Here is a 57,671-nt window from a genome sequence, read left to right on the forward strand (position 1 = left end):
GAATTTGCCTGGCGGCCGTAGCGCGGTGGTCCCACCTGACCCCATGCCGAACTCAGAAGTGAAACGCCGTAGCGCCGATGGTAGTGTGGGGTCTCCCCATGCGAGAGTAGGGAACTGCCAGGCATCAGATAAAGCAGAAGGCCATCCGGAAGGATGGCCTTTTTGCGTTGCTGGTGCGGAATAAATGCCGGATGCGACGCTGGCGCGTCTTATCCGTCCTACGCAGAGTTACGGTAGGGGGCAACAGCGCATTATTCCTCTACATACGCCAGATTCAGCAACGGATACGGCTTTCCCAATTTGCCCACTTCCATACGTGTCCTCCTTACCAGAAATTTATCCTTAAGCTCCTCAATAACCGTTCCCCTGCTAACTAAATTCACTGTTAAGGTTGCATAATCACATGTAACAAATGTATAACACTTGAATTACTAAAAAATAAACAACAGCAACCAACAAAGCATCGGATTATGGCAGGAGAAATAGTGGCATGGCAGAAAGCACTGTAACAGCAGACGGCAAACTGACAAGTAGTGATACTCGTCGCCGCATCTGGGCAATTGTAGGGGCCTCTTCAGGCAACCTGGTCGAATGGTTTGATTTTTACGTCTACTCGTTTTGTTCCCTCTACTTCGCCCACATCTTCTTCCCTTCTGGTAACACTACCACTCAACTACTGCAAACAGCCGGTGTTTTTGCTGCGGGATTCCTGATGCGCCCAATAGGCGGTTGGCTATTTGGCCGCATAGCCGATAAACATGGCCGCAAGAAATCGATGCTGTTATCAGTATGTATGATGTGTTTCGGCTCTCTGGTTATCGCATGTCTGCCAGGCTATGAAACTATTGGCACCTGGGCTCCGGCATTGTTACTTCTCGCGCGTTTATTCCAGGGATTATCTGTAGGTGGAGAATATGGCACCAGCGCCACCTATATGAGTGAAGTCGCAGTAGAAGGTCGTAAAGGTTTTTATGCCTCATTTCAGTATGTCACGTTAATCGGCGGACAACTGTTGGCACTACTGGTTGTCGTGGTTTTACAACACACCATGGAAGACGCTGCACTCAGAGAGTGGGGATGGCGCATTCCCTTTGCGTTAGGAGCGGTGTTAGCCGTTGTGGCTTTGTGGTTACGCCGTCAATTGGATGAAACTTCACAACAAGAAACACGCGCTTTAAAAGAAGCTGGATCTCTGAAAGGATTATGGCGCAATCGCCGTGCATTCATCATGGTTCTCGGTTTTACTGCTGCGGGCTCCCTTTGTTTCTATACCTTCACCACTTACATGCAGAAGTATCTGGTAAATACTGCGGGAATGCACGCCAATGTAGCAAGCGGCATTATGACAGCCGCACTGTTTGTATTTATGCTCATCCAGCCACTCATTGGTGCGCTGTCGGATAAGATTGGTCGCCGTACCTCAATGTTATGTTTCGGTTCTCTGGCAGCCATTTTTACAGTTCCTATTCTCTCAGCATTGCAAAACGTTTCCTCGCCTTATGCCGCTTTTGGTCTGGTGATGTGTGCCCTGCTGATAGTGAGTTTTTATACATCAATCAGTGGAATACTGAAGGCTGAGATGTTCCCGGCACAGGTTCGCGCATTAGGCGTTGGTCTGTCATATGCGGTCGCTAATGCTATATTTGGTGGTTCGGCGGAGTACGTAGCGTTGTCGCTGAAATCAATAGGAATGGAAACAGCCTTCTTCTGGTATGTGACCTTGATGGCCGTGGTGGCGTTTCTGGTTTCTTTGATGCTACATCGCAAAGGGAAGGGGATGCGTCTTTAGTGACGGGTCAGTTGCCAGACGGTATAGCCGGTGCTTGCACCGGCAACATCCCAGGCCAAATCCTTCCAGCTCCAGCCGCTCCCTTCGGGGCGGCTATCCCAAAGCTCTTTTGACGCCCCCAGACTGACAGAGAACATCAATCCAAACATGGCACTGCGATCCCGGCTCATCCCCTGATGCTGTGAATATTCATTTCCGGCGGCGGAAAGCATCGCCGAGGCGATAAAGTGTTGAGCTTTATCCTGCCCGCTCCAGCTATCGTTAGCCATATGGCTGCATCCAGAAAGTAACAATAGCGAGCAGACAAAAAGAATACGCAAAACGTGGCCTCCAAAAAACAAACCCCGTACAGGACGGGGTTGTGATTACAGGATGCGGCTAATTAATCGGTCGATGCGGATACGGCGCAAACGACGGATGAGTTTACGAACCTTCACCGGATAATCGGCAATACTTTGCAGATCGCGATAGTGCTTAACGATGGTGGTATGCTCGCGGATCAGCTCCAGTTCTTTCTCTCGCTGTGGTGCAAGCTCCAGTTGCGGATCGTGGATCAAAATGGCGTTTTCCAGATCCAGACGCCAGGCGCGCGGGTTCAGGTTATTACCGGTGATCAACATCCACTTATCATCAACCCACATCCCTTTCAGGTGATAGGTGTTGTCGTCATCTTTCCATAACCGAACCACTAACTGGTCAGTGTTGACGTAATACTGTAAACGGCTCAGGAAACGACGCAGATTGATCTCATAGAGATAAGGCAATGCGCCAATTATCTTGAAAGGTTCATCTTCCGGAATGTAGAAGTCATTCGCGGTTTTATCACCAACAATAATTTCGATCTTTTTCCCTTCGCGCAGCAACTGGATGATATTGCGCACCAGGATTGCTGGCAGGTTGAAGTATGGCGTACAGATGGTTAGTTTCTGCTCGGCACAAGGCATAAGATGGAAAATGGTCTTGTTCAACAGACTCGATTTCCCCAGACCTACCAACGGCGTTACGGAAAGCTGATCGTTGTCGGCATCGCCCTGGAAATGATAAGCGGCATCACGCAGCTCCTGGCGGAACAGACGAATATCGTTCTTGATTTCCGGGCTTTTTGGCCGATTAACATCATCCAGACGATTAACGCCGCGGCCATTCATAATATTCTGTGTAACCCATTCAAACATAATGTCTGACATCTTACGGTTACGGATAAGATGATAACGGTCGTAGCGATATTTATCGTGCTGATGCAGGTAAACATCGTTCAGGCTGGCACCGCTATAAAGTACGCTATCGTCGATGATAAAGCCTTTAAAGTGCAGAACACCAAGGGCTTCACGGGTATTGATTGGAACGCCATAAACCGGAACATCTACGCCCGGATTTTCCTGCGCCATGCGGCAGTACCAGTCAGCGTTAGTGTTAGATGCCGCAGCGCCAATGCGTCCACGTTGTGCACGATGCCAGTCGACCAGCACCCGCACATCCAGTTCCGGACGCTGCCTTTTAGCCTCATACAACGCGTTCAGAATGCCTTTGCCACCGTCATCCTGTTCGAGATACAGGGCGACAATGCAAATGCGCTGCTTCGCGCTGGCTATTTTTTCCAGCAGCGTCTCCCGGAAGTCGGCGGGAGCGTAAAAGAAATCGACATCATCAACTGATTGAGAAATCTTGGGTAGTTGGGCAAGGTGTTGTTGATGTTTATTACGCTTAAATTTTGACAACATCACAGTGCATTTCTTCTCTGTTCATTGAAGGGTCCTCTGTGCAATGCAGACGACATAAGCGGGCAATAATAACACCAGTCCCGATTAAGTGGTCAACATTTCCAGTACCTTACTCATGATTCCTCGCGCTGGGCAAGATTTAGCGTAAGCCCAACGATCCCCTCTTCGAGCTGGATATCAACGTTAAACCCGAGCTTGCGGGCCAGCGCCACCATGCCACGATTGTTTGGCATCGTAATACCATTCAGACGTTGCAGTCCGTGATCTCGCGTATAGGTAATCAACTTTTCCATTAAGCGTCGACCTAAGCCTAACCCTTTGAGATCCGAGCGAACCAGCACGGCAAATTCGGCATCGATGTTATCAGGGTCGGAGATCGCACGCGTGACGCCAAGGATCTCTTCCGTTTGATCAATACGTCGTACCGCCACAAAAGCCATTTCCCGATCGTAGTCGATCTGCGTCATGTTGGCTAAATCTTCATGGGTAAATTCGTTGATCTCGCTAAAGTAGCGGTAATAAAGATCTTCTTTGGTGACTCGCGAAATGAATTGCTGAAGCTGTGGCTCATCTTCTGGCAAAATCGGGCGGAACAAGCAGCGTTCACCGTTTTTCAATTCTACCCATTCTTCCAGCTGATGCGGATAAGGGCGCACAGCCAGCCGGCTCTCGTTATCACCTTCAAACGGCGCGATATCCAGCGTGACATCCAGCGCGGTAAATTCACTGCCAGAAGCCAGCAAAGGATGAATATCCAGACGCTGAATTTCCGGGCAATCGACAATCAAGTTGGAAACCTGCACCAGAAGCTGGCTCAAGCCTGCAACATCCAATGGGCGTAGCGCACTGCGCGCACGAATCTTTTTACTTTTGATCCCCTGAATAACCAGATAGCGGGCCAGGTTCATGTTCAGCGGCGGCAGTGCGACGACGGCTTGATCTTCAGGACGCCACTCCACACCTCCCTCACCCAGCATGATCAACGGCCCGAAAACCGGATCGTGTTCAACCACAACCCGCAACTCCTGAGCGCCAGCACGGTTAGCCATACTTTGCACCAACAGGCCGTGGATCCGCGCCTGCGGCCAGGCCATTTTTACGCGATCGAAAATAGCGTTTGCCGCTTGCTGGACTTCATTAGCTGTACGCAGGTAGAGCATGACGCCCTGAACTTCCGATTTATGTGGAATATCCGGCGAACGCAATTTCAGCGCCACCGGATAACCAATCTGTTCGGCAATATGCACCGCTTCGGTGCTATCGCTGGCAATCCAGGTGGGGAGCGTGTTCATGCCATACGCTTGCAGGATGGGCTGAACTTCATGGGTATCGAGCGACGTAGCCCCTTCGGCAATCGCCTGTTGCAACAGAAGATGCGCTTCTGCGGTATTGGAGGTCAGATTGCTGGGCAACGCCGGCGTTTCGCGTAGTTGCTTCTGATTACGTCGGTACTCCACCATATGCATAAAAGCAGTGATGGTTCCTTCCGGCGTGCGATAGGTCGGCAGCCCGGCTTCACTGAATAATCGTCGTGCCTCTTGAGAGGAGTGCTCGCCGCACCAGTTCGTCAGCAGAGAAACATACTTGCTGCGGGGATGATGCTTTACCGCTTCAATTAATGCTTGCGCACTTTCTGTTGCGGGAGCAGCGGCGCTGGGCGAATGAATAACCATCAGCGCGTCAAAATCCTGGCTGTGGAGCAGAATATCCAGCGTTTTAGTATAGTGCTCACTGCTGGCGTCATCGCGTAGATCGAGCGGGTTAGAGATTGCCACATGTTCTGGCAGTGCATCGCGCAGTTTCTGGCAGGTTTCTTCGCTTAGCGTTGCCAGCTTGCCATTGCGTGACCATAAGGCATCCAGCGCCAGCGCGGCAGGCGCAGCACCGTTGCTGATAATCATCAGCCGGTCGCCACGCAGCGGGCGCATATGGCTGAGGGTTTCCACCGCCGAAAACAGCTCGTGAGTATCCTGTACCCGCAACAAACCGGCACGCTGAATAGCCGCATCCCACGCCGGATCCATTCCTGCCGTGGTATTCAACAGATGTTGAGCCGCCGGGCTACGTCCGCTTTTAATCACCAGAATCGGTTTATTGCGAGAGGCACTACGGGCCGCCGAAACAAAGCGTCGCGCGTCGCTTAACTGTTCGAGATAGAGCAGGATGGCGCTGGTTTTACTGTCGCGGGCCAGATAGTCAAGCAATTCATCAACGTCGATATCCAGGCTGTCGCCGAGCGCAATAAAGTAGGAAAAGCCCATCTCACGCTGTTGCGCCCAGTCGAGGATGGTGTTGGAGACGGCAGCCGATTGCGAAATAAACGCCAGCTTGCCGCGTTTAATCGGCACGGGCGAAAAGCTGGCATTCAGACCTTGCCAGGGAGCCAGTAATCCCAGACTGTTTGGCCCGAGCAGACGCATGTTATGGCGCAGGGCGCAGGCGCGGAGATCTTCGTGTTGAGATGCTGGTGCAGAAAGAATAATGCAGGTTTTACAGCCCTTCTCGCCGAGCTCTTCCAGAAGAGCAAGATTGCGGCTGGCATTGGTACACAAAACCGCAAGGTCGGGTGTAAAGGGCAAGCTGGCAATATCCGGCCAGGCCAGCACACCCAACACCGCTTTCCAGGCTGGCGTCACCGGGAGTACCGGCCCGTTAAAGCCTCCCGCCAGCAGGTTACGCATCATCAGGTAACCTGCGCGATTGGGTTTCATCGATGCGCCAATTACCGCTATCGATTTTGGTCGCAGTAGTGCTTCCAGTCCTCGCTGACTCATACCGGTCTCCCGCAGAAGTGACCGAATGATTTTAAACGCTTTCTAACTGTTCTGCTGTGATGCTACCCAGATGTTGCGTTTTTCCTGCCAGATAGCGCGTTTTAAAACGAGTGAAATGCTCGCCTAAGCCCGTTGCTGCTTCGGTATCGCCCGCCATATCTAAAAGTGCGATGGCTACTTCGGCGGTGCAATATTGGCCTTCAGCCTGGGCTTCACGCAGGCGATAGGCAGAAAGCCGGGAAAGATCGACGGAAATGACGGGAAGATTATCCAGATACGGACTTTTACGAAACATTTTCCGAGCTTCCGGCCAGGTGCCATCGAGCATGATAAACAGCGGCGGCTTACCGGAAGGCGGCGAGAAGATGACTTCCCGTTGCTCGCCGGCATACGAGGCAGGAAAAACCACCATTGGCTGATAATCCGGGTTTTGTACCAGCTCCAGCAAATCTTGCGATGGTTCAGTGCGCGACCATTGAAACGCGACTGTATCCGGCAAGATATCAGCAATTAAACGTCCGGTATTGCTGGGCTTCATTGGCTCGGTATCGAACATCAGCAAACAAAAACGGCTTTTTGCTTCAGTTGGGGTGATTGTCGAACAGAGGCAAAGTTTCTCTGGCAAAAGGCAGCGTTGGCAACGACGAACGCGATTACCACGGGCAAGAAAAGGACGCGTTGCGCGTGCAATACGTTCGGCGCGTAACTGGAGAACAGCGTTTTCGGTCATGAGAGAGGGCGTCGAAAAACCGCCATTGTCGCAGAGGAGAAAACGGGGCACAAGATGCGCCCCGGTAAGATTAAAGAGATTCGTTCAACCAGCTATCGAACGGTGCTTTCGGCACTGCGCCGTTGAGCATGTCAACAACCTGACCATTTTTGAAAATCATAATCGTCGGAATGCTACGAATACCAAAGCGGCTGCTTAATTCACGTTCAGCTTCGGTATTCACTTTTACAAAACGCACTTTACCGCTACGCTCTTGCGCAACATCTTCAAAAATCGGCGCGAAGTTACGGCAGGGGCCGCACCACGGTGCCCAGAAGTCGATCACTACAGGCAGATCGTCTTTCAGCAATTTGTCGAGTGTTTCACCGGTCGCATTAATCACCTCTCCGTCAAACAGGTCGTGACCGCAGCGTCCGCATTTTGCCGCATCTTCGATCCGATCGTCGGGAATGCGATTGATGGCCTGACAATGGGTACAAACGGTATTCATAACTAACCTCGGGATGAGTAAGGAGACTTATCGGCAATGACGCCGGTATGTTTCTAATATGTTACATATTATCAAAGGCAATGTTCCAGACAACAATCTGTTTTATTCAATAGGTATGATAGTCGCAGGCTTTGGTACGAAATCATGGCGAACCGCGCGCACTTCGGGTAATCTGCGCGCTTCGCGCAGCGCTGGTGGAGAAAAGCATGAACGATGAAATGAAAGGTAAAAGCGGCAAGGTCAAAGTGATGTATGTCCGCAGTGATGATGATTCTGATAAACGTACCCATAACCCGCGAACCGGGAAAGGGGGCGGGCGTCCAGGAAAATCTCGTGCCGACGGTGGCCGTCGCCCCGCCCGCGATGACAAACAGAGTCAGCCCCGTGACCGCAAGTGGGAAGATTCGCCGTGGCGCACGGTTTCCCGCGCGCCGGGTGATGAGACGCCGGAAAAGGCCGATCACGGTGGCATCAGTGGTAAAAGTTTTATTGATCCAGAAGTGTTGCGTCGTCAGCGTGCGGAAGAAACCCGCGTTTACGGCGAAAATGCATGTCAGGCACTGTTCCAGAGCCGTCCGGAAGCGATTGTTCGCGCCTGGTTTATCCAGAGCGTAACGCCGCGTTTTAAAGAAGCCTTGCGCTGGATGGCAGCAAACCGCAAAGCGTACCATGTAGTGGATGAAGCGGAACTGACAAAAGCGTCAGGCACGGAACATCACGGCGGCGTTTGCTTCCTGATTAAAAAGCGTAACGGCACAACCGTACAGCAGTGGGTAAGCCAGGCCGGCGCGCAGGATTGTGTACTGGCGCTGGAAAACGAATCTAACCCGCATAACCTGGGTGGCATGATGCGTAGCTGCGCGCACTTTGGCGTGAAAGGCGTTGTGGTGCAGGATGCGGCGTTGCTGGAATCGGGTGCGGCAATCCGTACCGCAGAAGGCGGCGCAGAGCACGTTCAGCCGATTACCGGCGACAACATTGTTAATGTGCTGGATGATTTCCGTCAGGCGGGTTACACCGTAGTGACCACTTCCAGCGAGCAGGGTAAACCGCTGTTCAAAACCAGTCTGCCAGAGAAAATGGTGCTGGTGCTGGGCCAGGAATATGAAGGGCTACCGGATGCCGCACGCGATCCGAACGATTTGCGCGTGAAGATTGATGGTACTGGCAACGTTGCTGGTCTGAATATCTCTGTCGCAACTGGCGTGCTGCTTGGCGAATGGTGGCGTCAGAACAAAGCCTGATAAATCAGCCGGATGGCAACGATGTCATCCGGCATTTTCCCGCAAATTTACTCACTCTCTGCCGGTAACACTGGCATCCAGTCAATCGGTTTTTCGCCACGTTGTTCCAGCCACTGATTTGCCAGCACAAAATGGTTGCAGCCAAAGAATCCACGATGCGCCGAAAGCGGCGACGGATGCGGCGCTTTCAGCACGTGATGGCGTTGCTTATCTATAATCGCCCCTTTCTTTTGCGCATGTGATCCCCATAACAAAAACACCACGCCTTCACGATGCTGATTAATCAGGCTGATGACTTTATCAGTAAACGTTTCCCAGCCGAGGCTGGCGTGGGAATGTGCCTGGCCTGCGCGTACCGTCAATACGGTGTTGAGCAGGAGAACCCCCTGACGTGCCCAGCTTTCAAGATAGCCATGTGTCGGGCGAGTAAAGCCTGGAAGGGTATTTTCCAGTTCTTTATACATATTCAGTAGAGAAGGCGGTATAGCAATGCCTGGGCGAACGGAAAATGCCAGACCGTGCGCTTGTCCGGGGCCGTGGTAAGGATCCTGACCGAGGATCACCACTTTGACATCGCCCAGTTCAGTAAAGCGAAAGGCGTTAAAAACATCTTTTTGTGGTGGGTAGATGGTTATCCCGGACTGCCGCTCGCTGGCAACGGTCTGGAGGGTGTTAAGAAAATAGGGTTGCTGCTTTTCTTCAGCCAGCACGTCATGCCAGGTTAATTGGTTAGTCATCTCGCTCTCCTGCGGATCTTCAATCCGCCTAGCTTAACTGCTTCTTTCTACAGAACAAAATCAAGCTCATTTTTTAGCCATAAACGAGTGCAAAAAAGTGTAAATTGGTAAAATCTCACGCTCGCATAAGTTGATGTAAAACAATAAAATCCATTTCAGACCACATTTGATGTTTGGTTTTTGTTGATTTAAATCAAAGAATCAAGGGTGTTTGAGGAGTATATATACACTCAAGCAACAATGGTTTTACCAATTGGCCGCGACAGGCTAATCAAATCAAATAATTTGCCGGGGAGGCATCACATGATTACAGGTATCCAGATTACTAAAGCCGCTAATGACGATCTGCTGAACTCTTTCTGGCTGCTGGACAGCGAAAAAGGCGAAGCGCGTTGCATCGTTGCGAAAGCAGGTTTTGCAGAAGACGAAGTGGTTGCAGTAAGCAAACTGGGTGACATTGAATACCGTGAAGTTCCAGTAGAAGTTAAACCAGAAGTTCGCGTTGAAGGTGGTCAGCACCTGAACGTAAACGTTCTGCGTCGTGAAACTCTGGAAGATGCAGTTAAGCATCCGGAAAAATATCCGCAGCTGACTATCCGTGTATCTGGTTATGCAGTTCGCTTCAACTCTCTGACTCCGGAACAGCAGCGCGACGTTATCGCTCGTACCTTTACTGAAAGCCTGTAAGGCTTAAGTAGCAAGTTATTAAGCGGAAGAGGGTGACCTCTTCCGCTTTTCTTTTGTCTTTCAATAGAAAATGCGTACCGCACAATAGACCAGCAACAGCGCCAGCACGATATTCAACTGACGGCCATAGCGGTTAAACAATCGCTGAAACAGATGTCCCGCCAGCGCCCAACACACATTGCCAAACGTCCCAATCATCGCCAGCAAAACGCTGACGCCAACTACCCAGCTTAACGCCTGTGTTTGCGGCAGAACAAACGTCGACAGTGCCGTAATGCCGTACAAAATAATTTTGACGTTCACAAACTGCAAAGCAAAGCTGGCCCAAAAACTGATCGGTTTTGCCTGAAGTCCGTCTTCTTTTGTTGGACTGGTAGCGATTTTCCACGCCAGCCAGACAATATATGCCGCCCCCGCCCAACTCAACAAATGCACTGCTGCCGGATCGATAACAGCCAGTGAAAACGAAATGCCCGCACACAGCAACATGACGATTAAAAATCCCAGACTCATCCCTGCCAGCACGCGGGTACTCTGACGAAATCCGTGCGTTGTGGCTGAACTCAGAGCAAGAATATTGTTCGGTCCAGGCGTGAGGGCAGTAATCAGGGTGTAGGTCCAGAAAGCACTTAATAGGGTCGGTGTCACTTGTTATCTCCTTTGTTTTGATAGACAGTACCCGACATGAAATATTTAAAAAAATGAATGTTTTTACATTCTAAATTCGACAATATCGATAGGTTTGGGTTTATGGATCTGCGCCGTTTTATTACGCTTAAAACCGTGGTGGAAGAGGGTTCCTTTTTGCGAGCTTCGCAAAAATTGTGCTGCACACAATCGACGGTGACTTTTCATATTCAGCAGCTTGAGCAGGAGTTCTCGGTACAGTTATTTGAGAAAATTGGCCGACGGATGTGCCTCACTCGCGAAGGTAAAAAGCTGCTGCCGCACATCTATGAACTTACCAGAGTGATGGATACCCTTCGTGAGGCTGCCAAAAAAGAGTCGGATCCGGACGGGGAACTACGCGTTGTTTCGGGCGAAACGTTGCTCTCTTACCGAATGCCGCAGGTGTTGCAGCGTTTTCGGCAACGCGCACCAAAAGTGCGTTTATCGTTGCAGTCGCTGAACTGTTACGTGATCCGTGATGCGCTACTGAATGATGAGGCAGATGTCGGGGTTTTTTATCGCGTAGGGAATGATGATGCTCTGAACCGACGAGAGTTAGGTGAACAATCGCTGGTGCTGGTGGCTTCGCCGCATATTGAAGATGTCGATTTTACTGAGCCGGGAAGACATAACGCCTGTAGCTTTATTATTAACGAACCGCAATGCGTCTTCCGCCAGATATTTGAAAGCACGCTGCGTCAGCGACGGATTACGGTGGAACACACCATTGAGCTTATAAGCATTGAAAGTATCAAGCGATGTGTCGCGGCAAACATTGGAGTCAGCTACTTACCGCGATTTGCGGTAGCAAAAGAGCTGGAGTGCGGAGAATTAATTGAATTGCCCTTCGGCGAACCGTCGCAGACCATTACGGCAATGTGCGCTCACCATGCCGGAAAAGCGGTTAGCCCGGCGATGCACACTTTTATTCAGTGTGTTGAAGAGTGTTTTTTGCCGGAATAAAAAAAAGCCGGGCTTAACCCGGCATTATGATTACTCTTCTGTCGTTTGCGGCGGCACGCCCGTTCCGCTTGGTTTGCGGCGCTTACCAATATTTTTGGTATCGCGATGGCGTTTTTTCACCCGTGGCTTCTCTTTCTCTTTAGCCTTTTTCTTCTCGGCGCGTTTTGCCAACACTTTTTTCGATGGCTTGCCGGTCTGTTTCTCGCTTGGTGCACGGGTCTTCGGTCGTAACTCATCAATTACGCGTGCTTTAATCGGCTCTTCAATATAACGACCGACCTTACCCAGCAGCAGATGGTCATGAGCTTCAACCAGCGAGATAGCGATACCTTTACGACCAGCGCGAGCGGTACGCCCGATACGGTGCAAATAAGTATCGCCACTGCGCGGCATATCGAAGTTAAAGACGTGGCTGACATCCGGAATGTCGATACCGCGCGCGGCAACATCGGTTGCAACCAGCACGTTAACACGACCTTCGGTCAGGCGTTTGATCGCTTCGTTACGCTTGCCTTGTACCATCTCACCTTCGAGATAGCAGTTGTTGATGCCCGCTTCGCGCAGCCAGTTTGCCAGCTCATGCACACGCTCACGCTTACGCACAAACACAATTGAGCGGGTCGCTTCTGGTTGTTTTAACAGATGCACCAGCAACGCGGTTTTATGCTCAAGGTCATCGGCACGGTAATACCACTGATGAATTTTTTTGCGCTCACGAGTGGACGGATTCGCAGAAACCTCCACTGGATCTTCCAGTAGACGCTCAGCAAAATCCTGAATGGCATCGCCTTCCAGCGTTGCTGAGAAGAGCAGGGTTTGTTTACGCCAGCGAGTTTCGCCAGCAATATGTTCGATATCCTGGGCGAAGCCCATATCCAGCATACGGTCTGCTTCGTCGAGGATCAGTGTTTCAACCGCGCGGCAATCAAAGTTCTCTTCTTTTATATACTGCAGCAGACGACCGGTTGTGGCGACCACGATGTCCTGGTTTTCGCTGAACACTTCTGCGTGGTTCATATAAGCCACGCCACCAGTGATGGTGGCGATATCCAGATGCGTATGTTTCGCCAGTTCGCGGGCATGATCGGCCACCTGCATCGCCAGTTCGCGAGTTGGGGTGAGGATCAAAATACGCGGCGGACCGGATTTCTTACGCGGGAAATCGAGCAGGTGCTGCAACGCTGGCAGCAGATACGCCGCCGTTTTACCGGTGCCTGTCGGCGCAGAACCGAGTACATCACGGCCATCGAGCGCAGGCGGAATGGCGGCAGCCTGAATGGCGGTCGGGCGAGTGAAACCTTTATCCTGGAGTGCTTCCAGCAGGCTTTCGTCGAGTTCAAGTTCGGAAAAAGTCGTTACAGTCATGTTCTACCTCTGTGTGGGGCGCTGATTATAGACGTTACGGCTGCAATCTTCATCTGTTTGTATGGATATCGCTTCTCAGGTATTGTTCTTACCCGGTGCTATCGCCGTTTTTCCAGCAAGGTTTTATTTTCATGTCACAGTCTACATCCGTGCTTCGTCGTAATGGATTTACTTTTAAACAGTTTTTTGTCGCACACGATCGCTGTGCAATGAAAGTGGGAACGGATGGAATTTTGCTGGGCGCATGGGCTCCTGTGGCTGGGGTAAAACGCTGCCTTGATATCGGTAGCGGTAGCGGGTTATTGGCTTTGATGCTGGCGCAGCGCACCGATGATGGCGTGATAATCGATGCGGTTGAAATTGAAAACGAAGCGGCTGCCCAGGCGCAGAAAAATATCGCGCAGTCCCCGTGGGCAGAGCGGATTAACGTCCATACGGGGGATATTCAGCAGTGGCTTACCCAGCAGACAACGCGCTTTGATTTAATCATCAGTAACCCGCCGTATTATCAGCAGGGAGTAGAGTGCGCAACACCACAGCGGGAGCAGGCGCGCTATACCACTACGCTTGATCACCAGACGTTGCTCACTTGCGCGGCAGAATGCATTACCGAAGAGGGATTTTTCTGCGTGGTGCTGCCAGAACAGATCGGTAATGGTTTTACTGAACTGGCGTTAAATATGGGCTGGCATTTACGTTTACGGACGGATGTGGCGGAAAACGAAGCGCGACTGCCGCATCGGGTGCTGCTGGCATTCTCCCCACAGGCGGGGGAGTGTTTTAGCGATCGCTTAGTGATTCGTGGGCCAGACCAGAACTATTCCGAAGCGTATACGGCGCTGACCCAGGCTTTTTATCTGTTTATGTAATGATTGCCGGGGGTGAGAATCGATGGACCGGAATGCGTGAGTAGCTCCGGGTAATCCAGCGTGTAATGCAAGCCCCGACTCTCTTTGCGCATTATAGCGCAGCGAACAATCAACTCGGCAACCTGCACCAGATTACGCAGCTCCAGCAAATTATTCGACACACGGAAGTGAGCATAATATTCATCTATCTCCTGCTGCAGCATATTGATCCGCCGCAGGGCGCGCTCCAGGCGCTTTGTTGTGCGTACAATGCCCACGTAATCCCACATAAACAGGCGTAACTCATGCCAGTTATGTTGAATCACCACCAGTTCATCAGGATTCTCAACGCGGCTTTCATCCCACGGCGGTAACGTACTGACGCCGCGCACATAAGGCATACGCTTTGCAATATCTTCCGCTGCCGACCAGCCGTAGACCAGACACTCCAGCAATGAGTTAGAGGCCATTCGGTTAGCGCCATGTAATCCTGTATAGCTGACTTCACCAATGGCATACAGGCCATCAACGTCGGTACGCCCATAATCATCTACCATCACGCCACCGCAGGTGTAGTGCGCAGCGGGCACTATTGGCACAGGCTCTTTCGTGAGATCAATGCCCAGCCCCAATAACTTTTCATAAATCATTGGGAAATGCTGACGAATAAAATCGGCGGGCTTATGGCTGATGTCGAGGAACATACAATCCGCGCCGAGGCGTTTCATTTCATGGTCAATGGCGCGGGCGACAATATCGCGCGGGGCCAGTTCGCCGCGCTCATCAAAATCGGGCATAAATCGTGTACCGTCCGGGCGTTTCAAATAAGCGCCTTCGCCACGTAAGGCTTCCGTTAACAGGAAATTTCGAGCCTGTGGATGATACAGTGCGGTAGGGTGGAACTGATTAAATTCAAGATTAGCAACCCGGCAACCCGCGCGCCAGGCCATGGCAATACCATCGCCGGAGGATATATCAGGATTAGTGGTATACTGATAAACTTTCGATGCGCCTCCGGTTGCCAGCACTACCGCTTTTGCGTGGCAGGTTTCTACCGCTTCTTTATTGCGATTCCACACCCATGCGCCAACAACCCGTCGCGTACCCGGCAGACCAATTTTGTCAGAAATAATCAGATCGACGGCGTTGCTGCGTTCCAGCACGCGAATATTCGGATGGTTCTGCGCCTTGCTCACTAGTGTGGTTTCTACTTCTTTACCAGTAGCGTCGGCGGCATGAAGAATACGACGGTGACTATGTCCACCTTCACGAGTCAGATGGTAGCTCTCTTCGCCATTTGGCTGAACGTGGGTATCAAACAACACCCCCTGGTCGATCAACCATTGCACGCAGGAACGCGCATTGCTGGCAACAAATTCAACAGCATGGCGATCGCAAATTCCGGCACCAGCAATTAAGGTATCTTCCACATGTGAATCGATGCTGTCAGTTTCATCAAACACGGCGGCAATTCCGCCCTGGGCGTAAAACGTCGAGCCTTCTGTAACTGGACCTTTACTTAGAACGATGACTTGATGCTTATCCGCCAGACGTAGCGCCAGTGAAAGCCCGGCGGCACCGCTACCAATAATCAACACATCACAAGAATGTTCAGGGAAAATATTCATTTTGATTGTTTAATTTACTAAACACCGTTCGGCCAGCATAGCATCATGTTGTACAATTAAACACCTGTTATTTTGATGTTTGTTGCATGGGCTAAACATGTTGATTCAGGGAGACGGGAAAAAGAGAAGTTGATCGTTGGCGGAGGATTAGGTGGTGAAATAAAAAGGCCGTTGGGTTACTCTTCAGGCAGTTAAATGGGCATTTCTACACAGATAATGCGTTATTCAGATTCTGTAGACTTATAATGATAGATAATGATCCGTCTACAGCATGACAAACAAAAACAGATGCGTTACGGAACTTTACAAAAACGAGACACTCTAACCCTTTGCTTGCTCAAATTGCAGCTAATGGAGTGGCGTTTCGATAGCGCGTGGAAATTTGGTTTGGGGAGATTTTACCTCGGATGAGCGAGCAGTTAACGGACCAGGTCCTGGTTGAGCGGGTCCAGAAGGGAGATCAGAAAGCCTTTAACTTACTGGTAGTGCGCTATCAGCATAAGGTGGCGAGTCTGGTTTCCCGCTATGTGCCGTCGGGTGATGTTCCCGATGTGGTACAAGAAGCTTTTATTAAAGCCTATCGTGCGCTGGATTCGTTCCGGGGAGATAGTGCTTTTTATACATGGCTGTATCGGATTGCTGTTAATACGGCAAAAAATTACCTGGTTGCTCAGGGGCGTCGTCCACCTTCCAGTGATGTGGATGCCATTGAAGCTGAAAACTTCGAAAGTGGCGGCGCGCTAAAAGAAATTTCGAACCCTGAGAACTTAATGTTGTCAGAAGAACTGAGACAGATAGTTTTCCGAACTATTGAGTCCCTCCCGGAAGATTTACGCATGGCAATAACCTTGCGGGAGCTGGATGGCCTGAGCTATGAAGAGATAGCCGCTATCATGGATTGTCCGGTAGGTACGGTGCGTTCACGTATCTTCCGAGCGAGGGAAGCTATTGATAATAAAGTTCAACCGCTTATCAGGCGTTGACGATAGCGGGATACTGGATAAGGGTATTAGGCATGCAGAAAGAACAACTTTCCGCTTTAATGGATGGCGAAACGCTGGATAGTGAGCTGCTTAACGAACTGGCTCACAACCCGGAAATGCAGAAAACCTGGGAAAACTATCACTTAATCCGTGACTCTATGCGGGGTGATACTCCCGAGGTGCTTCATTTCGATATCTCTTCCCGCGTGATGGCTGCCATTGAAGAAGAGCCAGTACGTCAACCGACGATATTGATCCCAGAGGCTCAGCCTGCACCGCATCAATGGCAGAAAATGCCATTTTGGCAGAAAGTACGTCCATGGGCGGCACAGCTTACCCAAATGGGCGTAGCGGCGTGCGTATCGCTTGCAGTTATCGTTGGCGTCCAGCACTATAATGGACAATCTGAAACGTCCCAGCAGCCCGAAACTCCGGTATTTAACACTCTGCCGATGATGGGTAAAGCCAGTCCGGTAAGTCTGGGAGTGCCTTCTGAAGCGACCGCGAATAATGGTCAACAGCAGCAGGTACAGGAGCAGCGTCGTCGCATTAATGCCATGTTGCAGGATTACGAACTGCAACGTCGACTCCACTCCGAACAGCTTCAGTTTGAGCAGGCACAAACACAGCAAGCCGCTGTACAGGTGCCAGGAATTCAAACTTTAGGAACGCAATCGCAGTAATGAAGCAACTTTGGTTTGCCATGTCATTAGTGACAGGTAGCCTGTTATTCTCTGCTAACGCCTCGGCCACCCCTGCGTCCGGGGCGTTATTACAGCAGATGAACCTGGCTAGTCAGTCACTGAATTACGAGCTGTCATTCATCAGCATCAATAAACAAGGTGTTGAGTCTCTGCGTTATCGACATGCACGCCTCGATAACCGTCCTCTTGCACAGTTGTTGCAAATGGATGGCCCGCGCCGGGAAGTGGTACAGCGCGGCAATGAAATCAGCTATTTTGAACCGGGTCTTGAACCGTTCACACTTAATGGCGATTACATTGTTGATTCTCTGCCATCGCTCATCTATACCGATTTCAAACGCCTTTCTCCTTACTACGACTTTATCTCCGTGGGGCGCACGCGTATTGCCGACCGCTTATGTGAGGTAATCCGCGTAGTCGCCCGTGATGGCACACGCTACAGCTACATCGTATGGATGGATACCGAATCGAAATTACCGATGCGGGTAGATCTCCTTGATCGCGATGGTGAAACGCTGGAACAATTCCGTGTGATTGCTTTCAACGTCAATCAGGATATCAGCAGCAGTATGCAGACGCTGGCGAAGGCGAACTTGCCACCGCTGCTTTCTGTACCAGTGGGGGAAAAAGCCAAATTTAACTGGGCTCCAACCTGGTTGCCACAGGGGTTTAGCGAAGTTTCCAGCAGTCGGCGTCCGCTACCGACGATGGACAACATGCCTATCGAATCACGTCTCTATTCCGACGGATTATTCAGCTTTTCGGTAAACGTTAACCGTGCTACGCCATCGAGCACCGACCAGATGTTGCGCACCGGACGCAGAACCGTTAGTACCAGCGTACGTGATAACGCCGAAATCACCATTGTTGGTGAACTGCCACCGCAAACGGCGAAGCGCATTGCCGAGAATATTAAGTTTGGGGCAGGGCAATGATTAAAGAGTGGGCCACTGTCGTCTCCTGGAAAAACGGGCAGGCGCTGGTCAGTTGTGATGTCAAAGCCTCATGCAGCAGCTGCGCTTCCCGTGCTGGTTGCGGTAGCCGCGTGTTGAATAAACTTGGCCCGCAAACCACACATACCATCGTCGTACCCTGTGATGAACCGTTAGTGCCGGGGCAAAAAGTGGAATTGGGAATCGCCGAAGGCAGCCTGCTCAGCTCCGCATTACTGGTTTATATGTCGCCGCTAGTGGGATTATTCCTCATCGCTTCGTTATTTCAGCTACTCTTTGCTTCAGATATTGCAGCATTATGCGGTGCGATTCTCGGCGGCGTTGGCGGATTCCTCATTGCGCGTGGATACTCACGTAAGTTTGCTGCCCGGGCAGAATGGCAACCTGTCATCTTAAGCGTGGCATTGCCACCTGGCCTTGTGCGATTTGAAACATCTTCGGAAGACGCGAGCCAGTGATTTCACTGGCTTTGTTGTATTTTGCATAACAAATGCGAGGACGTTTCCAGATACCACAATCCATACGGTATGAACATTTCCTCGCCTCAATGTTGTAGTGTAGAATGCGGCGTTTCTATTAATACAGACGTTAAGCTCAGAACAGCGACTTCTAAAAGCCTGGTTAACCGGGCATTAAGGCACAATAATCATACTTTATGAAGAATATACGTAACTTTTCGATCATAGCTCACATTGACCACGGTAAATCGACGCTGTCTGACCGTATTATCCAGATCTGCGGTGGCCTGTCTGACCGTGAAATGGAGGCACAGGTTCTCGATTCCATGGATCTTGAGCGTGAGCGTGGCATAACTATCAAAGCGCAGAGCGTGACGCTGGACTATAAAGCGTCCGATGGCGAAACCTATCAACTTAACTTTATCGACACCCCAGGTCATGTGGACTTCTCTTATGAAGTATCGCGTTCGCTGGCCGCTTGTGAAGGCGCATTGCTGGTGGTTGACGCCGGGCAGGGCGTAGAAGCACAAACCCTGGCAAACTGCTACACCGCAATGGAAATGGATCTTGAGGTAGTGCCGGTACTGAACAAGATTGACCTGCCGGCAGCCGATCCTGAACGCGTGGCGGAAGAAATTGAAGATATCGTTGGAATCGACGCCACCGACGCAGTGCGTTGCTCGGCGAAAACCGGCGTTGGTGTGCAGGACGTTCTTGAACGTCTGGTGCGCGACATCCCACCGCCGGAAGGCGATCCGGAAGGCCCGTTGCAGGCTCTGATTATCGACTCCTGGTTCGACAACTACCTGGGCGTTGTTTCACTTATCCGTATTAAAAACGGCACCCTGCGTAAGGGCGACAAAGTGAAAGTCATGAGTACCGGGCAGACTTATAACGCCGACCGTCTGGGTATTTTCACGCCGAAGCAAGTTGACCGTACAGAGCTGAAATGTGGCGAAGTAGGCTGGTTGGTATGTGCGATTAAAGATATTCACGGCGCACCAGTCGGTGACACCTTAACGCTGGCTCGTAATCCGGCAGAAAAGGCGCTGCCAGGATTTAAGAAAGTTAAACCGCAGGTTTACGCCGGTCTGTTCCCGGTAAGTTCCGACGACTATGAAGCCTTCCGCGATGCGCTGGGTAAATTGAGTCTCAACGATGCCTCTTTGTTTTACGAGCCGGAAAGCTCCACGGCGCTGGGCTTTGGTTTCCGCTGCGGCTTCCTCGGCCTGCTGCACATGGAGATTATTCAGGAACGTCTGGAACGCGAGTACGATCTTGACCTGATTACTACCGCTCCGACAGTAGTGTATGAAGTAGAAACTACGGGGAAAGAAGTTATCTACGTCGACAGCCCGTCTAAGCTGCCTGCGGTAAATAACATCTACGAACTGCGCGAGCCGATTGCAGAGTGTCACATGCTGCTGCCGCAGGCGTATCTTGGTAACGTCATTACGTTGTGCGTAGAAAAACGCGGCGTACAGACCAACATGGTTTATCACGGGAACCAGGTGGCACTGACGTATGAGATCCCGATGGCGGAAGTGGTACTCGACTTCTTCGATCGCCTGAAATCTACCTCGCGTGGTTATGCGTCTTTGGATTACAACTTCAAACGCTTCCAGGCGTCCGACATGGTGCGTGTTGACGTTTTAATCAACGGTGAACGTGTTGATGCGCTGGCGTTGATCACCCACCGTGATAATTCGCAAAACCGTGGTCGCGAGCTGGTGGAGAAGATGAAAGATCTGATCCCCCGCCAGCAGTTTGATATCGCCATTCAGGCTGCGATTGGTACGCACATCATTGCGCGTTCCACTGTGAAACAGCTGCGTAAAAACGTACTGGCTAAATGTTATGGCGGTGATATCAGCCGTAAGAAAAAGCTGCTGCAGAAGCAGAAAGAAGGTAAGAAACGCATGAAGCAGATCGGTAACGTCGAACTGCCGCAGGAAGCGTTCCTCGCCATTCTGCACGTCGGCAAAGACAACAAATAACCATTAGGAGTTGGCATGGCGAATATGTTTGCCCTGATTCTGGTGATTGCCACACTGGTGACGGGCATTTTGTGGTGCGTGGATAAATTCTTTTTCGCACCTAAACGGCGGGAACGTCAGGCAGCGGCGCAAGCGGCTGCCGGGGACTCACTGGATAAAGCAACGCTGAAAAAAGTTGCGCCGAAGCCAGGTTGGCTGGAAACCGGCGCTTCTGTATTTCCGGTGCTGGCTATCGTATTGATTGTGCGTTCGTTTATTTATGAACCGTTCCAGATCCCGTCAGGTTCGATGATGCCGACTCTGTTAATCGGTGACTTTATTCTGGTAGAGAAGTTTGCTTACGGCATAAAAGATCCTATCTACCAGAAAACGCTGATCGAAACCGGTCATCCGAAACGTGGTGATATTGTGGTCTTTAAATACCCGGAAGATCCAAAGCTTGATTACATCAAGCGTGCGGTGGGATTACCGGGCGATAAAGTCACTTACGATCCGGTAGCGAAAGAGGTGACTATTCAACCGGGATGCAGTTCCGGTCAGGCGTGTGAAAACGCGTTGCCGGTCACCTATTCCAACGTGGAGCCGAGCGATTTCGTACAGACCTTCTCACGTCGTAACGGCGGGGAAGCAACCAGCGGATTCTTTGAGGTGCCGAAAAACGAAACTAAAGAAAACGGTATTCGCCTTTCTGAACGTAAAGAGACACTAGGCGATGTAACGCATCGTATCCTGACCGTGCCGATTGCGCAGGATCAGGTGGGGATGTATTACCAGCAACCAGGACAACAACTGGCAACCTGGATTGTTCCGCCAGGGCAATACTTCATGATGGGTGATAATCGCGATAACAGCGCGGACAGCCGTTACTGGGGCTTTGTGCCGGAAGCGAATCTGGTCGGTCGGGCAACGGCTATCTGGATGAGTTTCGATAAGCAAGAAGGTGAATGGCCGACAGGCGTGCGCTTAAGTCGCATTGGTGGCATTCACTAATTGCTGTTATCCGTTCACGTTGTCGCCGTTATGGCGACAACGTGAATTATTTATGAGATAAATCTCCCGTGGCTAACGACATCCCCCGTCGTTGTGTATAGAATATTCCCCCGAAGTTTAAGGTTGGCACCTCCAGGTCGCCACGGCACACGAAACAGCGTTGGTCCCCATATACAGGTCAACTGAAACTGCTGCAAAGCTGTTAGCAGAACCCTGCATATCAGGTCTGTTTCGTGTGCTGAATTGTTGACGCATTTATTTATTGGTATCGCATGAACCCCATCGTAATTAATCGGCTTCAACGGAAGCTGGGCTACACTTTTAATCATCAGGAGCTGTTGCAGCAGGCATTAACCCATCGTAGTGCCAGCAGCAAACATAACGAGCGTTTAGAATTTTTAGGCGACTCTATTTTGAGCTACGTTATCGCCAATGCGCTGTATCACCGTTTCCCTCGTGTGGATGAAGGGGATATGAGCCGGATGCGCGCCACGCTGGTCCGTGGCAATACGCTGGCAGAACTGGCGCGTGAATTTGAGTTAGGTGAGTGCTTACGTTTAGGGCCGGGTGAACTTAAAAGCGGTGGATTTCGTCGCGAGTCGATTCTTGCTGACACCGTCGAAGCATTAATTGGCGGCGTATTCCTCGACAGCGATATTCAGACCGTCGAGAAATTAATCCTTAACTGGTATCAAACCCGTCTGGACGAAATTAGCCCAGGCGATAAACAAAAAGATCCGAAAACGCGCTTGCAAGAATATTTGCAGGGGCGCCATCTGCCTCTGCCAACTTATCTGGTAGTTCAGGTACGTGGCGAAGCGCACGATCAGGAATTTACTATCCACTGCCAGGTTAGCGGCCTGAGCGAACCGGTGGTTGGCACAGGTTCAAGCCGCCGTAAGGCTGAACAGGCTGCCGCCGAACAGGCGTTGAAAAAACTGGAGCTGGAATGAGCATCGATAAAAGTTACTGCGGATTTATTGCCATCGTCGGACGCCCGAACGTTGGCAAATCCACCCTGCTGAACAAACTGTTGGGGCAGAAAATCTCCATCACTTCCCGCAAAGCGCAGACAACCCGTCACCGCATTGTGGGTATCCATACTGAAGGCGCGTATCAGGCGATCTACGTCGATACCCCAGGTCTGCATATGGAAGAAAAACGCGCCATTAACCGCCTGATGAACAAAGCGGCGAGCAGCTCCATTGGCGACGTTGAGCTGGTGATTTTTGTCGTTGAAGGCACCCGCTGGACGCCGGACGATGAAATGGTGCTCAACAAGCTGCGTGATGGCAAAGCGCCGGTGATCCTCGCGGTGAACAAAGTGGACAACGTGCAGGAGAAAGCCGATCTTCTGCCGCATCTGCAGTTCCTGGCAAGCCAGATGAATTTCCTCGATATCGTGCCGATCTCTGCTGAAACCGGGCTGAATGTCGACACTATTGCGGCAATCGTGCGTAAGCATCTGCCTGAAGCGACCCATCACTTCCCGGAAGATTACATCACCGATCGCTCACAGCGTTTTATGGCGTCTGAAATCATCCGCGAAAAACTGATGCGTTTCCTCGGTGCAGAACTGCCGTACTCCGTGACCGTGGAAATCGAACGTTTTGTCACCAATGAGCGCGGCGGCTATGACATCAACGGTTTGATTCTCGTTGAGCGCGAAGGGCAGAAGAAGATGGTGATTGGCAACAAAGGGGCCAAGATCAAAACCATCGGGATTGAAGCGCGTAAAGACATGCAGGAAATGTTCGAAGCGCCTGTCCACCTTGAGCTGTGGGTGAAAGTGAAATCCGGCTGGGCCGACGACGAACGTGCGCTGCGTAGTCTCGGTTACGTTGACGATCTCTAATTAGCACACTCTATGACTTTCGAGGTGCAGGAAGGCGGCAAGACCGTGAATCCCTGGTCACTTACTAAAGTAAGTGACCAGGGGGAACAGTTGCAGCCAGGGCACCTGCAACTTGAAAGGCGACGAGTATGATGGAAGGCTGGCAGCGCGCATTTGTCCTGCATAGTCGCCCGTGGAGCGAAACCAGCCTGATGCTGGACGTCTTTACGGAGGAATCGGGACGCGTGCGTCTGGTTGCCAAAGGCGCACGTTCAAAACGTTCTACCGTGAAAGGCGCATTGCAGCCTTTCACACCTCTCTTGCTACGCTTCGGCGGGCGCGGTGAAGTCAAAACGCTGCGCAGTGCCGAAGCTGTCTCGCTGGCGCTGCCATTAAGCGGTATTACGCTTTACAGCGGTCTGTACATCAACGAACTTCTCTCCCGCGTTCTGGAATACGAGACGCGCTTCTCGGAACTCTTTTTCGATTACTTGCACTGCATTCAGTCTCTGGCAGGTGCCACTGGTACGCCAGAACCGGCGTTGCGTCGCTTTGAGCTGGCGTTGCTCGGGCATTTGGGTTATGGGGTCAACTTTACCCATTGCGCAGGTAGCGGTGAGCCGGTAGATGACACCATGACGTATCGTTATCGCGAAGAGAAAGGTTTTATTGCCAGTGTGGTTATCGACAATAAAACTTTCACCGGGAGGCAGTTGAAAGCGTTACACGCGCGGGAATTTCCTGACGCCGACACATTGCGAGCAGCGAAACGCTTTACCCGTATGGCGCTTAAGCCTTATCTTGGCGGTAAACCTTTAAAAAGCAGGGAACTGTTCCGGCAGTTTATGCCTAAGCGAACGGTGAAAACACATAATGACTGATGAGGATTGTCATGGCTGAATTACTGTTAGGCGTCAACATTGACCATATCGCAACGCTGCGTAATGCGCGTGGTACTGCTTATCCAGACCCGGTACAGGCGGCGTTTATTGCCGAGCAGGCGGGTGCTGATGGCATTACCGTGCATTTGCGCGAAGATCGTCGCCACATTACCGACCGCGATGTGCGAATCCTGCGTCAGACGCTGGATACCCGCATGAATCTGGAAATGGCGGTGACTGAAGAGATGTTGGCGATTGCCGTTGAGACGAAGCCGCATTTTTGCTGCCTGGTGCCGGAAAAGCGTCAGGAAGTGACAACCGAAGGCGGCCTGGACGTTGCGGGTCAGCGTGACAAAATGCGCGATGCTTGTAAACGTCTGGCAGATGCCGGGATTCAGGTTTCTCTGTTTATCGACGCCAATGAAGAGCAGATCAAAGCTGCCGCTGAGGTTGGCGCACCGTTTATTGAGATCCACACAGGCTGTTACGCCGATGCCAAAACTGATGCTGAACAGGCGCAAGAGCTGGCGCGTATTACTAAAGCTGCGACCTTTGCCGCAAGCCTCGGTCTGAAAGTTAATGCCGGTCACGGTCTGACCTATCATAATGTGAAAGCCATCGCCGCCATCCCTGAGATGCACGAACTGAATATCGGACATGCCATTATTGGCCGTGCGGTAATGACCGGACTGAAAGATGCCGTGGCAGAAATGAAGCGTCTGATGCTGGAAGCGCGTGGCTAATGGCAATATTAGGTTTAGGCACGGATATCGTAGAGATCGCTCGCATTGAAGCGGTGATCGCTCGATCCGGTGATCGCCTGGCACGACGCGTATTAAGCGATCATGAATGGGAGATCTGGAAAACGCACCATCAGCCGGTGCGTTTTCTGGCGAAGCGTTTTGCCGTGAAAGAAGCGGCGGCAAAAGCGTTTGGTACTGGGATCCGCAATGGCCTGGCATTTAATCAGTTTGAAGTGTTCAACGATGAACTCGGCAAGCCACGGCTGCGGTTGTGGGGCGAGGCGTTAAAATTGGCAGAAAAGCTGGGTGTCGCACATATGCATGTGACGCTGGCAGATGAACGCCACTATGCTTGCGCCACGGTAATAATTGAAAGTTAAAACTCTTTCTCGAACACCTAAATAATACCGTTCTTTTAAAAAGTAAAACCCCCGAACTGGTAAGGAACGGGGGTTTTACTTTATAACTTAAATAATATTGTGCAGCACGCACCCTCAACGGGAGTGATTATGGATCAGGGGGGTTATCTTTTACAAGCAACTTGCAATCTTTAGCATAAAAACTCGAGCCTTGACGAAGAATTCGATATCGATGGAAAGATTAACGTGACTGCCAATTCATAAGCACTTTAAAATTGGCTTCGTTATTGGAGATTTTGCTGTGCTTTACACCATATCACTGAATTCCCCCATTGAAACGAGTGGTGTCGTCAAAGCTCTGGTGCGGAGTGCAGCATGTACCCTCAATAACTCGCACGTTCAGTTTTGGGGAGATGTAAGGGCTAATCTGAACGGCTGCATTCCTTGTTTAAGGAAAAACGAATGACTGATTGTCGATACCTTATTAAACGGGTTATTAAAGTCGTCATTGCTGTTTTACAGCTGATCCTTCTGTTCTTGTAACATCAGGAAACGTACTTAAGGCGCGTCGGCTTAACCAGCCAGACGCGCCTTTAATAATAATTAAGTGTCTGCGCAGATATTATCGAAATTCATTTAATGAATGTTTTTATTAATGACATCATAAAAATAAATATAATAATTTCGTTTTTACACGAGTGAATAAGCAATATCCTGCTCCAGAGGAAAAATACTAAATCTTATCCGCATGATGCATCAGCACAAACTTGTCCCACAACTGTTCTTCTGTTTCAACATGCGCCGGATCTTTCACAATAGTATTGGGGATCGGGCACACTTTCTGGCAGGTTGGCGTCTCGTAATGACCTACGCATTCGGTACACTTGTCGCTGTTAATCTCGTAGATATGTTCACCCATCGAAATCGCCTCATTCGGGCATTCGGGTTCACACATATCACAATTGATGCATTTTTTAGTGATTAACAGCGCCATAAGGAAACTCTCAAAACAACACAAACCGGGCGGGCATTATACGCGCATTCTTTACTCAAACCAGTTTTTTCACCAGCGCCTCACTATGACGAATACGTTCTGGTGCCAGTTCCAGATCCTGCTGGATCAGCGCAATGAACAGCAAATCCGTTAACATTCCCTGAGCATGACATGCGGAGATCGAAGCACTGTTTGTCGCTTGTTCTTCGGCAATGGTATACAGGCAATGAGAAGCGCGCTGTTGCAGGGCATTGGGGGTGAAACCGGTGATTGCCAGCACTTTTCCACCCACTCGCAGCATTTCATCTGCTGCCAGGTTTAACTCGCGCCGTACACCTGTGTATGAGATGGCTAATAATAAATCGTCCGGTGACGAAGCTTGCACTGTTGCAAGCAACGCGTGCATATCACGCTCAGCGGCAGCATTAAAACCAATCTTCATCAGCTTCCAGGCAAAATTCTGCGCCACCAGACCGGAAGCGCCAATACCAGTCAGAATAACCCGTCGCGCAGAACGAAGCATCGACACGCATTCATGTAGCTTCTCCTCACTATTGACGTTCAGTGTTGCGTACATGGCAGCCGTATTTTCTTTAATCAGCTTTTCGCCAACCAGCCGTAACGGATCATCACCGCGAATTTGGTTATGAATGGGTACGGAGGGCGATTCCGGTTGGCTTGCCAGAGCTTCGCTTAACGCCAATTTAAGTGCCGGAAAACCTTTATAGCCAAGTTTTTGCGCGAACTTCACTACGCTGGACGGACTGACTCCGGCTTCGTTGGCCAGTTGTTGGGAACTAAGGTGGCGGGCAGTGTCCGGTTGTAGCAGGAGATAGTCCGCCAGCTTTTTATCACTCTGGGCAAGCCCCTGGTAACGCTGACGGATACGAAGTAAGCCGTTCATATCTTTCCTCGCGATGAATTAATGGCGACAACAGGCAATATGAGACACAAGCGAGAGAATATTATATTCCATCAAAGTTAATTGCCATGAATTAAAAATTCCAGTCAACCATTATGCGATAGATTGTTGCCGGAAAAGTGATGATCTATCTGTTAGGCTATCTGGTAGTGAAAATTAATCAGGATGTATCAGTCCAGAGGGGTATGGTTTGGCAACTCACGAGCGCCGTGTGGTGTTTTTTGACTTAGATGGAACATTGCATCAACAGGATATGTTCGGCAGCTTTCTGCGCTACTTACTGCGCCGACAGCCGCTGAATGCGTTACTTGTTCTGCCGCTGTTGCCGGTCATTGTCATTGCATTATTAATCAAGGGGCGAGCGGCACGTTGGCCGATGAGTCTGCTGCTATGGGGCTGTACCTTTGGTCATAGCGAAGCTCGTTTACAGGCGTTACAAGCCGATTTCGTGCATTGGTTTCGCGACAATGTTACGGCGTTCCCGCTAGTGCAGGAACGTCTGACCAGCTATTTGCTAAGCTCCGATGCTGACATTTGGTTGATTACCGGTTCCCCTCAGGCTTTGGTCGAAGCGGTTTATTTCGATACGCCGTGGCTGCCACGCGTTAATCTTATCGCCAGTCAGATCCAGCGCGGCTATGGCGGCTGGGTGCTGACTATGCGCTGTCTTGGCCATGAAAAGGTCGCGCAACTGGAACGCAAAATCGGCACACCGCTGCGGCTGTACAGTGGCTATAGCGACAGTAATCAGGACAATCCGCTACTCTATTTTTGTCAGCATCGCTGGCGGGTAACGCCTCGCGGTGAACTCCAGCAACTGGAATAGAGTAAAGCATAGCGTCCGTGTATAATGCGCCGCGCTTTTATAACCGGAGTTTTCTTTTTGTCTGAAGTCGAATTTAGCCACGAATACTGGATGCGTCATGCGCTGACGCTGGCGAAACGTGCCTGGGACGAGCGAGAAGTGCCGGTCGGCGCGGTATTAGTGCATAACAATCGCGTAATCGGCGAAGGATGGAATCGTCCGATAGGACGCCATGATCCAACTGCACATGCAGAAATCATGGCGCTGCGGCAAGGAGGGCTGGTGATGCAGAATTATCGCCTGATCGACGCCACGTTGTATGTCACGCTGGAGCCATGCGTGATGTGTGCCGGAGCGATGATCCACAGCCGTATTGGTCGCGTAGTCTTTGGCGCGCGTGATGCGAAAACTGGCGCTGCCGGATCATTAATGGATGTATTGCACCATCCTGGTATGAATCATCGAGTGGAAATTACGGAAGGAATACTGGCGGATGAGTGCGCGGCGCTACTCAGCGATTTTTTCCGAATGCGCCGCCAGGAAATCAAAGCGCAGAAAAAAGCGCAACCCGCTACAGATTAATTTTGCTTCTCTTCACTCCCTTTCCTGGAAAACAGTAGAGAAGGGGAGTGCGTCAGATAATTAGATGACGACTGCGAAAGAAACGAGAGAAAGGGAAATTTTCCCTTACCCAATTCAGCGGGTGATACCGCCGGATAATCCTGAGCCAGCTGCATCGCCGCTTCTGTAGCCTGCTTCTCTTTCTCTTGCAGATAACCCACCAGGCTAATCTGATACTTACGAATATTTTCGACATAAGCATAGGCTTCATGCCCACGCGCATAGCCGTAAGTCAGCTTGCTATAATAGGGTTTCTGGCTAAGTAAAGGCAGACGCTGTTTGACATCGGCCCAACTGTCAGGATTGCCTTTGGTTTTTGCTGTCAGGGCGCGGGCGTCCAGCATATGTGCATAGCCCATATTATAGGCGGCGAGCGCAAACCAGATCCGCTCATTTTCTGGCACGCTCTCTGGCACTTTACTCATCATATTCTGCAAGTAACGCGCGCCACCGCTGATGCTTTGTTCGGCATCAGTGCGGTCGGTAATGCCCAGGCTTTGCGCGGTATTTTTGGTTAACATCATCATGCCGCGTACACCGGTCGGCGAAGTGGCCTGCGCATCCCAGTGCGATTCCTGATAAGCAATAGCGGCCAGCAAACGCCAGTCAATTTCTTCGGCGTATTTCTCAAACAGAGGCTTTAACTGCGGCAGTACCGCATCAACGGCGCGTAAAAATGTGCGTGTATCAACGTAATCAAAATCATCGCCATGTCCGAGATATTTCTCTTCAATACGCGCCAGTGTGCCGTCTTCATTCATTTCATTGAAGAAATCGAGCAGAGCCGCAGAAAGCGTATTATCGTTATCTAATTGACTAAACCAGGTCACCGGTTGTTCATCGGTGATATCCAGTGCCACAGCAAGTTCCGGGTGAACGCGCTGAAACAGGCTGATAGCGACAGAATCGGCAATGGTGTAATCGAGCTTACCTTCGATAACATCTTCCATTAACTCCACAGATCCTTTTCTGTCGTCCACTTTCCAGCTTAATTCCGGGAACTTAGTCTCTTTCAGTTTTTGCAGATCGTTAATGACAACATGCCCTGGAGCGACGGACAACTGTTCTGCCGTCAGATTGCCCAGCGTCCGTGGTCGATACTGACCCACTTTATAGACCAGTTGTTGTGAAACGGAATAATAGGTTGGGCCAGGCTGATAATTTTTAACCCTTTCGCTGTTATAGACCAGTCCCGCTGCCAGCAGATCGGCATCTCCGTTATCGAGATCGTCAAACAACTGGCTGATGTTCTGCCGTACGGTGACTTTCAGTTTTACGCCGAGGTAATCGGCAAACTGTTTTGCCAGTTCGTAATCCAGGCCAAAAGGTTTACCGTTGATTTCGTTATATGTCAGGGGAGTATGAATAGTGCTCACACGCAACTCTCCCCGCGCTTGTATGGCGGCGATACGATTGTCGGCTTTACCAAACCAGGGAATGGATGGCCAAAGAGCGACCGCGAGAAGCAGTGCCAGAATGCCGATGAACAGATAATTAATCTTTAATTTTTTCAATTAGTTAATTCTCTGTGTCGTGCGCGTCCCAGCCTGAAAGATTGTAATGCTAAAGAAAGGTTTAATCATAAATGAGCGGCATTTTGCGTAAACTTGCGCCAGTTGGCAACTTATTACAGAGATTGGCGGCACGCGTTGCTAATTCATGATGGTGATTTTATTTCCACGCAAACGGTTTCGTCAGCGCATCAGATTCTTTATAATGACGCCCGTTTCCCCCCCTTGGGTACACCGAAAGCTTAGAAGACGAGAGACTTATGATGGAAATTCTGCGTGGTTCGCCTGCATTGTCGGCATTCCGAATCAACAAACTGCTGGCACGTTTTCAGGCTGCCAGGCTCCCGGTTCACAACATTTACGCCGAGTATGTCCATTTTGCTGACCTCAATGCGCCGTTAAACGATGATGAGCACGCACAGCTTGAACGCCTGCTGAAATATGGCCCGGCACTCGCCAGCCACGCCCCGCAAGGCAAACTACTGCTGGTGACCCCGCGTCCTGGCACCATCTCTCCCTGGTCTTCGAAAGCGACCGATATCGCCCATAACTGCGGGCTGCAACAGGTAAACCGCCTTGAGCGCGGCGTTGCTTACTATGTAGAAGCCGGTACGCTGACTAATGAACAATGGCAGCAGGTTACCGCTGAACTGCACGACCGCATGATGGAAACGGTCTTTTTCGCTTTAGATGATGCAGAGCAGCTGTTTGCTCATCATCAACCGGCTCCGGTTACCAGCGTTGATTTGCTGGGGCAGGGGCGTCAGGCGCTGATTGACGCTAACCTGCGCCTCGGTCTGGCACTGGCGGAAGATGAAATTGACTATCTGCAGGATGCTTTCACGAAGCTTGGTCGTAACCCGAACGACATAGAGCTTTATATGTTCGCCCAGGCGAACTCTGAGCACTGCCGTCATAAGATTTTTAACGCCGACTGGATTATCGACGGTGAACAGCAACCGAAATCGCTGTTCAAGATGATCAAAAACACCTTCGAAACCACGCCGGATCACGTTCTTTCTGCTTATAAAGATAACGCCGCCGTGATGGAAGGTTCTGAAGTGGGCCGCTACTTTGCTGACCACGAAACAGGTCGCTACGACTATCATCAGGAACCTGCGCATATCCTGATGAAAGTAGAAACCCACAACCACCCGACGGCGATTTCTCCATGGCCGGGCGCGGCGACCGGTTCCGGCGGCGAAATCCGTGATGAAGGCGCAACCGGACGCGGCGCGAAGCCGAAAGCCGGTCTGGTCGGTTTCTCCGTATCCAACCTGCGTATTCCAGGCTTCGAACAGCCGTGGGAAGAAGATTTCGGTAAGCCTGAGCGCATTGTTACCGCGCTGGACATCATGACCGAAGGCCCGCTTGGCGGCGCGGCGTTTAACAACGAATTTGGTCGTCCGGCACTGAACGGCTACTTCCGTACTTATGAAGAAAAAGTGAACAGCCACAATGGCGAAGAGCTGCGCGGTTATCACAAACCGATCATGCTGGCGGGCGGGATCGGCAACATCCGGGCCGATCACGTACAAAAAGGCGAGATCAATGTCGGCGCGAAGCTGGTCGTTCTCGGCGGCCCGGCAATGAACATCGGCCTTGGCGGCGGCGCGGCGTCTTCTATGGCTTCCGGTCAGTCTGATGCCGACCTCGATTTCGCCTCTGTACAGCGCGACAACCCAGAGATGGAACGGCGTTGCCAGGAAGTGATCGACCGCTGCTGGCAGTTGGGGGATGCCAACCCGATTCTGTTTATCCACGACGTCGGCGCGGGCGGCCTTTCTAACGCCATGCCGGAGCTGGTGAGCGACGGCGGACGCGGCGGTAAATTTGAACTGCGCGATATCCTGAGCGATGAACCGGGCATGAGCCCGCTGGAAATCTGGTGTAACGAATCCCAGGAACGCTACGTGCTGGCGGTTGCTGCCGATCAGTTACCGCTGTTTGACGAATTGTGTAAGCGTGAACGTGCGCCATACGCGGTGATTGGTGAAGCGACCGAAGAACTGCATCTTTCTCTGCACGATCGTCATTTTGATAATCAGCCAATCGATCTGCCGCTGGACGTGCTGCTTGGTAAAACGCCGAAGATGACCCGCGATGTACAAACACTGAAAGCGAAGGGCGATGCGCTGGCTCGTGAAGGGATCACCATTGCTGACGCGGTGAAACGCGTGCTGCATCTGCCAACTGTGGCAGAGAAAACCTTCCTTGTGACCATTGGCGACCGCAGCGTAACCGGCATGGTGGCGCGCGATCAAATGGTTGGTCCGTGGCAGGTGCCGGTCGCTAACTGTGCGGTCACTACCGCCAGCCTCGACAGCTACTACGGTGAAGCGATGGCGATTGGCGAACGTGCGCCGGTTGCGCTGCTGGATTTCGCCGCCTCTGCCCGTCTGGCGGTCGGTGAAGCGTTAACTAACATCGCCGCAACACAGATTGGCGATATCAAACGCATTAAACTTTCCGCCAACTGGATGGCGGCAGCAGGTCATCCTGGTGAAGATGCGGGTCTGTATGAAGCTGTTAAAGCTGTGGGCGAAGAGCTTTGCCCGGCGCTGGGCCTGACGATCCCGGTGGGTAAAGACTCCATGTCGATGAAAACCCGCTGGCAGGAAGGTAACGAAGAACGCGAAATGACGTCGCCGCTGTCGCTGGTCATTTCTGCATTTGCCCGCGTGGAAGATGTACGTCACACCATCACGCCGCAGCTTTCTACCGAAGATAACGCACTGCTGCTGATTGATTTGGGCAAAGGCAATAACGCGCTGGGCGCAACGGCGCTGGCGCAGGTTTATCGTCAGCTTGGCGACAAACCGGCAGATGTACGTGACGTCGCGCAACTGAAAGGCTTCTATGACGCGATTCAGGCGCTGGTAGCACAGCGTAAGCTGCTCGCGTACCACGACCGCTCTGATGGCGGCCTGCTGGTAACGCTGGCGGAAATGGCGTTTGCCGGTCATTGCGGCATTGAAGCGGATATCGCCTCTCTCGGAGAGGATCGCCTGGCTGCGTTGTTTAACGAAGAGCTGGGTGCGGTGATTCAGGTACGCGCAGCAGAACGTGAAGCAGTAGAAACCCTACTGGCACAGCACGGCCTTGCTGATTGCATCCATTATGTCGGTCAGGCGGTTTCCGGTGACCGTTTTGTGATTACTGCCAACGGACAGGCGGTATTCAGCGAAAGCCGCACCACGTTGCGTGTCTGGTGGGCAGAAACTACCTGGCAGATGCAGCGCCTGCGTGACAACCCGGAATGTGCCGACCAGGAACACCAGGCGAAATCTAACGATGCCGATCCGGGTCTGAATGTGAAATTGTCGTTCGATATCAACGAAGATGTGGCGGCACCATTTATTGCCACTGGCGCGCGCCCGAAAGTTGCCGTGCTGCGTGAGCAGGGCGTGAACTCGCATGTGGAAATGGCGGCAGCTTTTCACCGTGCAGGCTTCGATGCAATCGACGTACATATGAGCGACCTGCTGGCTGGACGCACGGGCCTGGAGGATTTCCACGCCCTGGTAGCGTGCGGTGGTTTCTCCTACGGCGACGTATTGGGCGCAGGTGAAGGCTGGGCGAAATCAATCCTGTTCAATAATCGTGTACGCGATGAGTTTGCAACCTTCTTCCACCGTCCGCAAACGCTGGCGCTGGGGGTATGTAACGGTTGCCAAATGATGTCTAATCTGCGTGAACTGATCCCGGGTAGCGAGTTGTGGCCACGTTTTGTGCGTAATACCTCGGATCGCTTTGAAGCGCGTTTCAGCCTGGTTGAAGTGACCCAAAGCCCGTCGCTGCTGTTGCAGGGAATGGTGGGTTCACAGATGCCGATTGCCGTTTCTCACGGTGAAGGGCGTGTGGAAGTGCGCGATGCGGCTCATCTGGCAGCACTGGAAAGCAAAGGGCTGGTGGCGCTGCGCTATGTCGATAACTTCGGCAAAGTCACCGAAACTTACCCGGCTAACCCGAACGGTTCCCCGAACGGTATTACGGCGGTCACGACTGAAAGCGGTCGTGTCACCATTATGATGCCGCACCCGGAGCGTGTTTTCCGTACTGTCAGCAATTCATGGCATCCGGAAAACTGGGGCGAGGATGGGCCATGGATGCGTATTTTCCGCAATGCGCGTAAGCAGCTGGGTTAAGATATCGGGCAATATGCGCATCACCTGATGCGCTATGCTTGTCTGGTTGGCTCGGATGTTTCCTGCAATGTATTGAATTTGCAATATTTTGTAGGCCGGATGTGGCGTTACACACAACCACTTAGCCAACAATTATAAGCTCCCAACACCGGGAGCTTTTTTGTGTCTGTAAATCACGACAATGTGTGATTTACCGTGTCGCTTATAGGTGACACTTAACTTGTTGATTTAATTTAAAACAAACAATTTCATCTTTGGATGTCTCTTTTAAACGACACAGTGGCTGATTTATAGCCAAACAGTGGAGTAGCCATTAATCCATCAAAGCTACATTTATCAGTACGTTATCAAACTATTTTATTTATTGGCACAGTTACTGCATAATAGTAAGCAGTGGCTCATTCACCGACTTATGTCAGCCCCTTCGGGACGTGCTACATAAAATTAGAATGACGCACAACAAGGTGCCTGCCGTCCAACTTCTGATATCAGCTTAGCTATATCAACCATCGGGCGAAACGTCGAGTTAGGCACCGCCTTATTCCACAACAAAGCCGGGTAATTCCCGGCTTTGTTGTATCTGAACGTCCCCTCGGTTAGCATCAGTCTATTCGCGTCTGACGAGAGTAACACCTTGAAACGCTGGCCCGTTTTTCCCCGCTCATTACGACAGCTGGTAATGCTGGCATTCTTGCTTATTTTGCTCCCTTTGCTGGTGCTGGCATGGCAAGCCTGGCAAAGCCTGAATGCACTTAGCGATCAGGCGGCGCTGGTCAATCGCACGACGCTTATCGATGCCCGGCGCAGTGAAGCGATGACCAACGCGGCGCTGGAGATGGAGCGTAGCTACCGTCAGTATTGTGTGCTGGATGATCCCACTTTGGCGAAGGTGTATCAAAGCCAGCGCAAGCGTTACAGTGAAATGCTTGATGCCCACGCAGGCGTGTTGCCGGACGATAAACTCTATCAGGCATTGCGTCAGGATTTGAACAATCTGGCTCAACTTCAGTGTAACAACAGCGGTCCCGATACCGCTGCCGCCGCACGTCTGGAAGCCTTCGCCAATGCCAATACCGAAATGGTTCAAGCCACTCGCACTGTGGTGTTCTCTCGCGGGCAGCAGTTACAACGCGAAATCGCCGAACGTGGGCAATATTTTGGCTGGCAGTCGCTGGTGCTATTTCTGGTGAGCCTGGTGATGGTGCTGCTTTTCACGCGGATGATTATCGGTCCGGTGAAAAATATTGAACGGATGATCAACCGTCTGGGGGAAGGGCGTTCTCTGGGCAATAGCGTTTCGTTCAGTGGCCCGAGTGAGTTACGTTCGGTTGGGCAGCGTATTCTTTGGTTAAGCGAGCGCCTGTCATGGCTGGAATCCCAGCGGCACCAGTTCTTACGTCATTTATCTCATGAATTAAAAACGCCGCTGGCGAGTATGCGCGAAGGCACGGAATTACTGGCTGACCAGGTTGTCGGGCCGCTTACGCCAGAGCAAAAAGAGGTGGTGAGCATTCTTGATAGCAGTAGCCGCAATTTGCAAAAACTGATCGAACAACTGCTTGATTACAACCGTAAACAGGCGGACGGCGCGGTGGAACTGGAGAACGTAGAGCTGGCACCGTTGGTGGAGATGGTGGTTTCCGCTCATAGCTTGCCAGCACGGGCTAAAATGATGCATACCGACGTCGATCTCAAAGCAACAGCTTGCCTGGCGGAGCCAATGCTGCTGATGAGCGTGCTGGATAATCTTTACTCCAATGCGGTGCACTACGGGGCTGAATCCGGTAACATTTGCCTTCGCAGCAGTTTACATGGTGCGCGGGTTTATATTGATGTCATCAATACAGGCACGCCCATTCCGCAAGAAGAACGCGCCATGATCTTCGAACCCTTTTTTCAGGGAAGCCACCAGCGAAAAGGGGCGGTGAAGGGCAGTGGTCTGGGATTAAGCATTGCCAGGGATTGTATTCGCCGTATGCAGGGGGAACTGTATCTGGTCGACGAAAGCGGGCAAGACGTTTGTTTCCGCATTGAATTACCGTCGTCGAAAAACACGAAATAATGTTAAGAGCCTATCCCATCAGGCTATTTTATTTGCCAGTTTGGCTCCGGGCAGTGCTCGAAATCATCACGTACTACGTGTACGCTCCGGTTTCTCCGCGTTGTCCGTGTCCAAACTGCCTGCAACAATTACGCCCACTGGGATAGGCTCTAAGTCTGGTGAATATGCGACACATTTTTCAACGATTATTGCCCCGACGGCTGTGGCTGGCAGGGTTGCCTTGTCTGGCGTTGCTGGGTTGTGTGCAGAGTCACGATAAGCCTGCCATAGATACGTCTGCACAAGAAAAAATTCCGGTTTATCAACTGGCTGACTATCTTTCTACCGAATGTAGCGACATCTGGGCGCTGCAAGGTAAATCAACCGAAACTAATCCGCTTTACTGGCTACGGGCGATGGATTGTGCCAACCGTTTAATGCCAGCGCAGTCGCGCCAGCAAGCCCGTAAGTATGGCGACGGCAGCTGGCAAAATACCTTTAAACAGGGGATTTTGCTCGCCGACGCTAAAATTACGCCGTATGAGCGTCGCCAGATGGTCGCGCGCATAGACGCGTTAAGTACTGAGATCCCGGCGCAGGTTCGACCGCTGTATCAACTCTGGCGCGACGATCAGGCGTTACAATTGCAACTGGCACAAGAGCGCCAACGCTACAGTAAACTCCAGCAGTCCAGCGACAGCGAACTGGATACCTTGCGCCAGCAGCATCACGTTCTACAGCAGCAACTGGAACTCACCACCCGCAAGCTGGAAAATCTGACCGATATTGAACGTCAGCTCTCGACCCGCAAACCGGCTGGAAATTTTGTCCCGGACGCGCCACACGAGAGCGAAACGCCCGCATCATCTACCAGTGAGGTCACCCCTGATGAGCCATAAACCTGCGCATTTATTATTGGTGGATGATGATCCTGGATTGCTGAAATTACTTGGCCTGCGTTTGACCAGCGAAGGCTACAGTGTGGTCACGGCAGAAAGTGGTGCAGAAGGATTACGGGTACTGAATCGCGAAAAAGTAGATTTAGTCATCAGCGACCTGCGAATGGATGAAATGGACGGTATGCAGCTGTTTGCTGAAATCCAGAAAGTGCAGCCGGGTATGCCAGTAATCATTCTTACCGCGCATGGTTCCATTCCTGATGCTGTTGCCGCGACACAGCAGGGCGTGTTCAGTTTCCTCACCAAACCTGTTGATAAAGACGCGTTGTATCAGGCAATTGACGATGCGCTGGAGCAATCCGCGCCAGCCACAGACGAACGCTGGAGTGAGGCGATTGTTACCCGCAGTCCACTGATGTTGCGTTTGCTGGAACAGGCGCGGCTGGTGGCGCAATCAGACGTTAGCGTTTTGATTAACGGTCAGAGCGGCACCGGGAAAGAGATATTCGCCCAGGCGATCCACAACGCCAGCCCGCGTAAGAGTAAACCGTTTATTGCTATTAACTGTGGCGCATTACCCGAGCAGTTGCTGGAGTCGGAGCTGTTTGGTCATGCACGCGGTGCTTTTACTGGCGCCGTCAGCAATCGCGAGGGCTTATTCCAGGCGGCGGAAGGCGGTACGTTATTTCTCGATGAGATTGGCGATATGCCCGCGCCTTTGCAGGTCAAACTGCTGCGCGTGTTGCAGGAGCGTAAAGTTCGCCCGCTGGGCAGTAACCGCGATATTGATATCGACGTGCGGATTATTTCTGCGACTCACCGCGACTTGCCAAAAGCGATGGCGCGCGGGGAGTTTCGCGAAGATCTTTATTACCGCCTCAACGTTGTCAGCCTGAAAATTCCGGCACTGGCGGAGCGCACGGAAGATATTCCACTGCTGGCAAATCACTTGTTGCGCCAGGCAGCAGAGCGACATAAACCCTTTGTTCGCGCGTTCTCCACCGATGCAATGAAACGCCTGATGACCGCCACCTGGCCAGGTAATGTTCGTCAGTTGGTCAACGTGATTGAACAGTGCGTGGCGCTGACCTCATCCCCGGTAATTAGTGATGCGCTGGTGGAGCAGGCGCTGGAGGGCGAAAACACCGCGTTGCCAACCTTTGTTGAGGCGCGTAATCAGTTTGAACTCAACTACTTGCGCAAGCTTCTGCAAATCACTAAAGGTAACGTCACCCATGCGGCGAGAATGGCGGGGCGCAACCGGACAGAATTTTATAAACTGCTTTCCCGACACGAGCTGGATGCAAACGATTTCAAGGAATGAATTGGCGTAATGTGTTACGTTTAGCAGATCAGAAGACAGGCGACCTTTTCAAGGAATAGCATGAAAAAGATTGATGCGATTATTAAACCCTTCAAGCTGGACGATGTCCGCGAAGCACTGGCTGAAGTCGGCATTACCGGCATGACGGTCACCGAGGTGAAAGGTTTTGGCCGCCAGAAAGGCCATACCGAGCTGTATCGCGGCGCGGAGTATATGGTGGATTTTCTGCCGAAGGTGAAAATTGAGATTGTCGTACCAGACGACATTGTCGATACCTGTGTCGATACCATTATTCGCACGGCGCAAACCGGCAAGATCGGTGACGGTAAAATCTTCGTCTTTGACGTGGCACGGGTTATTCGTATCCGTACCGGTGAAGAGGACGATGCGGCGATTTAAACCGCGTCAGGGTTGCCGGATGTTTCCATCCGGCAATATCAAATCACAGCACCTTATGCGGGCCAAAGCATTCGTAATGAATGTTTTCCTGCTTCACGCCCAGATCCACTAACTGTTTCGCGGCAAACTGCATGAAGCCCACCGGACCGCAGAGATAGAACTGCATGGCCGGATCGCTGAACGCACCTTCCAGTTTGCTTAAATCCATCAGACCTTCGCTATCAAACTGGCCTTTCGCGCGATCGGCCTCGCTCGGCTGACGATACCAGGTATGCGCGGTAAAGCGCGGCAGTGCTTGCCCCAGTTCCTTAACTTCATCAGCAAAGGCGTGAACATCGCCATTTTCTGCCGCATGGAACCAGTTCACCTGTGCGCTATGGCCTGCTTTTGCCAGCGTATCGAGCATAGCCAGCATTGGCGTCTGACCGACACCGGCAGAGATTAAGGTTACCGGTGTGTCATTTGTCACATCCATAAAGAAATCACCCGCCGGAGCCACCAGCTTCACGACATCGCCAACATTGGCGTGATTGTGCAGCCAGTTAGAAACCTGTCCGCCGTCTTCGCGTTTCACCGCAATACGATAGCCTTTGCCATCAGGTTTACGGGTCAAAGAGTACTGACGAATTTCCTGATGCGGGAAACCTTCCGGTTTCAGCCAGACACCGAGATATTGCCCCGGACGGTATTCTGCCACTGCGCCACCGTCGACTGGTTCCAGTTCGAAGCTGGTGATAAGCGCACTGCGCGGTGTTTTAGCCACAATGCGGAAATCGCGAGTACCTTCCCAGCCACCGGCTTTGCTGGCGTTTTCGTTATAGATTTCCGCCTCGCGATTGATAAATACATTAGCCAGTACGCCATAGGCTTTACCCCACGCGTCCAGCACTTCCTGCCCCGGGCTGAACATTTCGTCCAGGGTCGCCAACAGGTGTTCACCGACGATGTTGTACTGTTCCGGTTTGATCTGGAAGCTAGTATGCTTCTGAGCGATTTTTTCTACGGCTGGCAGCAGCGCAGGCAGGTTTTCAATATTACTGGCGTAGGCGGCAATGGCGTTAAACAGGGCTTCACGTTGATCGCCATTACGCTGGTTACTCATGTTAAAAATTTCTTTGAGTTCTGGGTTATGAGTAAACATACGGTCGTAGAAATGGGCGGTTAACTTTGGCCCTGTTTCCACCAGTAAAGGGATGGTGGCTTTTACTGTAGCGATGGTTTGAGCGTCAAGCATATGGTCTTCCTTTTTTTGCATCTTAATTGATGTATTTCAAATGCATCTTATAAAAAATAGCCCTGCAATGTAAATGGTTCTTTGGTGTTTTTCAGAAAGAATGTGATGAAGTGAAAAATTTGCATCACAAACCTGAAAAGAAATCCGTTTCCGGTTGCAAGCTCTTTATTCTCCAAAGCCTTGCGCAGCCTGAAGGTAATCGTTTGCGTAAATTCCTTTGTCAAGACCTGTTATCGCACAATGATTCGGTTATACTGTTCGCCGTTGTCCAACAGGACCGCCTATAAAGGCCAAAAATTTTATTGTTAGCTGAGTCAGGAGATGCGGATGTTAAAGCGTGAAATGAACATTGCCGATTATGATGCCGAACTGTGGCAGGCTATGGAGCAGGAAAAAGTACGTCAGGAAGAGCACATCGAACTGATCGCCTCCGAAAACTACACCAGCCCGCGCGTAATGCAGGCGCAGGGTTCTCAGCTGACCAACAAATATGCTGAAGGTTATCCGGGCAAACGCTACTACGGCGGTTGCGAGTATGTTGATATCGTTGAACAACTGGCGATCGATCGTGCGAAAGAACTGTTCGGCGCTGACTACGCTAACGTCCAGCCGCACTCCGGCTCCCAGGCTAACTTTGCGGTCTACACCGCGCTGCTGGAACCAGGTGATACCGTTCTGGGTATGAACCTGGCTCATGGCGGTCACCTGACTCACGGTTCTCCGGTTAACTTCTCCGGTAAACTGTACAACATCGTTCCTTACGGTATTGATGCTACCGGTCATATCGACTACGCAGATCTGGAAAAACAAGCCAAAGAACACAAGCCGAAAATGATTATCGGTGGCTTCTCTGCTTATTCCGGCGTGGTGGACTGGGCGAAAATGCGTGAAATCGCTGACAGCATCGGTGCTTACCTGTTCGTTGATATGGCGCACGTTGCGGGCCTGGTTGCTGCTGGCGTCTACCCGAACCCAGTTCCTCATGCTCACGTTGTTACTACCACCACTCACAAAACCCTGGCGGGTCCGCGCGGCGGTCTGATCCTGGCGAAAGGTGGTAGCGAAGAGCTGTACAAAAAACTGAACTCTGCCGTTTTCCCTGGTGGTCAGGGCGGTCCGTTGATGCACGTAATCGCCGGTAAAGCGGTTGCTCTGAAAGAAGCGATGGAGCCTGAGTTCAAAACTTACCAGCAGCAGGTCGCTAAAAACGCTAAAGCGATGGTAGAAGTGTTCCTGGAACGCGGCTACAAAGTGGTTTCTGGCGGTACTGATAACCACCTGTTCCTGGTTGATCTGGTAGATAAAAACCTGACCGGTAAAGAAGCAGACGCCGCTCTGGGCCGTGCTAACATCACCGTCAACAAAAACAGCGTACCGAACGATCCGAAGAGCCCGTTTGTGACCTCCGGTATTCGCGTGGGTACTCCGGCGATTACGCGTCGCGGCTTCAAAGAAGCAGAAGCGAAAGAACTGGCTGGCTGGATGTGTGACGTGCTGGACAGCATCAATGATGAAGCCGTTATCGAGCGTATCAAAGGTAAAGTTCTCGACATCTGCGCACGTTACCCGGTTTACGCATAAGCGAAACGGTTAATCTGTTGAAAAAAGGCTTCCTCCGGGAAGCCTTTTTACCTTATCGCGCCATCAAATCTGGCGTAACTGTGCTTCAACATACAAATAGCCTATCCCCAGCACCTGTTGTGCGCGGCTTAATTGCCCAAAGCCAATTTGCGTCGCTTTTACGCTCGGTCCTTCGTCGCGGTCGAACGGGTTAAATCCCGTCTGGCGAATTATGGTATTAAGCCAGTTCTCGCCAAAGGTGCAACTGCGACCATACAGCCAAATCTGATTAATATTGAGGATGTTGAGGAAGTTATACAGACTCAAACCAATGGCGTTGGCACTGCGGTCAACCCAACTGGTGACCCACGGTTCTCCACTCTGCCAGGCAGTGATTAATTGCGCGGTAGTCAATTTTTCGGGATCAAGTTGCGTATTAACCGGTTGTGATTTTAGCCATACCCGCGCCTGCTTTTTCAATGCGCTTAACGAGGCGACGGTTTCCAGACAGCCGTAACGTCCACAGTCGCAGACGACGCCATCCGGATTAACGATGGTGTGACCAATCTGTCCGCTACCATACAAACTGCCGCGATAAATTTGCTCGTTAATCACGAACGACGAGCCAATACCGTAATCAACGTTGATCACGCAGAAATCCCGTTCCTGCGAATTATTTTGCCATTTCTCCGCCAGCGCCAGCATCACGCAGTCATTATCGACCATCACCCGAATGCCGAGCTTCTCTTCCAGCAGATACTTCACCTCAACCGGCGTTGTCCACGGCGCTTGCGGCATGGTTTGCGACACGCCGGTCACTGGGTCAACCTGACCGTGGATTGCCAGCGCCAGGTTGATGGTACGGTCCGGCCACAATTTACGGTGGCGATGCCAGCATTTTTCGATTTCGGACAGCAGCGCCTGCGGCGTCGGTGCATCAATCTGTAAATACTCAAATTCACCTTTCGGACTTAAACAAGCATTAGCAACCTGACACTCAATACTGGTGGGCGTCACGTTCAGACACAGTGTCCAGTCACCTTCCGGCGCAATCAGCCATGTACCGCTACTATGCCCGCGCGTCTGGCTTTCATCATCGATATTCACCACCCGTTTTTCGCTTTCCAGCTCCTGCAAAATATTACTTACCGCCGGAATCGAAATTTGCGCCAGCCGGGCCAGCGTTGATTTATTGGCGCGCTTTTGCCGGTACAGCAGTTCCAGAATCACGCATTTGTTATGGTGGCGAATCTGTTGATTGTTAATGCAGGCTCTCATCTTCACTAAACCTTGTTTAGTTAATTGCGTGATTATTCCGCGAAAACATTGCCAGATTGTTCAATACACTGCCACAAATCTTTTAATTCAGTATGTCTTGTTAATATTGAGGGCACCATGACTCCAGTAAAAGTGTGGCAAGAGCGCGTTGAGATCCCGACCTATGAAACCGGACCGCAGGATATACATCCCATGTTCCTGGAAAATCGCGTTTATCAGGGATCGTCCGGCGCAGTTTATCCCTACGGCGTGACGGATACGCTGAGCGAGCAGAGAATCCTGAAATCCTGGCAGGCGGTGTGGCTGGAAAACGACTACATCAAAGTGATGATCCTGCCGGAGCTGGGCGGTCGGGTGCATCGCGCGTGGGATAAAGTGAAACAGCGAGATTTTGTCTATCACAATGAAGTCATTAAACCGGCGCTGGTCGGGCTGCTGGGGCCGTGGATCTCCGGCGGGATTGAGTTTAACTGGCCGCAACACCATCGCCCGACCACCTTTATGCCCGTTGATTTCACCATTGAATCCCATGAAGACGGTGCACAGACCGTGTGGGTTGGTGAGACGGAGCCGATGCACGGTCTACAGGTGATGACAGGCTTCACGCTGCGCCCTGACCGTGCCGCACTGGAGATTGCCAGCCGCGTCTATAACGGCAACGCCACACCGCGTCATTTCTTGTGGTGGGCCAACCCGGCAGTGAAAGGGGGGGAAGGGCATCAGAGCGTCTTCCCGCCGGATGTAACGGCGGTATTTGATCACGGCAAACGGGCCGTCTCCGCTTTCCCCATCGCCACCGGCACCTATTACAAAGTGGACTACTCCGCCGGCGTGGACATTTCGCGTTATAAAAACGTGCCCGTTCCAACCTCATATATGGCTGAAAAATCACAGTACGATTTTGTCGGCGCGTGGTGTCACGATGAAGATGGCGGTTTATTACACGTTGCCAACCACCACATTGCGCCGGGTAAAAAACAGTGGAGCTGGGGACACAGTGAATTTGGCCAGGCGTGGGATAAGAGCCTGACCGACAATAACGGTCCGTATATCGAGCTGATGACCGGCATTTTTGCTGATAACCAACCCGATTTTACCTGGCTTGATGCTTACGAAGAGAAGCGTTTCGAGCAGTATTTCCTGCCTTACCATTCTCTGGGCATGGTGCAAAACGCCTCCCGCGATGCGGTGATTAAATTACAGCGTAGCGAGCGGGGGATTGAGTGGGGGCTGTATGCCATCTCCCCGTTGAACGGATACCGTCTGGCGATCCGCGAAATCGGCAAGCGCGAAGCGTTACTTAACGATACCGTGGCCCTGACGCCAGCGACCGCCATCCAGGGCGTGTTGCACGGTATTGAGCCGGACAGATTGACCATCGAACTTTCCGATGCTGACGGCAATATTGTTCTGAGTTATCAGGAACATCAGCCGCAAGAGTTGCCGCTGCCGGACGTCGCCAAAGCGCCACTGGCAGCGCAAGACATTACCAGTACAGATGAAGCCTGGTTTATCGGTCAGCATCTGGAGCAATACCATCATGCCAGCCGTTCACCGTTCGATTACTACCTGCGCGGCGTGGCGTTGGATCCGCTGGATTATCGCTGTAACCTGGCGCTGGCGATGCTGGAATATAACCGTGCCGATTTCCCGCAAGCGGTGGCGTATGCCAGTCAGGCGCTGAAACGCGCACATGCGCTGAACAAAAACCCGCAGTGCGGACAGGCAAGTTTGATTCGCGCCAGTGCGTATGAGCGTCAGGGGCAATATCAACAAGCTGAAGAAGATTTCTGGCGTTCGGTCTGGAGCGGTAACAGTAAAGCAGGCGGCTATTATGGTCTGGCACGGCTGGCGGCGCGTAATGGTAACTTCGACGCTGGTCTGGATTTTTGCCAACAAAGTCTGCGCGCCTGCCCAACCAATCAGCAAGTGCTGTGCCTGCATAATCTGCTGCTGGTGTTAAGCGGTCGTCAGGACAACGCGCGTTTGCAGCGCGAGAAACTGCTGCGCGATTATCCGCTGAACGCCACCCTGTGGTGGCTGAACTGGTTCGATGGTCGTACCGAGTCAGCCCTCACGCAGTGGCGTGGTCTGTGTCAGGGGCGTGACGTTAACGCCCTGATGACCGCCGGGCAACTGATTAACTGGGGAATGCCCGCCCTGGCGGCAGAGATGCTGAACGCACTGGACTGCCAGCGAACGCTGCCGCTTTATCTGCAAGCCAGTTTGTTGCCGAAAGCTGAGCGCGGCGAATTGATTGCGAAAGCCATTGACGTGTTCCCGCAGTTTGTTCGTTTCCCGAATACGCTGGAAGAAGTCGCGGCACTGGAGAGTATTGAAGAGTGCTGGTTCGCCCGTCATTTACTGGCCTGTTTCCACTACAACAAGCGCAGTTATGGCAAAGCGATAGCGTTATGGCAACGTTGCGTAGAGATGACGCCGGAGTTTGCCGATGGCTGGCGCGGGTTGGCGATCCATGCGTGGAATAAACAGCATGATTATGAACTGGCTGCCCGTTATCTTGATAATGCTTATCAACTTGCGCCGCAGGATGCTCGTCTGCTTTTCGAACGGGATTTGCTGGATAAGTTAACCGGGGCTGCACCGGAGAAACGACTGGCGCGTCTGGAAAATAATCTGGCAATTGCCCTGAAACGCGACGACATGACCGCAGAACTGCTCAATTTGTGGCATCTCACCGGTCAGGCAAACAAAGCGGCAGATATTCTCGCCACGCGCAAATTCCACCCGTGGGAAGGCGGAGAAGGGAAGGTCACCAGCCAGTTTATCCTCAATCAGTTGTTACGTGCCTGGCACCATCTTGATGCCAGACAGCCGCAGCAGGCCAGCGAACTGCTTCATGCCGCGCTGCATTACCCGGAGAATTTGAGCGAAGGCCGTTTACCGGGGCAGACTGATAATGACATCTGGTTCTGGCAGGCAGTATGCGCCAAAGCGCAGGGTGATGAAGCTGAGGCGACGCGTTGTTTACGCCTGGCGGCGACCGGCGATCGCACCATCAACATCCACAGTTATTACAACGATCAGCCAGTTGATTATCTCTTCTGGCAAGGGATGGCGCTGCGATTGCTGGGCGAACAACAAACCGCACAACAACTGTTCACTGAAATGAAACAGTGGGCACAAGAGATGGCGAAAACCAGTATCGAAGCGGATTTCTTTGCCGTCTCGCAACCCGACTTGTTGTCGCTGTATGGCGATTTACAACAGCAGCATAAAGAAAAATGCCTGATGGTGGCGATGCTGGCGGCAGCGGGATTAGGGGAGATTGCGCAATATGAATCTGCTCGCGCTGAATTGACGGCGATTAATCCGGCCTGGCCGAAAGCAGCATTATTCACCACCGTGATGCCTTTTATTTTTAACTACGTTCACTAAACCCTATTAACTGTAATCTTTGAGCGGCACGCACTGCCGCTCATCACTAAATAATTAGAATAAGCCGTTGTTAATAAAAACCCTACAGGAGGCACTATGCCTAAAAAAAGCAGAATAACCCGTAATCTATTATTAATGGCTACGCTATTAGGTAGCGCACTATTTGCCAGGGCTGCGGAAAAAGAAATGACCATTGGCGCAATATATCTTGATACTCAGGGATATTATGCCGGTGTGCGTCAGGGTGTTCAGGATGCGGCAAAAGATTCCTCAGTACAGGTTCAGTTAATAGAAACTAACGCGCAGGGCGATATTTCGAAAGAAAGTACTTTTGTTGATACGCTCGTGGCGCGTAATGTCGATGCTATTATTTTATCTGCTGTTTCTGAAAATGGCAGCAGCCGCACCGTTCGTCGCGCCAGTGAAGCGGGTATTCCGGTGATTTGCTACAACACCTGTATTAATCAGAAGGGCGTCGATAAATATGTCTCGGCGTATCTGGTCGGCGATCCGCTAGAATTTGGTAAAAAGCTGGGTAACGCTGCTGCCGATTATTTTATTGCCAACAAAATTGCTCAACCGAAAATTGCCGTTATCAATTGCGAAGCCTTTGAAGTTTGTGTGCAGCGTCGAAAAGGATTTGAAGAAATATTAAAAGCTCGCGTTCCCGGTGCGCAAATTGTCGCTAATCAGGAAGGGACTGTTTTAGATAAAGCGATTTCCGTTGGTGAAAAACTGATTATCTCCACGCCGGATCTCAACGCCATTATGGGGGAATCTGGCGGTGCGACACTCGGCGCGGTAAAAGCGGTACGCAATCAAAATCAGGCCGGAAAAATTGCTGTTTTCGGTTCGGATATGACGACTGAAATTGCTCAGGAACTGGAAAACAACCAGGTGCTGAAAGCGGTGGTGGATATTTCCGGTAAGAAAATGGGCAATGCTGTTTTTGCGCAAACATTGAAGGTTATCAATAAACAAGCCGACGGTGACAAAGTGATTCAGGTGCCTATCGATCTCTATACCAAAACGGAAGACGGTAAACAGTGGCTGGCAACGCACGTTGATGGTCTGCCCTAATAGCTGATTCGCAGAGGTTCCTATGTTCACGGCAACAGAGGCAGTCCCGGTAGCAAAAGTGGTGGCAGGAAATAAGCGTTACCCCGGCGTCGTTGCGTTGGATAACGTTAACTTCACGCTCAATAAAGGCGAAGTTCGCGCGCTGTTAGGCAAAAACGGCGCGGGCAAATCGACCCTCATTCGAATGCTTACCGGCAGCGAACGTCCGGACAGCGGTGATATCTGGATTGGCGAGACGCGACTGGAAGGTGACGAAGCTACGCTGACTCGCCGTGCCGCTGAACTGGGGGTTCGTGCGGTTTATCAGGAATTAAGTCTGGTGGAAGGGCTGACGGTGGCGGAAAACCTCTGCCTCGGTCAGTGGCCCCGCCGCAACGGCATGATTGATTACCTGCAAATGGCGCAGGATGCCCAACGTTGCTTACAGGCGCTGGGTGTTGATGTTAGCCCTGAACAACTTGTTTCAACGCTAAGTCCGGCGCAAAAGCAACTGGTGGAAATTGCGCGGGTGATGAAGGGCGAGCCGCGCGTGGTCATTCTTGATGAACCCACCAGTTCGCTTGCCAGTGCGGAAGTTGAACTGGTGATAAGCGCAGTGAAAAAGATGTCGGCACTTGGCGTAGCGGTGATTTATGTCAGCCACCGGATGGAAGAAATCCGCCGTATCGCTTCCTGCGCCACCGTCATGCGCGATGGTCAGGTGGCGGGTGATGTGATGCTCGAAAATACCTCCACGCGTCATATTGTGTCGCTGATGCTCGGGCGCGATCACGTTGATATTGCGCCGGTTGTCGCTCAGGACATTGCAGAGCAGGCCGTGCTGGAAGTCCGCGCGTTACGCCACAGACCCAAACTTACGGAGATCAGTTTTTCCCTGCGTCGTGGCGAAGTGCTTGGCATTGCTGGCCTGCTGGGTGCAGGGCGTAGTGAATTGCTGAAAGCGATTGTTGGGCTGGAAGCGTATGAGCAGGGTGAGATTGTTATCAACGGCGAGAAAATCGCCCGCCCCGATTACGGCGACATGCTGAAACGCGGCATTGGCTATACCCCAGAAAATCGCAAAGAAGCGGGGATCATTCCCTGGCTGGGCGTTGACGAAAATACAGTGCTGACCAATCGGCAAAAAATCAGCGCCAACGGTGTGCTGCAATGGTCCACCATCCGCCGCCTGACCGAAGAGGTGATGCAGCGGATGACGGTCAAGGCCGCCAGTAGCGAAACGCCCATCGGCACGCTTTCTGGCGGTAATCAGCAAAAAGTAGTGATCGGTCGTTGGGTCTATGCCGCCAGCCAGATTTTGTTGCTTGACGAGCCAACGCGTGGCGTCGATATCGAAGCCAAACAGCAGATTTACCGTATTGTCCGCGAGCTGGCTGCCGAAGGAAAAAGCGTGGTGTTTATCTCCAGTGAAGTGGAGGAGTTGCCGCTGGTGTGTGACCGCATCCTGTTATTACAGCACGGTACGTTCTCGCAGGAGTTTCACTCGCCGGTCAATGTGGATGAGCTGATGTCCGCCATTCTGTCTGTGCACTGATGAATTTTACCGAGGAACCTGAAGATGTCTGCTTCGTCATTACCATTGCCGCAGGGCAAGAGCGTCTCGCTCAAACAATTTGTCAGTCGCCATATTAATGAGATCGGTTTGCTGGTGGTGATCGCCATTCTTTATCTGGTCTTCTCTCTGAACGCGCCTGGCTTTATCTCATTGAATAACCAGATGAACGTGCTGCGCGATACCGCCACCATTGGGATCGCCGCCTGGGCGATGACGCTGATTATTATCTCCGGTGAAATTGATGTCAGCGTTGGACCGATGGTGGCTTTTGTCTCGGTGTGCCTGGCATTTTTGCTGCAATTTGAAGTTCCGCTGGCGGTAGCGTGTCTACTGGTGTTGCTGTTAGGCGCGCTGATGGGAACGCTCGCCGGGGTGCTGCGCGGTGTGTTTAACGTGCCAAGTTTCGTGGCCACTCTGGGGTTGTGGAGCGCCCTGCGCGGGATGGGCTTGTTTATGACGAACGCCCTGCCAGTGCCTATTGACGAAAACGAGGTGCTGGACTGGCTGGGCGGGCAATTTCTCGGCGTGCCGGTATCCGCGCTGATCATGATGGTGTTGTTTGCGCTGTTTGTGTTCATTAGCCGTAAAACCGCTTTTGGGCGTTCGGTGTTTGCTGTTGGCGGTAATGCCACGGCAGCGCAGTTGTGCGGTATTAACGTTCGTCGGGTGCGCATTCTTATCTTTACTCTTTCGGGAGTATTAGCAGCAGTCACCGGGATTTTGCTGGCTGCTCGTCTCGGTTCCGGTAACGCAGGTGCCGCAAACGGGCTGGAGTTTGATGTCATTGCTGCGGTCGTGGTCGGCGGTACGGCGCTTTCAGGCGGTCGTGGCTCGCTGTTCGGTACGTTGCTTGGCGTACTGGTGATTACGCTAATCGGTAACGGTCTGGTGTTGCTCGGGATTAACTCCTTTTTCCAGCAGGTGGTACGCGGCGTCATCATCGTGGTGGCGGTGCTGGCGAATATCTTGCTGACCCAGCGAAGCACTAAAGCGAAACGCTAAACCTTAACGCCCCTGGCGCGGGTGCGGCAGGGATGAAAATTAATCGTATTGTTAATGAGGGACTTATGAAAACGATGCTGGCAGCTTATTTACCAGGAAATTCGACCGTTGATCTGCGGGAAGTTGCGATGCCGACGCCGGGGATTAACCAGGTATTGATCAAAATGAAATCCTCCGGGATTTGCGGAAGCGATGTCCACTATATCTATCATCAACACCGCGCCACGGCGGCGGCGCCCGATAAACCGTTATACCAGGGATTTATCAACGGTCATGAACCGTGCGGGCAGATTGTAGCGATGGGGCAGGGGTGCCGCCATTTTAAAGAGGGCGACCGCGTGCTGGTGTATCACATTTCTGGCTGTGGTTTTTGCCCGAACTGCCGTCGCGGTTTTCCTATCTCTTGTACTGGCGAAGGAAAAGCGGCTTACGGCTGGCAGCGTGACGGCGGTCATGCCGAATACTTGCTGGCGGAAGAAAAAGATCTGATCCTCCTGCCGGATGCGCTGAGCTACGAAGATGGTGCGTTTATCAGTTGCGGCGTTGGCACGGCGTATGAAGGGATTTTGCGCGGCGAAGTCTCAGGCAGCGATAACGTGCTGGTGGTCGGTCTGGGGCCGGTCGGCATGATGGCGATGATGCTGGCGAAAGGTCGCGGTGCGAAACGGATCATCGGCGTTGATATGCTGCCGGAACGTCTGGCGATGGCGAAACAGTTAGGCGTGATGGATCACGGTTATTTAGCAACCACCGAAGGTCTGCCGCAGATAATCGCCGAACTCACCCACGGCGGCGCAGATGTTGCGCTCGATTGTTCCGGTAATGCCGCAGGGCGCTTGCTGGCCTTGCAATCCACCGCCGACTGGGGGCGCGTGGTTTACATCGGAGAAACCGGAAAAGTGGAGTTCGAGGTCAGCGCCGATCTGATGCATCATCAACGGCGGATTATTGGCTCCTGGGTGACCAGTCTGTTCCATATGGAAAAATGCGCCCACGATTTGACCGACTGGAAACTGTGGCCGCGTAACGCCATTACCCACCGCTTCTCACTGGAACAGGCCGGTGATGCTTATGCGCTGATGGCAAGCGGCAAATGCGGCAAAGTCGTGATTAACTTCCCGGATTAAGGAGTTAGCGAATGACCATCTATACCTTATCTCACGGGGCGCTAAAGCTGGATGTTTCTGACCAGGGCGGTGTCATAGAAGGTTTCTGGCGTGATACGACGCCGCTCTTACGTCCTGGTAAAAAAAGCGGTGTGGCAACCGATGCCTCCTGTTTTCCGCTGGTGCCGTTTGCAAACCGGGTGAGCGGTAACCGTTTTGTCTGGCAGGAGCGAGAGTATCAACTGCAACCGAATGTTGAGTGGGATGCGCATTATCTGCACGGCGATGGCTGGCTGGGCGAGTGGCAATGTGTAACGCGCAGTGATGATAGCTTGTGCCTGGTGTATGAACATCGCAGTGGTGTTTATCACTATCGGGTAAGTCAGGCGTTTCATTTAACGGCAGATACGCTGACGGTGACGCTCTCTGTCACCAATCAAGGGGCAGAGATGCTGCCATTTGGTACCGGCTGGCATCCTTATTTTCCGTTGTCACCACAAACGCGGATTCAGGCACAGGCGAGCGGTTATTGGCTGGAACGGGAGCAGTGGCTGGCGGGTGAGTTTTGCGAGCAGCTACCGCAGGAACTGGATTTTAACCAGCTCGCGCCGTTGCCGCGCCAGTGGGTGAATAATGGTTTTGCCGGCTGGAATGGTCAGGCACGCATTGAGCAGCCGCAGGAGGGTTATGCCATCACTATGGAAACGATGCCGCCTGCGCCGTGCTATTTCATCTTTGTCTCCGACCCCGCATTTGATAAAGGATATGCGTTTGATTTCTTCTGTCTGGAACCGATGAGCCATGCGCCGGATGACCATCATCGCCCGGAAGGTGGTGACCTCGTTGCACTTGCGCCGGGGGAGTCAACAACCTCAGAGATGTCGTTGCGGGTTGAGTTGCTGTAATTTATAGAATGCCGGATGCGGGTAATTTCAATTTTGTAGCAATCGGTGCACCATGCCTGATGCGACGCTTATCGCGTCTTATCAGGCCTTGTATTCGCCGCATCCGGCATCTTTCCTAACGCCGATCGAGAGAAATTGCCCCCGGCCCGGTAATTGCCAGCAGCAGGAATGCGCCAGCAATACTGACATTCTTCCAGAAATTAATCATATTTGGCCCAACTGCATCCCCGGTCATATCCCAGTAATGGTGACCAATCACCGCCGTACCCAGCGTGTAGAAAATAAACAGCACCGCCAGCGGACGGGTGAAAAAGCCAAGCACGATTAATATCGCGGCGGGGACTTCCATAACTACCGCAATAATGGCTGCCAGCATCGGCATCGGCGCACCCAGCGAGGCCATATATTGTACCGTGCCGTCAAAGCCCATCATTTTGGGAAAACCAAAAATAATGAAAATTAAGATGACGGCAATACGAGCAATTAATAACAACACGGGGCGGGCTGCGCCAAAATCAAAATAACGTAGTGTGTTCATAACCAATCCCTTTGCAAGATAATGTGATTTAAACGTAATACACACACTCGCACCTCGCCACGCCTCAGCAGATGAGAAATTTGGTAATTATCCAGGTCAACATCCAGCACATTTTCTGTAGGTGATATTTTGTTAGTGGTATTAACGATAATTTTTTCCAGAATGGTGTACTGGAAGTGGCCCTGATTTTCTTATTTTTCAACTTGCAACAACATTCGATTAACTTCAGACTAACGCCTCCTGACGGGAGGGACTCATGGTTTTGCAATCCACGCGCTGGCTGGCGCTCGGTTATTTCACATACTTTTTTAGCTACGGTATTTTTCTACCTTTCTGGAGCGTCTGGCTTAAGGGGATTGGCTTAACGCCAGAAACTATCGGCCTGTTGTTGGGGGCAGGGCTGGTTGCCCGTTTTCTCGGCAGTTTGATAATTGCGCCCCGCGTCAGCGATCCTTCTCGCCTGATTTCTGCACTTCGTGTACTGGCGTTGTTGACACTGCTGTTCGCCATCGCCTTCTGGGCTGGCGCGCATGTGGCATGGCTGATGCTTGTGATGGTTGGTTTTAACCTCTTTTTCTCACCGCTGGTGCCGTTAACTGACGCGCTGGCGAATACCTGGCAAAAGCAGTTCCCGCTTGATTACGGCAAAGTGCGACTTTGGGGCTCAGTGGCGTTTGTCATTGGTTCGGCGCTGACGGGCAAACTGGTCAGCGTGTTTGATTATCGGGTGATCCTCGCGCTGTTGACGTTGGGCGTGGCATCCATGCTACTTGGTTTTCTGATTCGCCCGACCATTCAACCGCAAGGGGAGAGCCGCCAGCAAGAGAGCACGGGGTGGCCGGCCTGGCTGGCGCTGGTTCGCCAGAACTGGCGCTTTCTGGCCTGCGTTTGTCTATTGCAGGGGGCGCACGCGGCATATTACGGTTTTAGCGCCATATACTGGCAGGCTGCGGGTTACTCGGCTTCGGCGGTGGGCTATTTATGGTCGCTTGGTGTAGTGGCGGAAGTCATTATCTTTGCGCTGAGTAACAAACTTTTTCGTCGCTGTAGCGCCCGCGATATGTTGTTGATCTCGGCGATTTGCGGGGTAGTACGTTGGGGCATTATGGGGGCAACCACTGAGCTAGCGTGGTTGATAGTGGTGCAAATTCTGCATTGCGGCACCTTTACTGTGTGCCACCTGGCCGCCATGCGCTACATTGCTGCTCGTCAGGGAAGCGAGGTTATCCGTTTACAGGCAGTTTATTCTGCCGTCGCGATGGGCGGCAGTATCGCTATCATGACCGTCTTCGCCGGTTTCCTGTATCAATATCTCGGACATGGCGTGTTTTGGGTGATGGCGCTGGTGGCGCTTCCGGCAATGTTTTTGCGCCCGAAAGTGGTTCCCTCATGCTGACTATTCCAGCATTTTACGGATCTGCTCCTGTTGGTGTACGGTCAGGATCTGATTCGTATGAATCAGCGGCGGCGAAAAGAGCGGTAAAGGGATGGTATAAGGTGTAATAATCAGCACCGTGTTTCTCGGGGCGCCATTTCGTAAAAATGTCTTCACCGATATATGCTTAATATTGAGTGGCAATAGTGTAAGTTCGCGCAATTGCTGCTCAATATTCGCTTCTCTTTCACTGTCATTGCCCGTCAGTAAAATAATCTTTTTTTCGTTAATTTCATTTGCTTGCATCAGCCATGCGCCGAAAATCACCGCCACCAGGCCACTTTCCTCATCGGAAAAACGGACATTGTATTCACTTTCAAACCCGGCCAGCGCCGCGCGAGTTGTACGAACCAGGCGTGGGTAAAGTCGGCTGAACTCTTCTGGCAAGGTGTTATCAATACCGATGGTAAACAAACTGCGGCGTAATGCCTGAGCGAGATGAGTATAAAGCTGATCGCATAACCCCTGTTCATCATAGAAACGAACATTTCCCTGCTCACGAAAACGTTGTACCAAACGAACAATGGCCTGGCGTAATTGCCGATCGCGCTGATGAGCATCTTGCAGCGGATTGGGAACTTGCAACATGGAAAAGAGCAACGCCATAAACAAAGGCTCATCTGGTGGTACAGGCTGGCGTGCCCGCCGTTGCCAGTGGCGACCAATTTCCTGTGCTACCTGAAACTCAAGACAGGACTCAGCCCATCGACGTTGCAGCGGGTTAAATTGTGGCGAGATCCCGGCATGATGTTGTAACAGGCAATATTGCAGATACAGGCACAGAAAATGAACATCACGCGCTTCAAAGCATTTTTGCAACCGTCGTGCACAGAGATTAATTAAAGCTTGCAGGTTGGTATCGTCGTAAAAGTTGCGAGCAATCCCCCGGCGCTTCAGTTCTTCCTTTAAGGCTGGGGTGAAACGGCTGGTGATGAATGATGGACATAAACGGAAACCGCGTCGTAGCCAGTGAAATAAACATAAACGTTGGTTAAGTACTGTACCTTCAACCCGGTAGCTACCGTCATAACCAGTGGTGAGCGTGAGCTGGTGATAGCGGAGGATTTCCCGTCCTGTTTCGCTGATATCGCGAACCGCAATATTATCATCCACACCATTAAGCTCGCTGAGAGTGGCCGTGGTGGCGGTCAACCCCGGCTGAAATAGTGTCAGCAAGATCTGGCAGCGGCGCTGGGGAGCAGAAAGGACAGATGGTGGAGCAAGTGTAGACATCATCTGTAGATCTCCCATAAGCATAATTGATAAGAATAGCTAAAGTTTGCTTAGGGAAATGGGGAATGGAATGCTAATTATCAGAAATGCTGGCAGACATCACAGAATTTTTATCGATATAAACGGATATGACCAGTTTAATACCATGTCTTAATGTGATTTATTGCTGTTTTATTCTTAGGGGGAATTCCCGGGATTCAACGCACTGAGGATAAAATCCACCATCTGCTCACGATAAACATCACCATGACGATCGGAAAAGGCATCAATGTGTTCGCCGTCAGGGATCAGAATCAGGCGTTTTGGCTCTTTCGCCAGAGCATATAACTTTTCACTGTGCTGCCACGGGATAACGTGATCGGCTTTACCGTGAATCAGTAAAAGCGGGATCGGGCTGACGCTGGCGATGTAATTTTCGCCGCTATAACTCTCATCAAGTAAGTAGCCACTGCCAGGGATCATCTGGTTGGCGATGGTCGCATAAGAGGCAAATGTGGAGTCGAGGATCACCGCACGTATGCCTTCACTACCTCCCTGACCAATAACATCAAGAATATTCGCCCCTCCAATACTTTGCCCGAACAGCACCAGCCGTTGTGGGTTTACATCACTGCGATGGCGCACCACGCTGATGGCGCTTAGCGTATCGTCCAGTAATCCAGCCTGGGACGGCGTGCCTTTTGATTTACCAAACCCGCGATAGTCAAACATAAAAACATTGAAATTGCGCTCGGGTAACCAACTGACCAGCGGCCAGTGGGCGGACATGTTTCCGGCATTGCCGTGAGCATGAATGATGGTTGCGATGGCGTTGTCAGCGGAACCCGTCGCAGAGGGGATAAACCAGCCTTGCAGACGAGTACCGTCCTTAGCCGTAAATTCGACGGATTCTGCAGACCAGGGTTCGGGACCGTAAATTTTGTCGTCAGGGTAATAGAAGAAGTTGATGGCAACGCGCGGTACTAAATAAATGCAGAAGGCAACAACAAAGAGGATAAACAGAATTTTGAGAACGCGTTTGTTCACTGGCAGTGCCATAACCTTTCCTTGCGACTTCTTTATAATCCATTAATCGGGGAAAGATGGTGGGAGAGCGGCGAAAGAAAGTAAAGCGGTGAGGAAGTATTTCGGAATAGCGCCTGAAAGGCGAGGGCGGGTGAGTGATATCACCCGCCAGAGTCATTAACGCTTCAGAGCGTCGCTTAACTCGTCACGCATATTTGACAGCATGGCTTTTACTACGCGTGGGTTACCGGCAACGATGTTACCGGTCAGCATGTAGTTATGACCACCGGTGAAATCGCTGACGATACCGCCTGCTTCACGAACCAGCAGTTCGCCTGCGGCGAAGTCCCACGGGCGCAGACCAATTTCGAAGAAACCGTCAACGCGACCAGCGGCTACGTAAGCCAGATCCAGCGCCGCAGAACCGGTACGACGGAAGTCAGCGCATTCGCTAAACAGTTTGCCAACGATATTGATGTAGGTGGTTGCGTACTGTTTCGCTTTGAAAGGGAAACCGGTCGCCAGAATAGTACCGTCGAGATCGCGAGCGGTGCTGCCGCGCAGACGATAGCCGTTCAGCTGTGCGCCCTGACCGCGAGTCGCGGTGAACAGTTCGTTACGCATAGGATCGTAAACCACAGCAACTTCGGTGCGGCCTTTGATACGAACAGCGATAGATACCGCGAAGTGCGGCAGACGTTTGATAAAGTTGGTAGTGCCATCCAGTGGATCGATAACCCATTGAACATCCTGATCAGTACCTTCAAGTTCACCGCTTTCTTCGGTGATGATGGTGTGCTGCGGGTAAGATTTACGAATCGTGTCGATAATCACCGCTTCGGCAGCTTTATCTACGTTGGTCACGAAATCGTTGCTGCCTTTCTGGCTCGCTTCTACAGCGTCCGGGGTTTCATAGTTTTTGGCAATTAAATTACCCGCCTTGCGCGCTGCGCGCACGGCGATGTTCAGCATCGGATGCATCGGTCTCTCTCACTGGATGTTAAAGAACGGGAAAACGGCGCAGAGTATAGCAGCGAGATCGGCATCTGTCTTCGTTTTATGATAAGATGTGCGAATAATCTTTAGACGAAGAAAGACAATGCTGCAAAATATTCGAATTGTGCTGGTGG

At 51.6% G+C, this 57,671-nt stretch carries 51 protein-coding genes, 1 rRNA gene and 1 pseudogene (1 of these 53 running past the window's edge); 35 read left to right on the forward strand and 18 right to left on the reverse strand.

What is annotated here, in order from left to right:
- Window positions 1-7 precede the first annotated feature (7 nt).
- Window positions 8-123: ribosomal RNA gene (gene rrf / locus C3D30_RS06900) — 5S ribosomal RNA — on the forward strand.
- Between the two features lie 367 nt (window positions 124-490).
- On the forward strand, window positions 491-1,789 hold the full coding sequence (kgtP, locus tag C3D30_RS06910; protein WP_000841089.1) for an alpha-ketoglutarate permease: 1,299 nt from the start codon (window positions 491-493) through the stop codon (window positions 1,787-1,789).
- Here the strand turns inward: kgtP and C3D30_RS06915 are convergent.
- The 5 genes from C3D30_RS06915 to trxC all read right to left on the reverse strand — a co-directional run bounded on the left by C3D30_RS06915 (window position 1,786) and on the right by trxC (window position 7,504).
- Window positions 1,786-2,109, reverse strand: coding sequence for a YfiM family lipoprotein (locus C3D30_RS06915; RefSeq protein WP_001300818.1), 324 nt, complete (start codon window positions 2,107-2,109; stop codon window positions 1,786-1,788). The genes kgtP and C3D30_RS06915 overlap by 4 nt on opposite strands.
- A gap of 45 nt (window positions 2,110-2,154) precedes the next feature.
- Window positions 2,155-3,510: a CDP-diacylglycerol--serine O-phosphatidyltransferase gene (pssA, locus tag C3D30_RS06920; RefSeq protein ID WP_001493282.1), complete on the reverse strand. Its 1,356-nt coding sequence runs from the start codon at window positions 3,508-3,510 to the stop codon at window positions 2,155-2,157.
- A 113-nt stretch (window positions 3,511-3,623) separates the two neighbouring features.
- Entirely contained in the window at window positions 3,624-6,284 is a 2,661-nt protein-coding gene (gene patZ / locus C3D30_RS06925; protein ID WP_105286655.1) for a peptidyl-lysine N-acetyltransferase PatZ, read from the reverse strand.
- 31 nt (window positions 6,285-6,315) lie between these two features.
- Complete coding sequence (gene tapT, locus C3D30_RS06930) at window positions 6,316-7,014, reverse strand: tRNA-uridine aminocarboxypropyltransferase (RefSeq protein ID WP_000138187.1); 699 nt, start codon at window positions 7,012-7,014, stop codon at window positions 6,316-6,318.
- A 70-nt stretch (window positions 7,015-7,084) separates the two neighbouring features.
- A complete protein-coding gene (gene trxC / locus C3D30_RS06935; protein ID WP_001098726.1) occupies window positions 7,085-7,504 on the reverse strand; it encodes a thioredoxin TrxC in 420 nt (139 codons plus the stop codon).
- 206 nt (window positions 7,505-7,710) lie between these two features.
- Between trxC and C3D30_RS06945 the strand changes: the two genes are divergently transcribed.
- A complete protein-coding gene (locus C3D30_RS06945) occupies window positions 7,711-8,748 on the forward strand; it encodes a tRNA/rRNA methyltransferase (RefSeq protein WP_000997406.1) in 1,038 nt (345 codons plus the stop codon).
- Between the two features lie 47 nt (window positions 8,749-8,795).
- Here C3D30_RS06945 and ung read toward each other — a convergent pair whose 3' ends face one another.
- Entirely contained in the window at window positions 8,796-9,485 is a 690-nt protein-coding gene (gene ung, locus C3D30_RS06950; protein WP_000184514.1) for a uracil-DNA glycosylase, read from the reverse strand.
- Window positions 9,486-9,788: 303 nt separating this feature from the next.
- Between ung and grcA the strand changes: the two genes are divergently transcribed.
- Window positions 9,789-10,172: an autonomous glycyl radical cofactor GrcA gene (gene grcA / locus C3D30_RS06955; RefSeq protein ID WP_000627804.1), complete on the forward strand. Its 384-nt coding sequence runs from the start codon at window positions 9,789-9,791 to the stop codon at window positions 10,170-10,172.
- A gap of 60 nt (window positions 10,173-10,232) precedes the next feature.
- Here the strand turns inward: grcA and eamB are convergent, their stop codons facing one another.
- Window positions 10,233-10,820 (reverse strand): cysteine/O-acetylserine transporter, encoded by a 588-nt coding sequence (eamB, locus tag C3D30_RS06960; RefSeq protein ID WP_105286656.1) that lies wholly within the window; start codon window positions 10,818-10,820, stop codon window positions 10,233-10,235.
- Between the two features lie 102 nt (window positions 10,821-10,922).
- On the opposite strand from eamB, the pseudogene C3D30_RS06965 reads away from it, so the two are divergent.
- Window positions 10,923-11,798: pseudogene (locus C3D30_RS06965) on the forward strand (LysR family transcriptional regulator); the annotation flags it as partial.
- Between the two features lie 36 nt (window positions 11,799-11,834).
- On the opposite strand, the gene srmB reads toward C3D30_RS06965, so the two are convergent.
- Window positions 11,835-13,169 (reverse strand): ATP-dependent RNA helicase SrmB, encoded by a 1,335-nt coding sequence (gene srmB / locus C3D30_RS06970; RefSeq protein ID WP_000219187.1) that lies wholly within the window; start codon window positions 13,167-13,169, stop codon window positions 11,835-11,837.
- Window positions 13,170-13,300: 131 nt separating this feature from the next.
- Here srmB and trmN point away from each other — a divergent pair, with 131 nt between their 5' ends.
- Window positions 13,301-14,038, forward strand: coding sequence for a tRNA(1)(Val) (adenine(37)-N(6))-methyltransferase TrmN (gene trmN, locus C3D30_RS06975; RefSeq protein ID WP_010349146.1), 738 nt, complete (start codon window positions 13,301-13,303; stop codon window positions 14,036-14,038).
- Here the strand turns inward: trmN and nadB are convergent.
- Window positions 14,023-15,645, reverse strand: a complete 1,623-nt coding sequence (gene nadB / locus C3D30_RS06980) for an L-aspartate oxidase (protein ID WP_001020196.1) — start codon at window positions 15,643-15,645, stop codon at window positions 14,023-14,025. The genes trmN and nadB overlap by 16 nt on opposite strands.
- Window positions 15,646-15,900: 255 nt before the next feature.
- Here nadB and rseD point away from each other — a divergent pair, with 255 nt between their 5' ends.
- The 13 genes from rseD to shoB all read left to right on the forward strand — a co-directional run bounded on the left by rseD (window position 15,901) and on the right by shoB (window position 26,090).
- A complete protein-coding gene (gene rseD, locus C3D30_RS20315) occupies window positions 15,901-16,056 on the forward strand; it encodes a rpoE leader peptide RseD (RefSeq protein ID WP_032147913.1) in 156 nt (51 codons plus the stop codon).
- The gene (gene rpoE, locus C3D30_RS06985) at window positions 16,053-16,628 is read left to right on the forward strand and encodes an RNA polymerase sigma factor RpoE (RefSeq protein WP_001295364.1); all 576 of its coding nucleotides are present in this window, start codon (window positions 16,053-16,055) and stop codon (window positions 16,626-16,628) included. The genes rseD and rpoE overlap by 4 nt, the downstream gene beginning before the upstream one ends.
- A gap of 32 nt (window positions 16,629-16,660) precedes the next feature.
- Window positions 16,661-17,311, forward strand: coding sequence for an anti-sigma-E factor RseA (gene rseA, locus C3D30_RS06990; protein WP_001168447.1), 651 nt, complete (start codon window positions 16,661-16,663; stop codon window positions 17,309-17,311).
- Complete coding sequence (gene rseB, locus C3D30_RS06995) at window positions 17,311-18,267, forward strand: sigma-E factor regulatory protein RseB (protein ID WP_000812043.1); 957 nt, start codon at window positions 17,311-17,313, stop codon at window positions 18,265-18,267. The genes rseA and rseB overlap by 1 nt, the downstream gene beginning before the upstream one ends.
- Window positions 18,264-18,743 (forward strand): SoxR-reducing system protein RseC, encoded by a 480-nt coding sequence (gene rseC, locus C3D30_RS07000; RefSeq protein WP_000589062.1) that lies wholly within the window; start codon window positions 18,264-18,266, stop codon window positions 18,741-18,743. The genes rseB and rseC overlap by 4 nt, the downstream gene beginning before the upstream one ends.
- A 197-nt stretch (window positions 18,744-18,940) precedes the next feature.
- Window positions 18,941-20,740, forward strand: a complete 1,800-nt coding sequence (gene lepA, locus C3D30_RS07005; protein ID WP_000790174.1) for a translation elongation factor 4 — start codon at window positions 18,941-18,943, stop codon at window positions 20,738-20,740.
- A gap of 15 nt (window positions 20,741-20,755) precedes the next feature.
- A complete protein-coding gene (gene lepB, locus C3D30_RS07010; RefSeq protein WP_000002532.1) occupies window positions 20,756-21,730 on the forward strand; it encodes a signal peptidase I in 975 nt (324 codons plus the stop codon).
- Window positions 21,731-22,002: 272 nt separating this feature from the next.
- Complete coding sequence (gene rnc, locus C3D30_RS07020) at window positions 22,003-22,683, forward strand: ribonuclease III (protein ID WP_001068343.1); 681 nt, start codon at window positions 22,003-22,005, stop codon at window positions 22,681-22,683.
- Entirely contained in the window at window positions 22,680-23,585 is a 906-nt protein-coding gene (gene era / locus C3D30_RS07025; RefSeq protein ID WP_000020738.1) for a GTPase Era, read from the forward strand. The genes rnc and era overlap by 4 nt, the downstream gene beginning before the upstream one ends.
- Window positions 23,586-23,716: 131 nt before the next feature.
- Window positions 23,717-24,445 (forward strand): DNA repair protein RecO, encoded by a 729-nt coding sequence (gene recO, locus C3D30_RS07030; RefSeq protein WP_024192255.1) that lies wholly within the window; start codon window positions 23,717-23,719, stop codon window positions 24,443-24,445.
- Between the two features lie 11 nt (window positions 24,446-24,456).
- The gene (pdxJ, locus tag C3D30_RS07035) at window positions 24,457-25,188 is read left to right on the forward strand and encodes a pyridoxine 5'-phosphate synthase (RefSeq protein WP_105286657.1); all 732 of its coding nucleotides are present in this window, start codon (window positions 24,457-24,459) and stop codon (window positions 25,186-25,188) included.
- A complete protein-coding gene (gene acpS / locus C3D30_RS07040; RefSeq protein ID WP_000986022.1) occupies window positions 25,188-25,568 on the forward strand; it encodes a holo-ACP synthase in 381 nt (126 codons plus the stop codon). Before pdxJ ends, acpS begins: the two co-directional genes overlap by 1 nt.
- Window positions 25,569-26,009: 441 nt before the next feature.
- Window positions 26,010-26,090: a type I toxin-antitoxin system toxin ShoB gene (gene shoB, locus C3D30_RS07055; protein WP_000128779.1), complete on the forward strand. Its 81-nt coding sequence runs from the start codon at window positions 26,010-26,012 to the stop codon at window positions 26,088-26,090.
- Window positions 26,091-26,280: 190 nt separating this feature from the next.
- Here the strand turns inward: shoB and yfhL are convergent, their stop codons facing one another.
- The gene (gene yfhL, locus C3D30_RS07060) at window positions 26,281-26,541 is read right to left on the reverse strand and encodes a 4Fe-4S dicluster ferredoxin YfhL (protein ID WP_001196294.1); all 261 of its coding nucleotides are present in this window, start codon (window positions 26,539-26,541) and stop codon (window positions 26,281-26,283) included.
- A 55-nt stretch (window positions 26,542-26,596) separates the two neighbouring features.
- The gene (locus C3D30_RS07065) at window positions 26,597-27,445 is read right to left on the reverse strand and encodes a MurR/RpiR family transcriptional regulator (RefSeq protein ID WP_105286658.1); all 849 of its coding nucleotides are present in this window, start codon (window positions 27,443-27,445) and stop codon (window positions 26,597-26,599) included.
- A gap of 208 nt (window positions 27,446-27,653) precedes the next feature.
- Here C3D30_RS07065 and yfhb point away from each other — a divergent pair, with 208 nt between their 5' ends.
- Window positions 27,654-28,289, forward strand: coding sequence for a phosphatidylglycerophosphatase C (yfhb, locus tag C3D30_RS07070; RefSeq protein ID WP_000190662.1), 636 nt, complete (start codon window positions 27,654-27,656; stop codon window positions 28,287-28,289).
- Window positions 28,290-28,346: 57 nt separating this feature from the next.
- Window positions 28,347-28,850: a tRNA adenosine(34) deaminase TadA gene (tadA, locus tag C3D30_RS07075; RefSeq protein WP_016158802.1), complete on the forward strand. Its 504-nt coding sequence runs from the start codon at window positions 28,347-28,349 to the stop codon at window positions 28,848-28,850.
- Here the strand turns inward: tadA and mltF are convergent.
- Complete coding sequence (gene mltF / locus C3D30_RS07080; RefSeq protein ID WP_000734182.1) at window positions 28,847-30,403, reverse strand: membrane-bound lytic murein transglycosylase MltF; 1,557 nt, start codon at window positions 30,401-30,403, stop codon at window positions 28,847-28,849. The two genes, tadA and mltF, sit on opposite strands and share 4 nt — an antisense overlap.
- Window positions 30,404-30,660: 257 nt before the next feature.
- On the opposite strand from mltF, the gene purL reads away from it, so the two are divergent.
- The 5 genes from purL to glnB all read left to right on the forward strand — a co-directional run bounded on the left by purL (window position 30,661) and on the right by glnB (window position 39,211).
- Complete coding sequence (purL, locus tag C3D30_RS07090) at window positions 30,661-34,548, forward strand: phosphoribosylformylglycinamidine synthase (protein ID WP_105286659.1); 3,888 nt, start codon at window positions 30,661-30,663, stop codon at window positions 34,546-34,548.
- Between the two features lie 634 nt (window positions 34,549-35,182).
- Window positions 35,183-36,610 (forward strand): two component system sensor histidine kinase QseE/GlrK, encoded by a 1,428-nt coding sequence (gene qseE, locus C3D30_RS07095; protein WP_024192254.1) that lies wholly within the window; start codon window positions 35,183-35,185, stop codon window positions 36,608-36,610.
- A 164-nt stretch (window positions 36,611-36,774) separates the two neighbouring features.
- Window positions 36,775-37,488 carry a two-component system QseEF-associated lipoprotein QseG gene (qseG, locus tag C3D30_RS07100; protein ID WP_016158798.1) on the forward strand — a complete coding sequence of 238 codons (714 nt, stop codon included), beginning with the start codon at window positions 36,775-36,777 and terminating at the stop codon, window positions 37,486-37,488.
- Window positions 37,478-38,812: a two-component system response regulator GlrR gene (glrR, locus tag C3D30_RS07105; RefSeq protein ID WP_105286660.1), complete on the forward strand. Its 1,335-nt coding sequence runs from the start codon at window positions 37,478-37,480 to the stop codon at window positions 38,810-38,812. The genes qseG and glrR overlap by 11 nt, the downstream gene beginning before the upstream one ends.
- 60 nt (window positions 38,813-38,872) lie before the next feature.
- Window positions 38,873-39,211, forward strand: coding sequence for a nitrogen regulatory protein P-II (gene glnB / locus C3D30_RS07110; protein WP_000717694.1), 339 nt, complete (start codon window positions 38,873-38,875; stop codon window positions 39,209-39,211).
- A 43-nt stretch (window positions 39,212-39,254) separates the two neighbouring features.
- On the opposite strand, the gene hmpA is transcribed toward glnB, so the two are convergent.
- Window positions 39,255-40,445 (reverse strand): NO-inducible flavohemoprotein, encoded by a 1,191-nt coding sequence (gene hmpA, locus C3D30_RS07115; RefSeq protein ID WP_105285149.1) that lies wholly within the window; start codon window positions 40,443-40,445, stop codon window positions 39,255-39,257.
- A 327-nt stretch (window positions 40,446-40,772) separates the two neighbouring features.
- Between hmpA and glyA the strand changes: the two genes are divergently transcribed.
- The gene (gene glyA, locus C3D30_RS07120; RefSeq protein WP_000919159.1) at window positions 40,773-42,026 is read left to right on the forward strand and encodes a serine hydroxymethyltransferase; all 1,254 of its coding nucleotides are present in this window, start codon (window positions 40,773-40,775) and stop codon (window positions 42,024-42,026) included.
- A gap of 63 nt (window positions 42,027-42,089) precedes the next feature.
- Here the strand turns inward: glyA and C3D30_RS07125 are convergent, their stop codons facing one another.
- Window positions 42,090-43,283 carry an ROK family protein gene (locus C3D30_RS07125; protein WP_105286661.1) on the reverse strand — a complete coding sequence of 398 codons (1,194 nt, stop codon included), beginning with the start codon at window positions 43,281-43,283 and terminating at the stop codon, window positions 42,090-42,092.
- Between the two features lie 117 nt (window positions 43,284-43,400).
- Between C3D30_RS07125 and C3D30_RS07130 the strand changes: the two genes are divergently transcribed.
- The 6 genes from C3D30_RS07130 to C3D30_RS07155 all read left to right on the forward strand — a co-directional run bounded on the left by C3D30_RS07130 (window position 43,401) and on the right by C3D30_RS07155 (window position 52,330).
- On the forward strand, window positions 43,401-46,682 hold the full coding sequence (locus C3D30_RS07130; RefSeq protein WP_105286662.1) for a DUF5107 domain-containing protein: 3,282 nt from the start codon (window positions 43,401-43,403) through the stop codon (window positions 46,680-46,682).
- Between the two features lie 96 nt (window positions 46,683-46,778).
- The gene (locus tag C3D30_RS07135) at window positions 46,779-47,762 is read left to right on the forward strand and encodes a substrate-binding domain-containing protein (RefSeq protein ID WP_001124983.1); all 984 of its coding nucleotides are present in this window, start codon (window positions 46,779-46,781) and stop codon (window positions 47,760-47,762) included.
- A 22-nt stretch (window positions 47,763-47,784) separates the two neighbouring features.
- On the forward strand, window positions 47,785-49,296 hold the full coding sequence (locus C3D30_RS07140; protein ID WP_105286663.1) for a sugar ABC transporter ATP-binding protein: 1,512 nt from the start codon (window positions 47,785-47,787) through the stop codon (window positions 49,294-49,296).
- Window positions 49,297-49,320: 24 nt separating this feature from the next.
- Window positions 49,321-50,319 carry an ABC transporter permease gene (locus C3D30_RS07145; protein WP_105286664.1) on the forward strand — a complete coding sequence of 333 codons (999 nt, stop codon included), beginning with the start codon at window positions 49,321-49,323 and terminating at the stop codon, window positions 50,317-50,319.
- Between the two features lie 32 nt (window positions 50,320-50,351).
- On the forward strand, window positions 50,352-51,446 hold the full coding sequence (locus tag C3D30_RS07150) for a zinc-dependent alcohol dehydrogenase family protein (protein ID WP_024191155.1): 1,095 nt from the start codon (window positions 50,352-50,354) through the stop codon (window positions 51,444-51,446).
- An 11-nt stretch (window positions 51,447-51,457) separates the two neighbouring features.
- Window positions 51,458-52,330, forward strand: a complete 873-nt coding sequence (locus tag C3D30_RS07155) for an aldose 1-epimerase (RefSeq protein WP_105286665.1) — start codon at window positions 51,458-51,460, stop codon at window positions 52,328-52,330.
- A 115-nt stretch (window positions 52,331-52,445) separates the two neighbouring features.
- Here C3D30_RS07155 and C3D30_RS07160 read toward each other — a convergent pair whose 3' ends face one another.
- Entirely contained in the window at window positions 52,446-52,868 is a 423-nt protein-coding gene (locus tag C3D30_RS07160; protein ID WP_021551228.1) for a DoxX family protein, read from the reverse strand.
- Between the two features lie 256 nt (window positions 52,869-53,124).
- On the opposite strand from C3D30_RS07160, the gene C3D30_RS07165 reads away from it, so the two are divergent.
- On the forward strand, window positions 53,125-54,264 hold the full coding sequence (locus C3D30_RS07165) for a 3-phenylpropionate MFS transporter (protein ID WP_000244170.1): 1,140 nt from the start codon (window positions 53,125-53,127) through the stop codon (window positions 54,262-54,264).
- On the opposite strand, the gene csiE is transcribed toward C3D30_RS07165, so the two are convergent.
- The 3 genes from csiE to suhB all read right to left on the reverse strand — a co-directional run bounded on the left by csiE (window position 54,265) and on the right by suhB (window position 57,522).
- Entirely contained in the window at window positions 54,265-55,539 is a 1,275-nt protein-coding gene (csiE, locus tag C3D30_RS07170; RefSeq protein WP_105286666.1) for a stationary phase inducible protein CsiE, read from the reverse strand.
- Between the two features lie 174 nt (window positions 55,540-55,713).
- Window positions 55,714-56,574, reverse strand: a complete 861-nt coding sequence (locus C3D30_RS07175; RefSeq protein WP_016158788.1) for an alpha/beta hydrolase — start codon at window positions 56,572-56,574, stop codon at window positions 55,714-55,716.
- Between the two features lie 144 nt (window positions 56,575-56,718).
- Window positions 56,719-57,522, reverse strand: a complete 804-nt coding sequence (gene suhB, locus C3D30_RS07180) for an inositol-1-monophosphatase (protein ID WP_000553455.1) — start codon at window positions 57,520-57,522, stop codon at window positions 56,719-56,721.
- 118 nt (window positions 57,523-57,640) lie between these two features.
- Here suhB and trmJ point away from each other — a divergent pair, with 118 nt between their 5' ends.
- Window positions 57,641-57,671, forward strand: the 5' portion of a protein-coding gene (gene trmJ / locus C3D30_RS07185; protein ID WP_000940022.1) for a tRNA (cytosine(32)/uridine(32)-2'-O)-methyltransferase TrmJ. The gene runs 710 nt beyond the window's last position; only the first 31 of its 741 coding nucleotides appear in the window; the start codon lies at window positions 57,641-57,643; its stop codon lies beyond the right edge, outside the window.

Source organism: Escherichia sp. MOD1-EC5433 (genome assembly GCF_002966005.1).
Taxonomy (GTDB): Bacteria; Pseudomonadota; Gammaproteobacteria; order Enterobacterales; family Enterobacteriaceae; genus Escherichia; species Escherichia ruysiae.

Coding starts and splice junctions, on each gene's coding strand:
- hmpA (WP_105285149.1), bottom strand. CDS start 40,445: ATGCTTGACGCTCAAACCATCGCTACAGTAAAAGCCACCATCCCTTTA.
- rnc (WP_001068343.1), top strand. CDS start 22,003: ATGAACCCCATCGTAATTAATCGGCTTCAACGGAAGCTGGGCTACACT.
- purL (WP_105286659.1), top strand. CDS start 30,661: ATGATGGAAATTCTGCGTGGTTCGCCTGCATTGTCGGCATTCCGAATC.
- era (WP_000020738.1), top strand. CDS start 22,680: ATGAGCATCGATAAAAGTTACTGCGGATTTATTGCCATCGTCGGACGC.
- rpoE (WP_001295364.1), top strand. CDS start 16,053: ATGAGCGAGCAGTTAACGGACCAGGTCCTGGTTGAGCGGGTCCAGAAG.
- rseA (WP_001168447.1), top strand. CDS start 16,661: ATGCAGAAAGAACAACTTTCCGCTTTAATGGATGGCGAAACGCTGGAT.
- ung (WP_000184514.1), bottom strand. CDS start 9,485: ATGACTAACCAATTAACCTGGCATGACGTGCTGGCTGAAGAAAAGCAG.
- C3D30_RS07175 (WP_016158788.1), bottom strand. CDS start 56,574: ATGGCACTGCCAGTGAACAAACGCGTTCTCAAAATTCTGTTTATCCTC.
- trxC (WP_001098726.1), bottom strand. CDS start 7,504: ATGAATACCGTTTGTACCCATTGTCAGGCCATCAATCGCATTCCCGAC.
- C3D30_RS07135 (WP_001124983.1), top strand. CDS start 46,779: ATGCCTAAAAAAAGCAGAATAACCCGTAATCTATTATTAATGGCTACG.
- C3D30_RS07130 (WP_105286662.1), top strand. CDS start 43,401: ATGACTCCAGTAAAAGTGTGGCAAGAGCGCGTTGAGATCCCGACCTAT.
- qseG (WP_016158798.1), top strand. CDS start 36,775: ATGCGACACATTTTTCAACGATTATTGCCCCGACGGCTGTGGCTGGCA.
- lepA (WP_000790174.1), top strand. CDS start 18,941: ATGAAGAATATACGTAACTTTTCGATCATAGCTCACATTGACCACGGT.
- tapT (WP_000138187.1), bottom strand. CDS start 7,014: ATGACCGAAAACGCTGTTCTCCAGTTACGCGCCGAACGTATTGCACGC.
- srmB (WP_000219187.1), bottom strand. CDS start 13,169: ATGACTGTAACGACTTTTTCCGAACTTGAACTCGACGAAAGCCTGCTG.
- lepB (WP_000002532.1), top strand. CDS start 20,756: ATGGCGAATATGTTTGCCCTGATTCTGGTGATTGCCACACTGGTGACG.
- C3D30_RS07065 (WP_105286658.1), bottom strand. CDS start 27,445: ATGAACGGCTTACTTCGTATCCGTCAGCGTTACCAGGGGCTTGCCCAG.
- shoB (WP_000128779.1), top strand. CDS start 26,010: ATGACTGATTGTCGATACCTTATTAAACGGGTTATTAAAGTCGTCATT.
- kgtP (WP_000841089.1), top strand. CDS start 491: ATGGCAGAAAGCACTGTAACAGCAGACGGCAAACTGACAAGTAGTGAT.
- C3D30_RS06945 (WP_000997406.1), top strand. CDS start 7,711: ATGAACGATGAAATGAAAGGTAAAAGCGGCAAGGTCAAAGTGATGTAT.
- pssA (WP_001493282.1), bottom strand. CDS start 3,510: ATGTTGTCAAAATTTAAGCGTAATAAACATCAACAACACCTTGCCCAA.
- rseD (WP_032147913.1), top strand. CDS start 15,901: ATGATCCGTCTACAGCATGACAAACAAAAACAGATGCGTTACGGAACT.
- rseC (WP_000589062.1), top strand. CDS start 18,264: ATGATTAAAGAGTGGGCCACTGTCGTCTCCTGGAAAAACGGGCAGGCG.
- C3D30_RS07155 (WP_105286665.1), top strand. CDS start 51,458: ATGACCATCTATACCTTATCTCACGGGGCGCTAAAGCTGGATGTTTCT.
- acpS (WP_000986022.1), top strand. CDS start 25,188: ATGGCAATATTAGGTTTAGGCACGGATATCGTAGAGATCGCTCGCATT.
- C3D30_RS07150 (WP_024191155.1), top strand. CDS start 50,352: ATGAAAATTAATCGTATTGTTAATGAGGGACTTATGAAAACGATGCTG.
- trmN (WP_010349146.1), top strand. CDS start 13,301: ATGTCACAGTCTACATCCGTGCTTCGTCGTAATGGATTTACTTTTAAA.
- recO (WP_024192255.1), top strand. CDS start 23,717: ATGGAAGGCTGGCAGCGCGCATTTGTCCTGCATAGTCGCCCGTGGAGC.
- suhB (WP_000553455.1), bottom strand. CDS start 57,522: ATGCATCCGATGCTGAACATCGCCGTGCGCGCAGCGCGCAAGGCGGGT.
- csiE (WP_105286666.1), bottom strand. CDS start 55,539: ATGATGTCTACACTTGCTCCACCATCTGTCCTTTCTGCTCCCCAGCGC.
- yfhL (WP_001196294.1), bottom strand. CDS start 26,541: ATGGCGCTGTTAATCACTAAAAAATGCATCAATTGTGATATGTGTGAA.
- C3D30_RS07165 (WP_000244170.1), top strand. CDS start 53,125: ATGGTTTTGCAATCCACGCGCTGGCTGGCGCTCGGTTATTTCACATAC.
- patZ (WP_105286655.1), bottom strand. CDS start 6,284: ATGAGTCAGCGAGGACTGGAAGCACTACTGCGACCAAAATCGATAGCG.
- C3D30_RS07125 (WP_105286661.1), bottom strand. CDS start 43,283: ATGAGAGCCTGCATTAACAATCAACAGATTCGCCACCATAACAAATGC.
- glyA (WP_000919159.1), top strand. CDS start 40,773: ATGTTAAAGCGTGAAATGAACATTGCCGATTATGATGCCGAACTGTGG.
- glnB (WP_000717694.1), top strand. CDS start 38,873: ATGAAAAAGATTGATGCGATTATTAAACCCTTCAAGCTGGACGATGTC.
- pdxJ (WP_105286657.1), top strand. CDS start 24,457: ATGGCTGAATTACTGTTAGGCGTCAACATTGACCATATCGCAACGCTG.
- glrR (WP_105286660.1), top strand. CDS start 37,478: ATGAGCCATAAACCTGCGCATTTATTATTGGTGGATGATGATCCTGGA.
- nadB (WP_001020196.1), bottom strand. CDS start 15,645: ATGAATATTTTCCCTGAACATTCTTGTGATGTGTTGATTATTGGTAGC.
- C3D30_RS07140 (WP_105286663.1), top strand. CDS start 47,785: ATGTTCACGGCAACAGAGGCAGTCCCGGTAGCAAAAGTGGTGGCAGGA.
- grcA (WP_000627804.1), top strand. CDS start 9,789: ATGATTACAGGTATCCAGATTACTAAAGCCGCTAATGACGATCTGCTG.
- rseB (WP_000812043.1), top strand. CDS start 17,311: ATGAAGCAACTTTGGTTTGCCATGTCATTAGTGACAGGTAGCCTGTTA.
- C3D30_RS07160 (WP_021551228.1), bottom strand. CDS start 52,868: ATGAACACACTACGTTATTTTGATTTTGGCGCAGCCCGCCCCGTGTTG.
- C3D30_RS07145 (WP_105286664.1), top strand. CDS start 49,321: ATGTCTGCTTCGTCATTACCATTGCCGCAGGGCAAGAGCGTCTCGCTC.